Raw genomic sequence first — 55,188 nt, forward strand, 5'->3', positions numbered from 1 at the left:
TGGTCGGCCGTGGCGGCAGCGGCAAGGGCGCGGACGCCAAGGCCGGCGTCAAGGTGGACCGCAAGGTCACCGCCCGCCAGGTGAAGGACCGCCTGGACCGCGAGCTGATCGGTAACGTCTCGCTGCGCGTGCTCGACACCGAGCGTCCGGACGCCTGGGAGGTGCAGGGCCGCGGTGAGCTGGCGCTGGCCATCCTGATCGAGACCATGCGCCGCGAGGGCTTCGAGCTGACCGTCGGCAAGCCGCAGGTGGTCACCAAGCAGGTCAACGGCAAGACCCACGAGCCCGTCGAGCGCCTCACGGTGGACGTGCCCGAGGAGCACATGGGTGCCGTCACCCAGCTCATGGGCATCCGCAAGGGCCGGATGGACAACATGTCCAACCACGGCTCGGGCTGGGTCCGGATGGAGTTCGTCGTGCCGTCCCGCGGCCTGATCGGCTTCCGTACCGAGTTCCTCACCAACACCCGCGGCACCGGCATCGCGCACTCGATCCACGAGGGTCACGAGCCGTGGTTCGGCAACCTGACCACCCGCAACAACGGTTCGCTGGTCGCCGACCGGGCCGGTGTGGTCACCGCCTTCGCGATGACCAACCTGCAGGAGCGCGGCGTGCTCTTCTGCGAGCCGGGCACCGAGGTGTACGAGGGCATGATCGTCGGTGAGAACTCGCGTGCCGACGACATGGACGTGAACATCACCAAGGAGAAGAAGCTCACCAACATGCGCTCGGCGAACGCCGACGTGGCCGAGTCGATCGTCCCGCCGCGCAAGCTCTCGCTGGAGCAGTCGCTGGAGTTCTGCCGCGAGGACGAGTGCATCGAGGTGACCCCGGAGACGGTTCGCATCCGTAAGGTCGTCCTCGACCAGAAGGACCGCGGTCGCACCGCCTCGCGCGCCAAGAAGGCGTGATCCGGACGCACTGAACGGCCATTGGCCGGAATGATTCGCCCCCCTTTCCCATGGAGAGGGGGGCGAACTTTTTCAACTACTCCAAGTTGTCGGGGCCGCTATTCACGGAATAGCGCTCATCACACCCGGGTGTCCGCTGAGCGGACGTGACAGTTCGTCATCCGTGACGACTGTCCGTTTGGTGCCTGTCTGGCTATGTCTCAAATGTCCGGTTTTCGAAACTTACCGACTGTTCATGTGACCTAATTGAGATCGTCACTGGTCACTTTCGTGTCCGTGCGTGACGGATAGTGGGTGCAGTCAGGCTCGGGTCAAGGGTGAACGCGCAGGGGTGCGCGCCGAAACCACGAGCGCGGACGGCACAGCGGGTCCGGTGGGAACCGTTCCGCAGTGCCCTCCTCGTTGCAACGTCGAATTCAGGAGGCACACCGATGCGCGGTGCGAGCCAGGCCAAGTGGGTTGTCGCAGCTGTTGCTGTCGCCCTCGCTGCGACTGCGTGCAGCAGCAGCGACTCCTCCGGGGGCAGCTCCGACAGCGCTGCGGTCGACCCGGGCGCCAGCTTCAGCTACCAGAGCGCGGAGCCGCAGCGCCCGCTCCAGCCGGCCAACGCCATGGAGAACCAGGGCGGCCGTATCGTCAAGCAGCTCTTCAAGGGCCTCGTCGACTACGACCCCGCGACCGGTGCGCTGCGCAACCAGGTGGCCGACAAGATCGAGACCACCGACGCCAAGAACTACACCGTCACGCTGAAGTCCGGCTGGACCTTCCACGACGGCACCCCGGTCACCGCCAAGTCCTTCGTGAGCTCCTGGAACTGGTCGGCCAACCCGAAGAACAACCAGATCAACTCGGACTGGTTCTCCGACATCGTCGGCTACGACGCGGTCCACCCGGACAAGGACAAGGGTGACCCGACGGCCACCGAGATGTCCGGTCTGAAGGTCGTCGACGACACCCACTTCACGATCGAACTGTCCACCCCGGTCTCGTACTTCACGTACAAGCTCGGCTACTCGGCCTTCTTCCCGCTGCCCGAGGGCTTCTTCACCGACCCGGCCGGCTACGGCCAGAAGCCGGTCGGCAACGGCCCCTACAAGTTCGTCTCGTGGGAGCACAACAAGGCCATCACGCTGGCCGCCTACGACAAGTACACGGGCATCGACAAGCCGAAGAACGGCGGCGTCGTCTTCCGGAACTACACCGCCGGTGAGGCCGCGTACAAGGACCTGATGTCCGACACCCTGGACGTCCTGGACCAGGTCGACTCGACCGACCTGCCGAAGTACAAGGACGACCTGGGCAAGCGCGCGGTCGACCAGCCGCAGGGCGCCATCCAGAACATCTCCTTCGCGCTGTACCAGGGCGACTGGAACGCCCCGGGCAAGGAGAAGGTCCGTCAGGGCCTCTCGATGGCGATCGACCGCGACACCATCACCAAGACCGTGCTGAACGGCAACCGCATCCCCGCCGACTCGTTCGTGGCGCCCGGCGTCATGGGCTACAAGGCCGGCACCTGCGGCGACGCCTGCAAGTTCAACCCGGAGAAGGCGAAGCAGCTCATCACCGAGGGCGGCGGCGTTCCCGGCGGCAAGATCACCATCCTGTACAACTCCGACGGCAGCCACAAGGAGTGGGTGGACGCGGTCTGCAACTCGATCCGCCAGTCGGTCGGCGTCGAGTGCCTCGGTGACCCGAAGCCGGACTTCAAGACCTCGCGTGACCTGGTCACCAGCAAGCAGGTCCAGAGCATGATGCGTACCGGCTGGGTGCAGGACTACCCGCTGAACGCCAACTTCCTGCGCGACGTCTACGGCACCGGTGCCGCGGCCAACGACGGCAGCTACTCCAGCTCCGAGTTCGACAAGCTGTCGAAGGAGGCGGACGCCGCCACCACGGTCGAGAAGACCGCGGAGTACTACCAGCAGGCCGAGGCCGTTCTGGCCAAGGACATGCCGGCCATCCCGCTCTGGTACTACAAGACCAGCTCCGGCTACTCCAAGAACGTCCAGAACGTGAAGTTCAACTCCTTCGGCGACCCGGTCTACACCGACGTCGAGGTCAAGAAGAAGAAGTAATCGGTCGGCACCGCCTGACCCGGTGACAACGGCCGGTGCCCGTCCATCCCCACAAGGGCGAGGACTGGCACCGGCCGTTGGCACGCCGACTTATCTCTTGCCGGGTTGACGGGCCCGGCAGAGTCATACATGGAGGCACGATGGGGCGCTTTGTCGCAAGGCGACTGCTCCAGATGATCCCGGTGTTCCTCGGAACGACCGCACTCATCTTTTTCATGGTGCACTTGCTGCCCGGTGACCCGCTGGCAGCGCTGTGGGGCGACAAGGCGCCGGACCCGGTGCAGCTCGCCGCGCTGAGGCACCAGCAAGGCTTCGACAAGCCGCTGGTCCAGCAGTACCTCGACTACATGGGGAAGCTGTTCACCGGTGACTTCGGCACCGGCCTGGACGGACGCCCGGTGCTCGACAAGATCACCGAGGCGCTGCCGGTCACGGTCCAGCTGGCGCTGTTCGCGTTCGCCATCGAGATCGTGCTCGGCATCGGGATCGGCCTGTACGCCGGTCTGCGCCGCGGCAAGCTCTTCGACAAGGGCGCCCTGGTCATGACCCTGCTGCTGATCTCGATCCCGGTCCCGGTGCTGGGCTTCATCGTTCAGACGGTCTTCGGGCAGAACCTGAAGTGGGTCACCCCGACCGTCCAGGACAGCAACGACATCACCCAGATGGTGCTGCCGGCCGTCGTGCTCGGCTCGCTCTCGCTGGCCTACGTCGCGCGCCTCACCCGCACCTCCATCGCCGAGAACATCAAGGCCGACTACGTCCGCACCGCGGTGGCCAAGGGCCTGCCGCGGCGCAAGGTGATCGGCACCCACCTGCTGCGCAACTCGATGATCCCGGTGGTCACCTTCCTCGGTACCGACCTCGGCGCCCTGATGGGCGGCGCCATCGTCACCGAGGGCATCTTCAACGTCCAGGGTGTGGGCCACGCGCTCTACCAAGCGATCAACATGAAGGAGGGCTCGACGGTCTCCGGCTTCGTGGCCTTCCTCGTGATCGTCTACCTGGCCGCCGGCCTGATCGTCGACCTGCTTTACGCGGTCCTGGACCCGAGGATCCGTTATGCCTGACCTGACCGAGAAGAAGACCGCCGGGAAGATCCCGGCCCAGGGCGGCGCCGCCACCGCGGCCGCCAAGCCCGAGAAGCCCCGCAGCCTCGGCTCCGACGCCTGGCACGACCTGCGGCGCAAGCCGATCTTCGTGATCTCCGCGCTGCTGATCCTGCTGCTGATCGTCATCGCGATCGCCCCCGGTCTGTTCACCTCGGTGGACCCGCGGGCCGGCGACCTGCGCAACCACTACCTGACGAAGCCGAACTACGGCCACCTCTTCCAGGCGGACTGGTTCGGCTACGACCTCCAGGGCCGCAGCATCTACGCCCGCGTCGTCCACGGCGCCCGCGCCTCGATCATCGTCGGCATCTGCGTCACCGCCGGTGTGACCATCATCGGCGGCCTCACCGGCATGCTGGCCGGCTACTTCGGCGGCTGGGTCGACACGATCATCTCCCGGATCACCGACATCTTCTTCGGCATCCCGCTGCTGCTCGGCTCGCTGGTGGTCCTGAACGCCTTCACCTCGCGCACCGTGTGGAGCGTGGTCTTCGCGCTGGTCGCCCTGGGCTGGACCCAGATGACCCGTGTCATGCGCGGTTCGGTGATCACGGTCAAGCAGGCCGACTTCGTGACGGCCGCCAAGGCGCTCGGCGCCGGCACCTGGCGGATCATGTTCAAGCACATCCTGCCGAACGCGGTCGCCCCGGTGATCGTCGTCGCCACCATCGCGCTCGGCGGCTACATCGCCGCCGAGGCGACGCTGAGCTTCCTCGGCATCGGTCTGCAGGACCCGACCATCTCCTGGGGCATCGACATCTCCTCCGCCCAGAAGGTGATCCGGACGGCGCCGTTCGCGCTGTTCTTCCCCGCCGGAATGCTGAGCCTCACCGTTCTGGCGTTCATCATGCTCGGCGACGCGGTGCGCGACGCCCTCGACCCGAAGCTCCGTTGAGAGAAGAGGTGACGACCCCGATGACCACCGTGATCGAGAACGACCAGAAGAACGACCGTCTCGAAGTTGGCACTCCTCTTCTCGAGGTGAAGGACCTCCACGTGGAGTTCCACACCCGGGACGGTGTCGCCAAGGCCGTGAACGGCGTCAACTACTCCGTCGCGGCCGGCGAGACGCTCGCCGTGCTCGGCGAGTCCGGCTCCGGCAAGTCCGTGACGGCGCAGACCATCATGGGCATCCTGGACATGCCCCCGGGCAAGGTGACCCAGGGCCAGATCCTGTACCGCGGCCAGGACATGCTCACGATGAGCAACGAGGAGCGGCGCCGGATCCGCGGCCGGAAGATCGCGATGATCTTCCAGGACGCGCTGTCCGCGCTGAACCCGGTGCTCTCCGTCGGCTACCAGCTCGGCGAGATGTTCCGCGTGCACCAGGGCGCCTCCCGCAAGGAGGCGAAGGAGAAGGCCATCGAGCTGATGGACCGGGTGCGCATCCCCGCCGCCCGGGAGCGGGTGAACGACTACCCGCACCAGTTCTCCGGCGGTATGCGCCAGCGCATCATGATCGCGATGGCGCTGTCGCTCCAGCCCGACCTGATCATCGCGGACGAGCCCACCACCGCCCTGGACGTGACCGTCCAGGCCCAGGTGATGGACCTGCTCGCCGAGCTGCAGGCCGAGTACAACATGGGCCTGATCCTGATCACCCACGACCTCGGCGTGGTCGCCGACGTCGCGGACAAGATCGCCGTGATGTACGCGGGCCGGATCGTGGAGACCGCCCCGGTGCACGAGCTGTACGCGAACCCCGCGCACCCGTACACCAAGGGCCTGCTCCGCTCCATCCCGCGCCTGGACCAGAAGGGCCAGGAGCTGTACGCGATCAAGGGCCTGCCCCCGAACCTGCTGAAGGTTCCGACCGGCTGCGCGTTCAACCCCCGCTGCGACGTCGCCACCGACCTGTGCCGCACCGAGATCCCGGCGCTGCACCACGTCACGGACAAGGACGGCAAGGAGCTCACCGGCCGCCGCAGCGCGTGCCACCTCTGGAAGGAGACCCTCCATGGCTGAGAACATCCTGGAGGTCAAGGACCTGGTCAAGCACTACCCGCTGACCCAGGGCATCCTCTTCAAGAAGCAGGTCGGCGCGGTCAAGGCGGTCGACGGCATCTCCTTCGAGCTGAAGAAGGGCGAGACGCTCGGGATCGTCGGCGAGTCCGGCTGTGGCAAGTCCACGCTGGCCAAGGTGCTGATGAACCTGGAGCGGGCCACCTCCGGCCAGGTGCTGTTCAAGGGCGAGGACATCTCCACCCTGCAGGGCGCCGCCCTGAAGGCCGTCCGCCGGAACATCCAGATGGTGTTCCAGGACCCCTACACCTCGCTCAACCCGCGCATGACGGTCGGCGACATCATCGGCGAGCCGTTCGAGATCCACCCCGAGGTGGCGCCCAAGGGCGACCGCCGCAAGGCCGTCCAGGACCTGCTGGACGTCGTGGGTCTGAACCCGGAGTACATCAACCGGTACCCGCACCAGTTCTCCGGCGGCCAGCGCCAGCGCATCGGCATCGCCCGCGGCCTCGCGCTCAAGCCCGAGATCATCATCTGCGACGAGCCGGTCTCCGCGCTGGACGTGTCCGTCCAGGCGCAGGTGATCAACCTGCTGGAGCAGCTGCAGGGCGAGTTCGGCCTCTCCTACATGTTCATCGCGCACGACCTCTCCATCGTCCGGCACATCTCCGACCGCGTCGGCGTGATGTACCTGGGCAAGATGGTCGAGATCGGCTCGGACGAGGAGATCTACGAGAACGCCACCCACCCGTACACCCAGGCGCTGCTCTCCGCGGTGCCGGTGCCGGACCCGACGGCGCGCGAGTCCCGCGAGCGGATCATCCTCACCGGGGACATCCCCTCGCCGGCCAACCCGCCGTCCGGCTGCCGCTTCCGCACCCGCTGCTGGAAGGCGGAGGACCGGTGCTCCGAGGAGGTCCCGCTGCTCGCGGTCCCCTCGCTGCTGGAGGGCGCGGCCGCCCACGAGTCGGCCTGCCACTTCCCCGAGGTCCGGGAGCAGGCCGCGGCCTGATCCCCCGGTAGTCGAAGGAAGGGCCCGTGGCGTTCGCGCCGCGGGCCCTTCCCGCGTTCCGCCGGTCCCACGCCGCGTCGTCCGGCGCCGCGTCAACTCGGCAGGGGGTCACCGCACCCGTCCGGGTGCACCTGACGCGCGCCGTCGCCGGGGCGCGCTTCTCATGGGGTGTGATGCGAAACACACCCTGAGGAGGGACCTCCATGCCCGTAGCCGCCCGTGCTCGTTGGGTCCTCGCCGTTGCGACCTCCGTGGCCCTGGTGGCCACCGGCTGCAGCAGCAGTAGCGGCGGAGGGGGCAGCGGTTCGTCGGACGCCGGCAAGTCCTTCAGCTACCAGAGCAACGAGCCGCAGAACCCGTTGCAGCCGGCCAACGCGAACGAGGTCGGCGGCGGTCGCATCATCCAGAACCTCTTCAAGGGGCTGGTCGACTACGACCCGAGCAACGCCAAGATCCGGATGCAGGTCGCCGACAAGATCGACACCAGTGACTCGCAGACCTTCGACATCACGCTGAAGGACGGCTGGAAGTTCCACGACGGCACCCCGGTGCACGCCCAGAACTTCGTCGACGCCTGGAACTGGGGCGCCAGCCCGGCCAACAACCAGATCAACAGCTCCTGGTTCTCCGACATCGAGGGCTACCAGGACGTCCACCCGACCTCCGGCCAGCCCACCGCGGACAAGATGTCCGGGCTGACCGTCACCGACGAGCTGCACTTCACCGTCAAGCTGAGCCACAAGGTCTCGTACTTCGAGTACAAGCTCGGCTACATCGCCTTCTCCCCGCTGCCCGAGGGCTTCTTCAAGGACCCGGCCGGGTACGGGCAGAAGCCGGTGGGCAACGGCCCGTACCAGTTCGTCAGCTGGTCGCACAACAACAACGTGGTGACCAAGTCCTTCCCGGACTACCAGGGCGTGGACAAGCCGAAGAACGGCGGCATCGTCTTCAAGATGTACACCACGTCCGAGGCCGCCTACGCGGACCTCCAGTCCAACAACCTGGACGTGATGGACCAGGTGCCGCCGTCCGCGCTGGCCACCTACAAGAGCGACCTCGGGGACCGGGCGGTGGACGCTCCGCAGGGCGCCATCCAGAACATCGGCTTCACGCTCTACCAGGCTGACTGGGCGTCGCCGGACAAGGCGAAGGTGCGCCAGGGCCTGTCGATGGCGATCGACCGCGCCACCATCACCAAGACGGTGCTCCAGGGCTCCCGCAAGCCCGCCACCGCCTGGGTGGCCGAGGGCGTCGAGGGCTACAAGGACGGCGCCTGCGGCGAGTTCTGCACGTTCGACGCGGCCAAGGCCAAGCAGCTGATCCAGGAGGGCGGCGGCGTCCCCGGCAACAAGCTGCTGATCACCTACAACGCGGACGGCGGCCACAAGGAGTGGGTCGACGCGGTCTGCAACTCGATCCGGCAGAACACCGGCGTCGACTGCCTGGGCGACCCGAAGCCCGACTTCAAGACCGCGCGGGCCGCGATCACCGGGCACACCCTCAACGGCGCCTTCCGCACCGGCTGGGTGCAGGACTACCCGCTGAACGCCAACTTCCTGGCCGACGTCTACCGCACCGGTGCCGCGTCCAACGACTTCGGCTACAGCAACCCGCAGTTCGACGACGCGGCCACCAGGGCCGACGAGGCCGCCAGCGTCGCCGACACGGTGACCGGCTACCAGCAGGCCGAGGCCGTGCTGCCGAGCGGGATGCCCGCCATCCCGCTCTGGTACTACCGCACCAACTCGGGCTACTCGACCAAGGTGCAGAACGTGAAGTTCGACTCCTTCGGCAACCCGGCCTGGACCCAGGTCGAGGTCAAGGGCTGAGCCCCGAGCCCTCGCGCCGGCCCCGCCCTCCCCGCACGGAGGGCGGGGCGCGGTCTCTCGGCCGACCGGTCCGGTCGGCCGGGCACCCAGTCGGACACCTAGGAAGGAGGCTCGGATGGGCAGTTACGTGCTGCGTCGGGTGCTGCAGATGATCCCGGTGTTCTTCGGCACCACGCTGCTGATCTTCCTGATGGTCTACACGCTGCCCGGCGACCCGGTGGCGGCGCTGTTCGGGGAGAAGGCCGCCGACCCGGCCGTGGTCGCCAGCATCAAGCACACGTACTACCTGGACCAGCCGCTCTGGAAGCAGTACCTGCACTACATGGGGAACCTCTTCCAAGGGGACTTCGGCACCAGCTTCACCGGCCGTCCGGTCACCGACATCATGGCGGACGCCTTCCCGGTCACCATCCGGCTCGCCCTGATGGCCTTCGTCTTCGAGATGATCGCGGGCCTGGCCCTCGGCCTGGTCTCCGGCCTGCGGCGCGGCAGCGTCGCGGACACCCTGGTGCTGGTCTTCACCCTGGTGGTGATCTCGATCCCGGTCTTCGTGCTGGCCTACATCGCCCAGACGGTGTTCGCCACCAACCTGGGCTGGGTCACCCCGACGGTGCAGGACAGCTACGACCTGACCCAACTGGTGCTGCCGGCCGTCGTCCTGGGCTCGCTCTCGCTCGCGTACGTGGCCCGGCTCACCCGGACGTCGATCGGCGAGAACCTGCGGGCCGACTACATGCGCACCGCGGTCGCCAAGGGCCTGCCCCGGCGCACCATCATCTCCCGCCACCTGCTGCGCAACTCGCTGATCCCGGTGATCACCTTCCTCGGCACCGACCTCGGCGCGCTGATGGGCGGGGCGATCGTCACCGAGGGCGTCTTCAACGTGCAGGGCATCGGCAACGTCCTGTACCGGGCGGTCAACCAGAAGGAGGGCCCCACCGTGGTCGGCATCGTGACCGTCCTGGTGATCATCTACCTGGTCGCCAGCCTGCTCGTCGACCTGCTCTACGCGGTCCTGGACCCGAGGATCCGCTATGCCTGACATCCACGACGAGGACTCGTACGAGCCGCACCCCAAGCCCGGGGTCTCGCGCCTCGACTACGCGGGTGAGCAGGGCATGGCGGTCGAGCAGGAGACGTTAGTCGAACCGGACGTGGTGAAGCGGGAGGAGGCCCGCAGCCTGTGGGCCGACGCCTGGCGGGACCTGCGCCGGCGGCCGATCTTCCTGATCTCGGCGGTGCTGATCGTGCTGCTGGTGGTGATGGCGATCTTCCCCTGGGCGTTCACCTCCGCGGACCCGCGCAAGGCCGACCTGGTGAACGACTACCTCAGGCGGCCGAACTGGGGCGACGTCTTCGGGGCCGGCTGGTTCGGGTACGACGCCCAGGGCCGGTCCATCTACGCCCGGGTGGTGTACGGCGCCCGCGCCTCGATCACCGTCGGCATCTTCGTGACCGCCGCCGTCACCCTGCTCGGCGGGCTGACCGGGATGGTGGCCGGCTTCTTCGGCGGCTGGGTCGACGCGCTGCTCTCCCGGATCACCGACATCTTCTTCGGCATCCCGCTGCTGCTCGGCGCGCTGGTGCTGCTGAACGCCTTCGCCACCCGCACGGTGTGGAGCGTGGTCATCGCGCTGGGCGTGCTCGGCTGGACCCAGATCGCCCGCGTGATGCGCGGGGCGGTGCTGACCGTCAAGCAGGCCGACTACGTGGTGGCCGGCCGGGCGCTCGGCGCCGGGACGGGCCGGCTGATGTTCCGGCACATCCTGCCGAACGCGATCGCCCCGGTGATCGTGGTGGCGACGATCGCGCTCGGCGGCTACATCGCCACCGAGGCGACGCTGAGCTTCCTCGGCATCGGTCTTCAGGACCCGACCATCTCCTGGGGCATCGACATCTCCTCCGCCCAGAAGGTGATCCGGACGGCGCCGTACGTGCTGTTCTTCCCGGCCGCGGCGCTCTCGATCACCGTGCTGGCCTTCATCATGCTGGGCGACGCGGTGCGCGACGCCCTCGATCCGAAGCTTCGCTGAGCGAGGGGAGCGCATCGTGAGTACAGCGGTGGACACCACCGGGCACGAGCGGAAGGCGCCGTACCAGGGGCCGCTGCTCGACGTCCGGGACCTGCACGTCGAGTTCGCCACCCGGGACGGGGTCGCCCGGGCGGTGAACGGGGTGAGCTACTCCGTCGCGGCGGGGGAGACGCTGGCGGTGCTGGGGGAGTCCGGCTCGGGCAAGTCGGTGACGGCGCAGGCGGTCATGGGCATCCTGGACATGCCGCCGGCCCGGATCCCGCGCGGCGAGATCCTCTACCGGGGCCAGGACATGCTCAGGATGGGCAAGGAGGAGCGGCGGCGGATCCGCGGCCAGAAGATCGCGATGATCTTCCAGGACGCGCTGTCGGCGCTGAACCCGGTGCTCAGCGTGGGCTACCAGCTCGGCGAGATGTTCCGGGCGCACCGGGGGGTGTCCCGCAAGGAGGCGCGGGACAAGGCCGTCGAGCTGATGGACCGGGTGCGCATCCCGGCCGCCAAGGAGCGGGTGAACGACTATCCGCACCAGTTCTCCGGGGGCATGCGGCAGCGGATCATGATCGCGATGGCGCTGGCGCTGGAGCCGGACCTGATCATCGCGGACGAGCCGACCACGGCGCTGGACGTGACGGTGCAGGCCCAGGTGATGGACCTGCTCGCCGAGTTGCAGGCCGAGTACAACATGGGGCTGATCCTGATCACCCACGACCTCGGTGTGGTGGCGGACGTCGCGGACAAGATCGCGGTGATGTACGCGGGCCGGATCGTGGAGACCGCCCCGGTGCACGAGCTGTACGCCCGGCCCGCGCACCCGTACACCCGGGGCCTGCTGGACTCGATCCCCCGGCTCGACCAGAAGGGCCAGGAGCTCTACGCGATCAAGGGCCTGCCGCCCAACCTGCTGCGCATCCCCCCGGGCTGCGCCTTCAACCCGCGCTGCCCGCGCGCCCAGGACGTCTGCCGGGCCGAGGTGCCGGAGCTGTTCCCGGTCGCCGAGGAGGACGGGACGCCGTTGGAGGGGCGCGGCAGCGCCTGCTTCTTCTGGAAGGAGACCCTCCATGACCGTTAACGGGTCCAGCGCACTGGGCGCGGTGGTGCCGGAGGAGGTCGCCCTCGCGCGGGAGGTGCCGCGCGGCGAGCCGATCCTCGAAGTCCGGGACCTGGTCAAGCACTTCCCGCTCACCAAGGGCATCATCCTCCGGCGGCAGGTCGGGGCGGTGAAGGCGGTCGACGGGGTCACCTTCGACCTGATGCACGGTGAGACGCTCGGCATCGTCGGCGAGTCCGGCTGCGGGAAGTCCACGCTGGCCAAGGTGCTGATGAACCTGGAGCCGGCCACCTCGGGATCGGTCCGCTACAAGGGGGAGGAGATCTCCCGGCTCTCCGGGGCGGGGCTGAAGGCCGTCCGGCGGAACATCCAGATGGTGTTCCAGGACCCGTACACCTCGCTCAACCCGCGCATGACGGTCGGCGACATCATCGGCGAACCGTTCGAGATCCACCCCGAGGTGGCGCCCAAGGGGGACCGCCGCAAGGCCGTCCAGGACCTGCTGGACGTGGTCGGGCTCAACCCCGAGTACATCAACCGCTACCCGCACCAGTTCTCCGGCGGGCAGCGCCAACGCATCGGCATCGCCCGGGGGTTGGCGCTCAAGCCGGAGGTCATCATCTGCGACGAGCCGGTCTCCGCGCTGGACGTCTCGGTGCAGGCGCAGGTGATCAACCTGCTGGAGCAGCTGCAGGGCGACTTCAACCTGTCGTACATGTTCATCGCGCACGACCTCTCGATCGTCCGGCACATCTCCGACCGGGTCGGGGTGATGTACCTGGGGAAGATGGTCGAGATCGGCAGCGACGCGGAGATCTACGACCACGCGACCCACCCGTACACCCAGGCGCTGCTCTCGGCGGTGCCGGTGCCGGACCCGACGGCGCGCGAGACGCGGGACCGGATCGTGCTCACCGGCGACGTGCCCTCGCCGGCCAACCCGCCGTCCGGCTGCCGCTTCCGCACCCGCTGCTGGAAGGCGCAGCAGCGGTGCGAGGTCGAGGAGCCGCTGCTGGTCGCGCCGTCCTGGCTGGGCGACGCGGCGCGGCACGACTCGGCGTGTCATTTCGCGGCGGAGCGGGGCGTCGAGCGGGAGTCCGGCTGACACCGGCCCCCTACCAGGGCGCGTCCTCGCAGGTGGGGGCGCGCCCTTTCCCGTGACGGAAAAGAGATCTGCCGCGGGCTCGCCAAGTACCCTCCCTTCCCTGATAGTTGCTCTGCGCCCAGCGGTGGGTGCCGCGGTGCTGAGGAGGGCGGCTCTGATGGACGCGGTGGAGGTGATCGGCGGTGGCCGGGGGAGCGTGGAGCCCGGGACGCCGCTGCTGGAGGTCGACGACCTGCACGTGGAGTTCCACACCCGGGACGGGGTCGCCAAGGCGGTGAACGGGGTGAGCTACTCCGTCGCGGCGGGGGAGACGCTGGCGGTGCTGGGGGAGTCCGGCTCGGGCAAGTCGGTGACGGCGCAGGCGGTCATGGGCATCCTGGACATGCCGCCGGGGCGGATCACCGCGGGGCGGATCCTGTTCCGCGGCGAGGACCTGCTGACCATGGGCACGGCCGCCCGGCGGTCCATCCGGGGCGGGCACATCGCGATGATCTTCCAGGACGCGCTGTCGGCGCTGAACCCGGTGCTCAGCGTGGGCTACCAGCTCGGCGAGATGTTCCGGGCGCACCGGGGGGTGTCCCGCAAGGAGGCGAAGGAGAAGGCCGTCGAGCTGATGGACCGGGTGCGCATCCCGGCCGCCAGGCAGCGCGTCGGGGACTTCCCGCACCAGTTCTCCGGGGGCATGCGGCAGCGGATCATGATCGCGATGGCGCTGGCGCTGGAGCCGGACCTGATCATCGCGGACGAGCCGACCACGGCGCTGGACGTGACGGTGCAGGCCCAGGTGATGGACCTGCTCGCCGACTTGCAGGCCGAGTACAACATGGGACTGATCCTGATCACCCACGACCTGGGCGTGGTGGCGGACGTCGCGGACAAGATCGCGGTGATGTACGCGGGCCGGATCGTGGAGACCGCCCCCGTCAGGGAGTTGTACGCCCGGCCCGCGCACCCGGGGCCTGCTGGACTCGATCCCCCGGCTCGACCAGAAGGGCCAGAACCTGCACGCCATCAAGGGCCTGCCGCCGAGCCTGCTGAGCCTGCCGGAGGGCTGCGCCTTCAACCCGCGCTGCGACCGGGTGCAGGACCGCTGCCGCACCGAACTCCCGGCGCTGACGCCGGTCACCAGCGAGTACGGGACGGAGCTGGCGGGCCGCCGCAGCGCCTGCCACTACTGGCGCGAGACGCTGCACGGCTGAGCCCGTCCACCCGCTACTTCACGAAGCCGACGTTCTCCCAGACGATGTCGGACAGGCCCTGCGCGCCGATGTTGGCGAGGTCGGCGCGGGCCCCGTACAGCTGCGGGCGCTGGTAGAGCGGCAGGACGCCGGCCACCTTCCAGAGCTCGCCGTCGGCCTGGTTGATCGCCTCGGAGGCGGTGCCCGCGTCGGCCGCGGCGGCGGCCCGGTCGAGTGCGGCGTCCACCGCCGGGCTGCCCGCGCCGACGTGGTTGGTGCCGCCGCTCTGGACGAAGTTGGCGCGGTTGCCGCTGGCCGGGAAGGGGGTGCCGATCAGCGAGTAGGCGGCGATGTCGAAGTCGTCGCGGTTGACGTACCGGTCGAAGAACTCGTTGGCGGGGGCGGTCACCGTGGTCACCTTGATGCCGACGTCCTTGAGCATGGCGGTGGCGTTGGCGGCCTCGCTCTGGGCCGGGGTGACGCCGGCCGGGACGACCATCCGCAGGTTCAGCTCGCGGCCGTCCTTCTTCCGTACGTCGCCGTCCAGCTTCCAGCCGGCCGCGTCCAGCTTGCGGGCGGCCTCGGCGGGGTCGTAGCGGGCCAGGCCCAGGGAGTTGTCGCGGTAGCCGTTCTGGTTGGTGACCAGCAGGTGGTTGTTGAGCGGGACGGCGGGCCAGTCCAGGCCGTTGAGGTCGGCGCGGATCACCACGTCCCGGTTGATCGCCTGGAAGACGGCCTGGCGCACGGTCGCGTCGCTGAGCGCCGGGGTGCGGGCGTTCAGGGTGAGCTGGCGGAAGTCCGGGCCGCCGGCCCGGCGCACCACGGCGCCCTTGGTGTTCCTGATGACCTGGTAACCGGCCACGTCCGGACCGTTGTTGACGAGGTCGATCCGGCCCTGGGCGAAGGCGGCGGGCATCGCGTCGGGCAGCATCGCGTGGAAGACGATCCGGTCCAGCACGGGCTTGTCGCCCCACCAGGAGGGGTCGGCGACCAGCGTGACGGTCTGGGTGGCGCGGTCCAGCTGCTCGACCTTGAACGGGCCGGCGCTGACCGGGAACCCGTCCAGGTAGGAGCTGTTGAACAGCTCCGGTGTGGAGACCCTACTGGCCGGCAGCAGCGGGGCGTTGCCGGCGCTGTTGAACATCGACTGCCACTCGGAGAACGGGCGGTCGAAGGTCATCACGGCCTGGTAGTCGTCCTTGCCGCGCTCGACCGCCGAGACCAGCTCGAAGCCGGTGCTGCTGGAGGCCTTGTAGGCCGGGTCCTTCCCGTTCAGGGCACGCCAGTTGGCCTCGATGTCGCGCCAGGTGATCGGGGTGCCGTCGGACCAGTGGGCCTTCGGGTTGAGCGTCCAGGTGACCACCTGCCGGCCGTCCCTGAGCTCCGCGTGCGCCTCCTGCAGGTATGCGGGGTTGGGCGTCTGGGTGCCGGCGGCGTCCGAGCGGAAGAAGGTCGGCAGCAGCGGCTTGCTGACCATGACGGTCGAGGACTCGCTGCCGTCGGCGTGGATCGGCGACCACTGGCGGGAGAACTGGGCGATCGCCAGGTTCAGGGTGCCGCCCTGGCGCAGCCGGGCCCGGTCGTGCGGGTTGATGTCGATCGCGGTCAGCTTGGGCGCTGTGGTGCCGGAGGGCAGCGCGTCGCCGCCGCCCTGGCCGGCGGTGCAGGAGCAGAGCGCCAGCGAGAGCGTGAGGGCGGTGAGACCGGCGAGCAGGGCCGTCCCGTGGCGCTGGAGGCGGCGGTGCATCGGCGTGCTCCCGGGGTGGATGTGGCGGATGGTGTGGCGTCACATCTTGCTGACCGGGAGGGGGCGTTGTCGAGGGGCGGGCCCGGATGCGGGCCCGCCCCCCGTGGGCGCGGGTTCGTCGGGAGCGGACGCGCCCGACCGTGCGGGTGTCCGACCGTGGACGGGTCAGACCACGAACTTGAAGGTGCGGTCCTTGTCGCCGGTCTTGTCGAACACCGAGGTGATGCCGTCCGCGACGTCCTGCGGGGTGATCGCGGCGACCTGGCCGTTCTTCTTGACCTTCACCTTGTCGAACGCGGTGCCCAGCTGGGCGGCGAGCGCGTCGAGGTCCCACTTGGGCACGATCTTGCCGGAGGCGTCCGGGACGAGCGTGAGCGCCTTGGCCGCGGTCTTGGGGCCGAAGTCCCAGGTCTTCGCGCCGGCCACGACGTGCACCTTGCCCGCGGCGATCTGCTTGCCGAGGCTGTCGGCGGCGGCCTGGAGGGCCTGGGTGGAGATCTTCGGCTGGGCGGCCGTGACGGCGAGGGCGATCGGCTGGTCGGGCTTGCCGTCGGCGCGGTCGCGGTAGGCCTGCTCGATCGCCTCCAGGGCGCTCGCCGACTCCACCGCCTGCCCGGCCCGGCCGGGCACGACGATCGGCTCGCCGTTGACGTCGCCGAACTTGATGTAGCCCTCCTGGAGGCCCTGGCCGGAGCCGGCCGCGAGGGTGTCCAGGGCGGCCCGGAGCTTGGCCTTGTCGACCTTGACCTCCGGGGCGACGGCCTTGGTGCCGCCCTGGAGCGACTTGATGACGTCGACCGGGTTGTAGCTGTGCTGGGCCAGGCCGTCCACGGTGGCGGTGGTGTCGAAGCTCAGCCCGGCGACCGCCGGGTCGAGGTCCACGGCCTGGTCGCCGATCTTCAGCTTGAGCGGCTGCTGGCCGGCCTTGCCGACCGACTCGTCCAGCTGGTGGATCGCCTGGTCGCGGCTGCTGCCGCCGATCTCGGCGCCGAGCACCACGGTGCCCTTGGGGACGTCGGACTGGTTGAGCATCAGACCGGTGCCGTACGCGGCCGCGCCGAGGAACAGCACCGCGACGCCGCCGTAGACGCCCAGCTTGACCAGCTTCTTGCCGGCTCCGCCGCGCTTGGCCTTGGCGGGGGCGGCGGGTTCGGCCTTCGCCTTGGCGGGGGCCGGAGCGGGGGCGGCCTTGTCGCCCTTGGCGTCCTTGGTGCCCTTTCCACCCTTGCCGCCCTTGCCCTTGCCGCCCTTGGTGTCCGTGGCGGCCTCGGGCCGGGGGCCGGGGGCCGGGGCCGGCAGCGGGGTGACCGCGGTGGCCTCCGGGTCGCCGGGCTGCGGGGCGCCGCCGGGAGCGCCCGGGAAGAGGGCGCCGGGGCCCGCCGGGGTGGCGGGGGCGTCCTGGCCGGGAGCGGTCGGGCGCTGGGCCGCGAACGGGTCGGTGCCGGTCGGGGCCGAGGCGAACAGGCCCGGCTGCGGACGGCCGTCGGCGCCGTGCGGGGCGCCGTTCCGGGGCAGGCCGGGTATCGCGGCGGGCGGCGGGGTGGTGTCGCGGATCGGCGCGAAGCCGTCGACCGAGGTGTCCTCCGGGCCCGGCTCGCCGGCCGGTCCGGCCTGCGGGTGCGGTGCGGGGGCCGGGTGGCCGTTCGCCTGGAAGTCGTTGCGCGGACCGGACTGGCGCGGGCCGCCCGCCCGGTCGTCGAGCTGCTGCCCGCCCGGCTGCTGACGGTTCCGCTGGCCGCCGCCCCGCCGGGGGAGGCCGCCCTGCTGGCCGGCGTCGGGGACGGAGGTGCCGAACGGGTCGGCGACCGGTGCGACGAACGGGTCGGCGGTCGGCGCGAACGGGTCGGCGACCGGGGCGAAGGGATCGGCGACCGGCGTGAAGGGGGCGGCGGCCTCGTACACGCCGGGCTCCTCCACCGGGGCCTCGGCCTGGAACGGCGCGGCGGGCGCGGCCGGGCGCGGCTGCTTGCCCTGGGCGGGCACCGGGCGGCCGTTCGGGGCGCCGTTGGCGCGGGCGGCCTGGCCCGCGGCCGGGTGGGCACCCTGCGGGCGCGGCTCGGCGACGGCGCCCGGCACGGCCAGGGCCTCCGCCGCTCCGGCGGCACCGGCCGGCACGGCCGCGGGCACGGCGGCCGGGGCGGGCTCGGCGACCGGGGCCTTCTTCTGACGCGGCCGGAACCAGGCGCCGGTGGACTCCGACTCGGAGGTGGCCGGCGGGATCGGCGGGATCTGCCACTCCGGCGGCAGGTTCGGCGGGGCGGCCTGGCGGCCGCCGTCCTCCATCACACCGAGGACGGGCGAGGTCGGCGCGGAACGGTGCCGCGGGCCGCCCGGTTCGGCGGCGGCCGCCGCCGGGGCGTCATCGCCGGGGCCGTCCTCGTTCTTGACGGCGCTGCGGACGACGACCGGCGGGATCGGACGCGAGCCGGGGATGTTGATCCGGACCCGGGTGGTCAGGGTGGTCTCGGTCTTCGGACCGTCGTCCTCGCCGCCCGACGCGGCGCCCGGTCCGGCGTCCGCCCGGTCGCCGCCGGGGAGCCCCGGTGTGCCGTAGGGCGGGGTGCCCGACGGGTAGGCGTCCGGACCCGTGCGCCGGGGCGTCGGGTGGGCGTTGTCAGATTCGCGGCTGCTCAATGCTGCTCTGCTCCGGGTTCGCGGGCGGGCCGTGCGGCGCGACCGCGGTTCGTGGTCGCCGGGCCTTGACGGGGGCGGGCGGCGGTCGGGTACGGCGTTCTGCGGGACCACCATACTGGGAAGAACAGAGCGGCGAACGGCTTCGGACAGATCCTGATACGTCCGGTTCCTCCGGTATGAGAGTAAGGCCGTACGCTCCTGACTGCGCGTCGTACGCGGTACGGTACGCCGTGCACGACCGGGGTCAGCGCGGGGGGCCGGGCACCCCGGGGAACCAGCTGGTGCGGGTGGGCAGGGTGGCGCAGATCACGCCCAGCACCGAGCCGGCGAACAGCCAGGCCAGCGAGGTGGCGTTGGACCACAGCACGTTGTCGCCCTCGGGCCGGGGCACCATCAGCAGCAGCATCGCCAGGAACCAGCCGGCCGCGGGCGCGCCCGCGCCGAGCCGGGTGCCGGTGACCCGCAGACCGGCGTAGAAGGTGGCCGCGGTCGCGGCGAGCGCCAACAGGACCCCCACCGGCGGCCACAGGGCCTGCACAAAGGATCCGCAGACCGACACCGCGACGCCCAGCAGGAAGAACAGGGCGTAGGCGGCGATCCGGGCGGCGCGCGGGGGCTGGGGCTCGGCCAGCCGCTCCTCGCGGGTGCCGAGCACGGCGGCGGCGAGCGGGCGGCGGGTCGGCCGGGCGGCGGGCTTGCTCATCGGGTGCCCTCCTCGGCGGGCGCGGCGTCGGGCGCGAGGCCGGCGAACAGGTCGTCCTCCGGCTCGCCCGGCCCGGCCTGGCCGCGCACCAACTGGTAGTACTCGGTGGTGAACAGCGGCTGGGCCAGGTCGTTGGAGAGCGCGAAGAAGGCGCCGTCCACGGTGATCTGGGTGGCGTGGGCGGTCATCGCGGCGGTCTTGCGCCCCGCCTGCGCGGCGCCGTCCAGCACGGTGGTGACCACCTCGTCGTCGACCACGCCGGGGACGTCGGCGGGCTGCGCGACACCCGGGAAGGACGCCTTGGCGGCGGCCTCGGCGAGCCCGGCCTCGATCACCGAGCAGGGCATCCGGTTCCAGTACACCTTGGCGATCCGCCAGGCCGGGCCCAGCTCCGGCCGGTGCGCCGGGTCGGCGGCCAGCTCGTACGCGCGCATCGCGACCCGGTGCGCCTGGATGTGGTCCGGGTGCCCGTAGCCGCCGTCCGGGTCGTACGTGACCAGCACCTGCGGGCGCACCTCGCGGACCACCGCGACCAGGTGGCCGGCCGCCTCGTCGACGTCCGCCTGCCAGAAGCAGCCGGGCACGTCGTTCTCGGGCACGCCCATCATCCCGGAGTCGCGGTAGCGCCCCGGGCCGCCGAGGAAGCGGAAGTCGGACACGCCGAGGGCGCTCATCGCCTCGGTCAGCTCGCCGATCCGGTACGCGCCGAGGGTGTCGTCCCGATCGGCCGTCAGGTGGGCCAGCTCCGGGGGGATCACCTCGCCGCCCTCGCCGAGGGTGCAGGTCACCAGCGTGACCCGGGCGCCCTCGGCGGCGTACCGGGCCATGGTGGCGCCGTTGCCGATCGACTCGTCGTCGGGGTGCGCGTGGACCAGGAGGAGGCGGCGGCCGGTAGTCGCGGTCATGGGAGGAAGCCTAACCACCGGCCGGTGGGGGTCAGAGCCTCAGGCCGTTGATCATTCCGGCGAGGTTGCTGGTGACCTGGCTGATCGACGGGGCGATCGAGCTGGAGGCCAGGTAGAAGCCGAGCAGCGCGCAGACGATCGCGTGCGCCAGCTTCAGGCCGGACCGGCGGATCAGGATCACCACGATGACCAGCATCAGCACGGCGGCGGAGATGTTCATGGCCATGTCGGCTCACACCCCTTCTCGGGCACGCCGCCTCCGGGGAGGCGGCGAGGGACGGTGCGGGACTGGGGGCTGCGGGCGACCGCGGTCCGGGACGGGGCCGGACGGCCGCTCGCGCGACAAGTCATACCCGATGGGTAAGGGTGGCATTACCCTCGGTGAGGCCACGCGCGCCGGGGCATCGTGGCATCCGAGGGGCGCATGGGCCGGTCGGAGGCGGTTTGGACCCCTTTGGGGCGTACTTGCCGACGATGCTCCGAACGAGTGATCAGTGCACGCCCGGGGGTGGTGGTCCGGCGTCATAAGGTCTGGTGCCATGACCTCCCACACCCCTGCCGACACCTTCCCACGGCAGTACGCGCGGACCCTGCGCTACACCGTCGGCGCGCCCCGCTCCTTCTCCGTCGCGCCCGACGGCTCGCGGGTCGTCTTCCTCCGCTCCGGCTCGGGCCGCGACCGGGCCAACCTGCTCTGGACCCTCGACACCGCCACCGGCGAGGAGCGGGTCGCCGCCGACCCGGCCGCGCTGCTCGGCGGCGGCGGGGAGGACCTGTCGCCGGCCGAGAAGGCCCGCCGCGAGCGCAGCCGCGAGGGCTCGGCCGGCATCGTCGGCTACGCCCTGGACGCGGCCGGCGCGCTGGCCGCCTTCGCCCTCTCCGGCCGGCTGTTCACCGCCGACCTCGGCACCGGCGCCACCGCCGAACTGCCCGCCGAGGGGCCGCTGTTGGACCCGCGCCCGTCGCCTGACGGCGCCCACGTCGCGTACGCCAACGCCGCCGGCGAGCTGCGGCTGACCCGCACCGACGGCGGCGGCGACCGGGTGCTCGCCGAGCCGGACGGCCCGAACGTCACCTGGGGCCAGGCCGAGTTCATCGCCCAGGAGGAGATGGACCGCGACCGCGGCTTCTGGTGGTCCCCGGACAGCGACCGGCTGCTGGTCGAGCGCGCCGACGACAGCCCGGTGCGCCGCTGGTGGATCGCCGACCCGGCGAACCCGGACCGCGAGCCCGCCGAGGTCGCCTACCCGGCGGCCGGCGGCGCCAACGCCGAGGTCGGGCTCTGGCTGCTCGACCTGTACGGCGGGCGCACCGAGGTGGTCTGGGACCGCGAGGCCTACCCGTACCTGGGCCGGGTGCACTGGTCGAAGGGCGGCGTGCCGCTGCTCCTGGTCCAGACCCGCGACCAGCGCGGCCAGCGGATCCTCGGCCTGGACACGGCCACCGGCGCCACCGAGGTGCTGCACGAGGAGAAGGACGGCGCCTGGCTGGAGCTGTTCCAGGGCGCACCGGCCTGGACCCCGGACGGCAAGCTGGTCCGGATCTCCGACGAGGGGGGAGTGCGGGCGCTGGTGATCGGCGACCGTGCCGTGACCGGGGCCGACCTGCACGTCCGCTCGGTCGTCGCGGTCACCGAGCGGGAGGTGTTCTTCAGCGCCGCCGGCGGCGCCGAGGAGACCGACCCCGAGCCGGGCTGGATCGGCGTCGGCCGGATCAGCCACGACGGCACGCGGCTGGGCTGGGAGTCCGCCAACGGCCGGCCGTTCACCTCCGTCACCAGCGCGGTGCACGGCGGCGGGATCACCGTCCGGGCCACCGCCGAGCCCGACCTGCCCGGCACCCTGGTCACCGTCGCCCGGGACCTGCCGGAGGGCCTGGCGGTCGACGACGTCGCCACCATCGCCTCGTACGCCGAGACCCCGGCCATCACCGCCCGCCCGGTCTTCCGCTTCGCCGGCGAGCGCCGCATCCCGTCCGCCGTCTTCCTGCCCACCGGCTACGACCGCGAGCGGGACGGCCTGCTGCCCGTCCTGATGGACCCGTACGGCGGCCCGCACGGCCAGCGCGTCCTCCAGGCGCACAACCCGCACCTCAACTCGCAGTGGTTCGCCGACCAGGGCTTCGCGGTGGTGGTCGCCGACGGGCGCGGCACCCCCGGGCGCGGGCCGGCCTGGGAGAAGTCGATCGCCTTCGACTTCGCCGGGGCCACCCTGGACGACCAGGTGGAGGCGCTGCGGGCGCTCGCCGAGGAGTTCCCGCTGGACCTCGACCGGGTCGCCGTCCGCGGCTGGTCGTACGGCGGCTACCTCTCCGCGCTCGCCGTGCTGCGCCGCCCGGACGTCTTCCACGCGGCGGTGGCCGGGGCGCCGGTGACCGACTGGGAGCTGTACGACACCCACTACACCGAGCGCTACCTGGGCGACCCGGCCGAGCGGCCCGAGGTGTACGCCGCCAACTCGCTGAGCGGGTACGCGGCCGGGCTGGAGCGCCCGCTGATGATCATCCACGGGCTGGCGGACGACAACGTGGTGGCCGCGCACACCCTGCGGCTGTCCTCGGCGCTGCTCGCCGCCGGGCGTCCGCACACCGTGCTGCCGCTGTCCGGCGTCACCCACATGACCCCGCAGGAGGAGGTCGCGGAGAACCTGCTGCTGCTCCAGGTCGACTTCGTGAAGCGCTCGCTGGGCGTGTGACACCCGTCTGACCAGCGCTTTCGGCGGCCGGTGCCCCTGACGGGGGTACCGGCCGCCGGCATGACATCCGTCATGCCGAAGGCACGACGGCGGACACTGCCGCCGCCACCCGCCCGCGCGGGACTCTGAGGTGGTGCGAACAGCACCGGTCGTGACACCACGAGCGTGACACCCTCAGGGAAGAGGAGCCGGGCAATGGTTACCGAGGTGGCCGCCTTCCGCGGCGTGGGCAAGAGCTACGGGCGGGTGCGCGCCGTGGACGGACTGGACCTCGTGCTCCGACCGGGCGAGACCGTCGCCCTGCTCGGGCCGAACGGTGCCGGGAAGTCCACCAGCCTGGACCTGCTGCTCGGCCTGCGCGAGCCCGACCGGGGCAGCGTGACCCTGTTCGGCGGCGCCCCGCGGGCGGCGATCGAGGACGGCCGGGTCGGCGCGATGCTGCAGAGCGGCGGGCTGATGTCCGACGTCAAGGTGCGCGAGCTGGTGCAGCTCGCCTGCGACGTGCACCCGCGCGGCCGGTCGGTCACGGAGGTGCTGACCGACGCCGGGATCACCGAGTTCGCGGAGCGCCGGGTCGACAAGCTGTCCGGCGGCCAGGAGCAGCGGGTCCGCTTCGCCCTGGCCATCGCGGGCGACAACGACCTGATCGTGCTGGACGAGCCCACCACCGGCATGGACGTCAGCGTGCGGCAGTCGTTCTGGGCGAGCATGCGCGCCCAGGCCGACGCCGGGCGCACGGTGCTGTTCGCCACCCACTACCTGGAGGAGGCCGACTCGATCGCCGACCGCGTCCTGGTGCTGCACCGCGGCCGGCTGATCGCCGACGGCAGCTCGGCGGAGATCAAGGCACGGGCCGGCGCCCGCCGGATCGCCTTCGAACTCCACGACGCGGACGGCGGGTTCGAGGAGTCCGTGCTGCGCACCCTGCCCGGCGTGCAGTCGCTGGACGTCACCGCGCGGGTCCCGGGGGTGCGGACGGTGCGGATCCGGACCGCGGACGCCGACGCCACCGCGGCCGGGATCTACCGGGCGGGGCTGTACCCGCGCGGGCTGGAGGTGGCCGGCGTGGGCCTGGAGCAGGCCTTCCTGACCATCACTGGCGAACTGGACCGCCAGGACGGCGCCCGGCGCGCCGACGAGCGGAGCACCGACAAGGAGAGCGTGCGATGACCACCCTGATCAAGCTGGAGATCCTGCGGACCCTGCGCAACCGGCGCTACCTGCTCTTCACCATCGCCTACCCGGCGCTGATGTACTTCTTCTTCATCAACGCCTACGGCTCCACCCAGCTGGCCGGCGGCCTGCCGGTGAAGACCTACTTCATGGTCTCGATGGCCACCTTCGGTGCCGTCGGCGCGGTGCTGACCGGCAGCGCGCAGCGGATCTCGCTGGAGCGCAAGAGCGGCTGGGTGCGCCAGCTGCGGCTGACCGCGCTGCCCGGCCGGGCGTACACCGTCGGCAAGATCGCGGCGACCGCGGTCACCACGCTGCCGGCGATCCTGGTGGTCTTCGCGGTCGGCGCGAGCCAGGGGGTCTCGCTGACCGTGCCGCAGTGGGCCGGACTGACGGCCGCGCTCTGGCTGGGCAGCTTCGTCTTCGCCGCGCTCGGGGTGGCGCTCGGGTACGCGGCCGCGCCGGACGCGGTGCAGCCGATCGTGATGATCACCTACATGGCGATGGCCCTGCTCGGCGGCACCTGGTTCCCGGTGAGCGGCTCGCTGGAGGAGTTCGCCCGGTTCAACCCGGTGTACCTGTACAACCAACTGGCCGGCTTCACCCGGCCCGGGCACTCCCTGGACACCGTCGCGGTCGCCGGGCTGGCCGGCTTCCTCGTGGTGTTCGCCGCCGCCGCGGCGGCGCTGTACCGCCGCGACACCCGCCAGGCATGATGACCGGCATGAGTGACGCGCGCCGGACCCACCGCACCGACGAACCGCCGGAGGCGGGAGCGGCGCGCGCCTCCTTCATGAACGTGCCCGGCTCCCCGGTGGAGACCAGGCGGCAGCTGCTGGTCAAGGTCGCCTGGATGCTGCTGTGGATGCTCTACCTGGCCTACCCGGCCGGCGACCTGCTGAGCGGCGCCCACACCACGGCCGGGACGGTGCTCGGCTGGTGCTGCCTGGCCGGGTTCGTGGGCGCCTACGTGCTGCTGGTGATCTTCCGCTCGCAGGCCGGGATGCGGCCGCGGGCCTGCCTGGCGATCGTCACGACGATGGTCGCGCTGGCCGTCGCCGCCTCGGTCGTCCTCGGCTCCGCCTTCCTGACGCTGTTCATCTACGCCTCGGTGTGCGTCGCCATCATCACGCCGGCCCGGTACGCGCTGCGGGTGCTGATCGCCATGGCCGTGCTCACCGCCGTGGTCGGGGCGGCGATCGGGGCGGGCAACGACAACATCACCACCTTCGCGCTCAGCGCCTTCCTCTCCGGCGTCGCGATGACCGGGCTGCAGCGGCTGGTCGCCACCATGAAGGAGCTGCGCGAGGCCCGGGCCGCCGTCGCGCACCTGGCCGCCTCCGAGGAGCGGCTGCGGATGGCCCGCGACCTGCACGACCTGCTCGGGCACTCGCTGTCGCTGATCACCCTGAAGAGCGAGCTGGCCGGGCGGTTCATGGACGCCGGCAAGGACGAGGCGGCGCGGGCGCAGGTCGCCGACATCGAGCAGGTCGCCCGGCAGTCGCTGATCGACGTCCGGGAGGCGGTGACCGGCTTCCGCCGGCCGACCCTGCCGGTCGAACTGGCCGCCGCCCGTACCGCGCTGGCCGCCGCGCAGGTCCGGCTGGAGGCCGCGCCGGAGCTGGTGGACGCCTGGCCGTCGCTGGCCGAGGAGGAGACGGGCGCGCTGGCCTGGGCGCTGCGCGAGGCCGTGACCAACGTCGTCCGGCACGGCGAGGGCGCCACCGTCTGCACGGTCACGGCGGACGAGAGCTGGGAGGCGAGCGGCGAGCGCTACGCCGTCCTGGAGATCGTCGACAACGGGCGCGGGCCGGGCAAGTCCCAGCCGGGCAACGGGCTGTCCGGGCTGGAGGAGCGGCTGGCGCTGGTCGGCGGGCGGCTGGAGACCGGGCCGGGGGAGCGCGGGCGGGGCTTCCGGCTGCGGGCCTCGGTGCCGCTGCGGACGGCGCCCACTGCGGCGCCGGCGCCCGTGTCGAAGCCTCTTTAGGGCTGCCGCGCAGGCCGTCAGGCCGGGGGAAGCTCCAGGACGAAGCGGGCGCCGCGCGGGGCGTGGGCGACCCGCAGGGTGCCGCCGTGCCGCGTGGCGATGTCCGCGGCGATGGCCAGGCCCAGGCCGCTGCCGCCGGAGTCCCGGCTGCGGGCCTCGTCGAGCCGGGTGAACGGCTCGAAGATCCGTTCGCGGTCCTCCGGCGGCACGCCCGGGCCGTCGTCCCGGACCTCCAGGACGCAGCCGTGCGCGGTCCGCCGCGCGGACAGCACCACCTCGGCGGACGCGTGCCGCCGGGCGTTGTCCAGCAGGTTGCGCACCAGCCGGTGCAGCCGGATGCGGCTGCCGAGCACCGGCACCGCCTCGGGCGCGTCCACCCGCAGGGCGAGCCGGGCGCCGAGGCCGGGGCGGTACTGGTCGGCGAGCTCGCGCAGCACGGCGGACAGGTCGACGGTGGTGAGCCGGCCGGCCGTCGCCGGGTGCGCGCCCCGGGCCAGGAACAGCAGGTCCTCGGTGAGCTGCTGGAGCCGCTCGACCGAGGTGAGCGCCTCCCGGGTGGTGGCCGGCCAGTCGGTGCGGTCGGGGTGCGCCAGCGACACCTCCAGATTGGTGCGCAGCGCGGCGATCGGGCTGCGCAGCTCGTGCGAGGCGTCCGCGACGAAGCGCTGCTGCTGCACGGCCGAGCGCTCCAGCCGGTCCAGGGTGGCGTTGGTGGTCCGGGCCATCCGGGTGAGCTCGTCGCCGGCGGGAGGCACCGGGACGCGGCGGTCCAGCCGGTGCTCGCCGATCTCGGCCAGTTCGGCGCGGATCGCCTCCACCGGGCGCAGCGCCCGGCTGGTCGCCGCCCAGGCCGTCAGCGCGACCAGCAGCGCGGCGGCCGGCACGCCCACCTGCAGCACCGGGTCGATGGTGTGCAGCGAGGCCTCGGCGGCGAACGGGGTGGCCAGCACGTACACGGTGAACGGGCCGACCACCGGCTTGACCGGCTGGCCGTTCTCGTCGTTCTGCCGCAGCAGCGGGCTCCAGCTGCCCAGCGCGGTGAAGGTGCGCCCCGAGTAGCGGTTGGCGGCGGCCTCCCCGGCCGGGCCGATGGCGACCCGCTGGACCGACTGCCAGTCGTCCGGCGCGAGTTTCGGTACGGCGGCGGGCGGGTCCCCGGCCAGGTGCTGGGTGGTCAGCGGGCCGCCCATGGTCAGCACCCGGCCGTCGCTGTCCAGGACGAGGTACGGCAGCCGCCCGTAGTCCGCGAGCTGCTGGCCGTGCTTGTAGCCGCTGCTGATCTCGCGGGCCTGGGCCTGGGCGTCCGCCTCGGCCGCCTCCAGCTGGGCGTCGTACATGTGGCCGCGCAGCCACCAGGCGCCGACGCCGAGCAGCAGCAGCGCGGCCAGGCCGGCCGCCAGCGAGGTGCGCAGCCGGGTGGAGAGCCTGCCGGGCACCGGTCAGGCCTCCAGCCGGTAGCCGACGCCGCGCACGGTGGTGATCGAACGGACGCCGAACGGCGCGTCCACCTTGCGGCGCAGCATGCTGACGTACACCTCGACGATGGACTCCTCGCCGTCGAAGGCGATGTCCCACACCTCGTCGACGATCCGGCGCTTGGACAGCACCTCGCCGGGGTGCTCGGCCAGGCAGCGCAGGACGGCGAACTCCCGCTCGGTGAGGGTGATCTCGGCGCCGCCCCGGCCGCAGCGGCGGCCCGCCGGGTCCAGCCACAGGTCCCCGACCCGCAGCAGCGGGCCCGGCGTCTGGCTGCGGCGGATCAGCGCGCGTAGCCGGGCCAGGAAGACCAGGTAGGAGAACGGCTTGGTGAGGTAGTCGTCGGCGCCGGTGTCCAGGCCCTCGGCCTCGTCGTACTCGCCGTCCTTGGCGGTCAGCATCAGGATCGGGGTGGTGACGCCGTCGGCGCGCAGTGCCTCGCACACCTTGTAGCCGTTCAGGCCGGGCAGCATGATGTCGAGCACGATCGCCCGGTAGGCGTGCCGCTGGGCCAGCCGCAGGCCGGTGAGGCCGTCCGGGGCGAGGTCGACGGTGTAGCCCTCGACCTCCAGGCCGCGCCGTACGGCCGCCGCGACCTGGGCGTCGTCCTCCACCACCAGAATCTCCATGCGGATCAGGATGCCACCGGCGCCGGATCCGTTCCTTAAGCCGTCTTCAGCTTTCTCAGCCCCGCTTCAGGGGCGCGGGTGCATGCTCTCGCCGTTTCCGCCGATCAGTTCGAGTCGGTGCCTGACACGGGAGGTGCCGGCGGATGACCGTACTGGAGGGTCCTCCGTTGCCCCGCCCTCCGCTGCCCGGTCCGCCGCGGCCCGCCCGCCACCGGCGGCCGCGCCGCACGCCGCCGCCCAGCCTGGTGATGGCGGCCGGGACGGTGGTCTCCCGGGCCACCGGCTTCGTCCGCTCGGCGCTGCTGGTGGCGGTCCTCGGCTCGGGGCTGCTCGCGGACGGGTACAACGTGGCCAACACGGTGCCCAACCTGCTGTTCGTGCTGCTGATCGGCGGCGCGCTGAACACCGCGCTGGTGCCCCACCTGGTGCGCGCCGCCAAGGAGTCGGCGGACGGCGGGGCGGCGCACGTCGACCGGCTGGTGACGGTGCTGGTGGTCACCCTGCTGGTGCTGACGGCGGTGGTGGTGCCGGGCGCGCCGTACCTCGTGCGGGCCTACACCGCGTACGGCGGTGCGCAGTTGGACCGGACGGTGCTGCTGGCGTACCTGTGCCTGCCGCAGGTGTTCTTCTACGGGCTGTTCACGGTGCTCGGCCAACTCCTCAACGCCCGGCAGCGGTTCGCGCCGATGGCCTGGGCGCCGGTGCTCAACAACCTGGTGGTGATCGGGGTGTTCGCCGGGTACCTCGGCCAACGGTCCTTCTCCACGGCCGACGTGACCGTGCTCGGGGCCGGTACGACGGCCGGGGTGGTGGCGCAGAGCCTGGTGCTGCTGCCCTGCCTGCGGGCCGCCGGGGTGCGGCCCCGGCCGCGCTGGGACTGGCGGCAGGCCGGGCTCGGCGAGCCGCTGCGGGCCGCCGGGTGGACGCTGCTGCTGGTGCTCGGCGACCAGGTGGGCTACTGGGTGGTGACCCGGCTGTCGACCTCCGTCGGCTCGCGGGCCGCCGAGGCCGGGCTGCCGGGCGTCGGGTACACCGCGTACAGCAGCGCGTACCTGCTGTGGATCGTGCCGCACGGGGTGGTCACGGTGTCGGTGGTGACGGCGGTCGTCCCCGCGCTCACCGCCGCCGCCGACTCCCCGCGGGCCGTCCGCGCGCTGCTCGCCCGCACCGTCCGCACCATCGCGGTGGTCACCGTCCCGGCGGCCTGCGCGTTCGCGGTCCTCGCACCGCAGCTGTGCGCGCTCGCCTTCGGGCACGGGAGCACCGGCGCCGACGACGTACGGGCCATCGCCGGGATGCTGACCGCCTTCGCGCCCGGCCTGGTCCTGTACTCCGCCGGCTACGCGCTGACCCGCGTCTTCTACGCGCTCGGCGACAGCCGTACGCCCTTCCTGCTCAACCTGCTGCCGGTCGCCGCCACGGCGCTGGGGGCGGTGCTCTGCCACCGGCTGCTGCCGCTGCGCTGGGCCGTCACCGGGATGGCCGGCTGCTACGGGGCGTCGTTCCTGCTCACCTGCGCGGCCGCCGCCCTGCTGCTGCGCCGGCGGCTCGGGCCGCTGCGGGTCCTGGGAGCCCACGGGAAGCCGCTGCTGGCCGCCCTGCCGGCCGCCGCGGGCGCCTGGTGGGCCACCCGGTACGGCCTCCTGCCGGCCGCCGCCGCCCTCGCGGTCGGCTACCTCCTGCTCGCCCACCTCCTCCGGATCGAAGAACTGTCCGTCCTCACCACACGATTGCGCAGGCGCCCATGACCCTCCTCCCCAGCGACGTCGCCCGGGTCCTCGACTTCCTCCTCCCCGAGGGCCACCCCCTGCGCGCCCAGGTCCCGCACCTGCGCGTCGAGTCCCGCTGCCGGTGCGGCTGCAGCACCGCCCTGTTCGCCGGCGTCCAGGACGGCGCCCGCTCGGAGGTGGTCGCCGAGGCGGCGATCGGCTCCGACGGCGAGATCCTGCTCTTCGCCGAGGACGGCCGGCTCTCCTGGCTGGAGGTCTGCTCCTGGACCGACCCCAAGCTCACCCTCGTCGACGCCGCCCGCTACCTCGGCGGGGAACCCGGGCGGCCGGAGTGAGCGTCGTACCGGGCATGCCCACCGTTCTCATCCTCGGCTTCGACCCGCACACCGTCCCCGGCGTGGACGGCGACGCGGTGCGGGCCCTCCTCGACGCCGAACTCGCCCGCTTCACCGAGCACGGCATCGACGCCGCCGTGACCCTGGTCGCCCCCGACGACACCGCCGAACCCGCCGTCGTGGCGGCCCTCGCCGGGCGCCGCTGGGACGTCGTCGTCATCGGCGGCGGCATCCGCAAGCCCGAACCGGCGCTGCCGTTCTTCGAGGCGGTCGTCAACCTGGTCCGCCGTCACGCCCCGCAGGCGGCCGTCGCCTTCAACACCAGCCCCGCCGACAGCGTCGAGGCCGCCCGCCGCTGGCTGCCGTAGCGGGACGCCGGCCCGGCCTTCAGCCCGCGCCGGGCCCGCGCTCAGCCGAGGTCGCCCAGGGGGCGGCGGTAGGCGAGGGCGGGGCGGTCGGCGAGGAGGAACCGGTGGCTGAGCGCGAAGCCGTTGCGGGCGAGGACGGCCTGGGAGGCGGGGTTGTCGACGGTGGTGACGGCGGTCAGGACGGTCAGGCCGTAGGCGGTGGCCGCGAGGCGGCAGGCCTCGGCGACGGCGGCCTTCGCGACGCCGCGGCCGGCGGCCGACTCGGCGATCCGGTAGCCGAGTTCGGCGCTGCCGTCGGCGAGGTCGACGAGGTTGGCGCGGCCGACCAGCCCGCCGGCCGCGTCGAGCACCACGTGGAACCGGCAGGTGCCCTCGGCCTGTTCGGCGAGGAGGGCGGCGTGGCGGTCCGCGAAGCCGGTGAAGTAGGCGTCGCCGCGGTCCGGGATGCTGCGGGCGAAGTACGCGCGGTTGGCGCGTTCGAAGGCCAGCAGGGCCTCGGCGTGGTCGGGGCGCAGGGGTTCCAGGGTGATCATCGCGCCAGTCTGGCCCGCAGCGCCCCGGTGAACCACCGGAATACCCCGGTGAGGCTCTCCGGGACGGGCCAGCCGTTGATGACCGCCAGCAGCTGCCAGTAGCGCTCGGCGCGCGGGTCGTCGGCGGTCTCCAGGCGGTCGAGCAGCCAGCGCCGCAACCCGGCGTCGTCGGGGCGGCCGAAGGTCTCGGCGTAGGCGGCGGTGAGGGCGTCGAGGACGGGGTCGGCCGCGGGGGAGGCGGGGTCGGTGCCGGCGGCCAGCGCCGCACCGACCAGGGACCGTACGGTCTCGGTGAGCGCGTGGTGCAGCCCGCCGCGGTCGCCCTCGGCCCGTTCGGCGGCCTGCTGTTCGGCCATCCTTCGGACGGCCGCGCGGAAGTCCGGGTCCTGGACGAGTTCGCCGAGTTCGACCCAGGCCTCGACCTGCTCCGCCCTTGGCTCGTCCGGCAGTTCGGGCATGGCGGAGCGCATCATGGCGACGAACTCGGGGTTGGCGTCCAGGCCGCCGAAGGCCTCGTCGACGAAGTCGTGGACCAGGCGCCGGCGTTCGGCGTCGGAGAGTTTGGCGAGCTTGTGCATGAGTCCCATCTCCTCGGGTGTGGAAGCGCGTTGGGCGACGGCGAGCAGCACCGCCCGGCGCAGCCGGAGGGTGCGGATCTGCACCTCCAGCGCCTCGGCGTGTGCGGCGGCCACCTCGTGCAGCGGGGCCTCCCGTTCCAGCACCCGGCGGATCGCGGGCAGGTCGAGCCCGAGTTCGCGCAGGGTGCGGACGAGGTCCAGCCGGGCGAGGGCGTGCACGTCGTACAGCCGGTAGCCGGCGGCGCTGCGCCCGGTGGGCGGGACGAGGCCGGTGTCGGCGTAGAACCGGATGGTCTTGACGGTGAGTCCGGTGCGCCGGGCGAGGTCGCCGATCGGGTAGAGCGTTTCGCTGCCGTCCATGGGGACCACTCTGGACTCTCCCCTTACCGGAGACGCAAGCCCGCGGCCCTCTAAGGTCGTGGCCATGAACGACACTGACAACGGGGCCTCGATCCGCGTGCTGCTCGCCGAGGACCAGGGGATGGTCCGGGAGGCGCTGGCCGCGCTGCTCGGGCTGGAGGGGGACATCGACGTCGTCGCGCAGGTCGGCCGCGGGGACGAGGTGGTGGCGGCGGTGCTCGCGAACGACGTGCAGGTCGCCGTGCTGGACATCGAGATGCCGGGGATGACGGGCATCGAGGCGGCCGCCGAGCTGCGCGACCGGGCGCCCCGGACGAAGGTGGTCATCGCGACGACCTTCGGCCGGCCCGGCTACCTGCGCCGGGCGATGGAGTCGGGCGCGGACGCGTTCCTGGTGAAGGACGCGCCGGCCGCCGAGCTGGCGGAGGCGATCCGACGGGTGCTGCGCGGCGAGCGGGTGATCGACCCGGTGCTGGCCGCCGCCGCGCTGGCCGAGGGCGCCAACCCGCTGACCCCGCGCGAGCGGGACGTGCTGGGCGCGGCCGCCGACGGTGCGGTGAACGCGGACATCGCCCGGCGGCTGCACCTCTCCGAGGGGACGGTGCGCAACTACCTGTCGATGGCGATCCAGAAGACCGAGGCCCGCAACCGCACCGAGGCGGTCCGGATCGCCCGGGAGAAGGGCTGGCTGTAGGGCCCGTCTTCAAGCCCCCGGCGTCGACCCGCAGACGGGGGTCAGTTGAGCCGGTGCCGGGCCGCCCGGGCCTCCTGCCGGACCTTGGCGGCGGTGTCCGGGTCGAAGGCGTCGAGGATCTGCGCGTAGGCGTCCATCTCCGCCGAGCCGCCGAGGAAGTCCCCGGTGCGGACGAGGAGTTCGGCCCGTTCCAGGCGCAGCTGGGCGGGGTGCCGGGGCAGCAGCAGGGCGAGTTCGGTGGCCCAGAGCTGGGTGCGGGCGTGCTCGGGGCGGTCGGCGGCCCAGAGCCGGATGTTGCCGAGCACCCGCAGCACGACCTCCAGCGGCTGGGCCGGGGTGAGCAGGGCGGGGGTGAACTCCGCCCCGGCGGCGGCGACCAGCCGTTCGACGTCCGCCGGGTCGAGCAGCCGCCCGCCGTGGAACGGGTCGGCCAGGACGTAGTCCTCGCCGCCGGCCGGGCCGCCCACCGCGACGATGAAGTGGCCGGGCAGCGCGATGCCGTGGACGGTCAGCCCGGCCCGCCGGCCGACCGCCATCCACACCAGGGAGAGCGTGATCGGCAGCCCGCGCCGGCGCCGCAGCACCTCGGGCAGCAGCGAGGACTCCAGCCGCCGGTAGTCCGACTGCCGCCCGTGGAAGCGCTCCCGCCCGCCGAGCACCGCGGCGAGCAGGGCGGCGGTCTCCTCCGGCCCGGTCGGCGCCCGCTCGGCGACGGCCGTCCGGACCGCCGCCGCGTGCCGCTCGAACGCGGCCTCGCAGGCGGCGAGCAGCGCGTCCACGCCCGGCGGTTCGCCGGGGTCGCCGGGGTCGGGCACCATGCCGTGCTCGGCGGCGGCGAGCAGGCACAGCAGCACCGGGTCGGGCTGCTCGGCGCGGGCGGCGGTCCGGAAGCGGTCTCTGCTCTGCTCGGTCACGGTGACGGCGACGGCTTTCGTACGGCGGACGGACAAGGCGGCGGACGGACGATCGGGCGGGCGATCGGACGAACGGACGGACGGTACGGCCTGGCGGCTACCCCTGGGGGAGGAGCGCGTAGTGGTAAGTGTGACTGGTCGTGAAGCCGAGTCCGTCATAGAGCGCGATCGCCCCCGCGTTCTCCGCCTCGACCTGGAGGTAGCCGCCGCTCGCCCCCTCCTCGGCCGCGCGCGAGGCGAGCACCGCCATGACCGTCGTCGCCAGTCCGGCCCGCCGGGCGTACGGCTGGACCTCGATCGCGCCGAAGCAGGCCCAGGCGCCCTCGATGACGCAGCGTCCGATCGCCAGCGGCGGCTGCCCGGGGGCGCCCGGCACGGTGGCGAACCAGACCGAGGGCCCGCCGTGCAGCACCCGCCGGGCCGCCTCCTCCACCGCCGGGTCGCCGCTCACCCGCCGGTACACCGACAGCCACCGGTCGTCCGCGGTCCGCGCGAGGCGCACCCTGTCGTGCCCGGCGCCGGCCCGGGCGAGCCCGGCCAGCGGGGCGGTGCGGACCAGGGTGGGCGCGTACCCGGCGCCGAGCCGGTCGAGTTCGGCGACCAGCGCCGGGGGCGAGCCGGGGGAGATCACCTCGACGTACGCGGGCAGTCCGCGCGCCGCGTACCAGGCGCGGACGGCCGCCAGCGCCCGGGGCAGCGGCAGTCCCGGGTCCCCGAGCGCCTGGACGGAGTTGGCCCGCCGGGTGAACCCGGCCGCGGCGCGCAGCGTCCACTCGCCGAGCGGCTCCTGCTCGACGGCCGGCCAGCCGCGGCCCGCGATCCGCTGCAGTTCGACCGGCTCGGTGACCGGCAACGGGACGCGCCGGGCCGGGAACGGCGGCACGGTCTTGCCTGCGACCAGCAGCTTCTCCGGCAAGAACACCGGATCGCCGGTTCGAGGGGCGATCGTCAACCCATGATCGTCCCACGATGTGAGCACGCCGATCGAATCCCGGAACACCGGCCGGTCGTCCACGAACTCCGCGAGGCGGCGGACGGACACGCGTCGTCCCACGTCAGAGCGGTCTATCCGGACTTCCGGACGGTCGCCGACCGGGTCGTGCGTCGCCATCTGGCCACCTCCTGTGCATTTGCGGTCTCCGACCCGCGATACTAGGGGCGGGCATCGACGACGCCGCGCTCACCGCGCACGGCAGCAGAACAGAACGGGCCACCAGGCCCTTCCGAGGAGGAACGACAGCGTGACCTACGTCATCGCGCAGCCTTGTGTCGACGTGAAGGACAAGGCGTGCATCGAAGAGTGCCCGGTTGACTGCATCTACGAGGGCGAGCGATCGCTCTACATCCACCCGGATGAGTGTGTCGACTGTGGCGCGTGCGAGCCGGTCTGCCCGGTCGAGGCGATCTTCTACGAGGACGACACTCCGGAGGAGTGGAAGGACTACTACAAGGCGAACGTCGAGTTCTTCGACGACCTGGGTTCCCCCGGCGGCGCCTCCAAGCTCGGTCTGATCGAGCGTGACCACCCGTTCATCGCCGCTCTGCCGCCGCAGAACGCCGACCACTGACGATCGGTGGCACAACAGCTGTGAGTACCAACAGCACGCGCGCGCCGTTCCCGGGTCACCCGGGGGCGGCGCGCCGCGTTTCGGACAAGCTCCCTGTCTTCCCCTGGGACAAGCTGGAGCCGTACAAGGCGACCGCCCTGGCCCACCCCGGCGGGCTCTGCGACTTCTCCGTCGGCACCCCGGTGGACCCGGTCCCCGAGGTGATCCAGAAGGCGCTGGCCGCGCACACCGACACCCCCGGCTACCCGACCGTCTGGGGCCCGCTGGAGCTGCGCGAGGCGATCGCCGGCTGGCTGCACCGCCGCCTCGGCGCGGAGACCGGCCCGCAGGCCGTGCTCCCGACCGTCGGCTCCAAGGAGCTGGTGGCCTGGCTGCCGACCCAGCTCGGCCTCGGCCCCGGCGACCAGGTCGCCTACCCGCGCCTGGCCTACCCGACCTACGAGGTGGGCGCCCGGCTGTGCGGCGCCGAGCCGGTCGAGTACGACTCGGTGGACGAGCTGGACGGCTCCCGGGTGCGCCTGCTCTGGGTGAACTCGCCGTCCAACCCGACCGGTCGGGTGCTGGGCGCGGACGAGCTGCGCCGGGCCGTCGAGTGGGCCAGGGAGCACGGGGCGCTGCTGGTCAGCGACGAGTGCTACCTGGAGCTGGGCTGGGAGGCCGAGCCGGTCTCCGTCCTGCACCCGGACGTCTGCGGCGACGGCCACGAGGGCCTGCTGGCCGTCCACTCGCTCTCCAAGCGCTCCAACCTGGCCGGCTACCGCGCCTCCTTCGTGGCGGGCGACCCGGTGGTGGTCAGGGAGCTGCTGGAGGTGCGCAAGCACGGCGGCATGATCGTGCCGGCGCCGGTCCAGGCGGCGACGGTCGCCGCGCTCGCGGACGACGCCCACGTGGCCGAGCAGCGCGAGCGGTACGCGGCCCGGCGCTCGGCGCTGCGGGCGGCGCTGGAGGCGTACGGCTTCCGGATCGAGCACTCCGAGGCGAGCCTCTACCTGTGGGCGACCCAGGACCGCCCGTGCTGGGAGACCGTGGCCGAACTGGCCGGGCTGGGCATCCTGGTGGCGCCCGGCGACTTCTACGGGCCGGCCGGCGACCGCTTCGTGCGGGTCGCGTTCACGGCGACCGACGAGCGGGTCGCCGCGGCCGTGGAGCGGCTGGGCGCCGCGAGCTGACCGCGACCGCGCCGAGCTGACCGCGATCGCGCCGAGCTCGGCGCGCCGACCGCAGCGGGCGACCGTACGGCGAAGGGGGCCGGTGTCACGGACACCGGCCCCCTTCGGGGTTCTCCCCGAGCCGGGGGTTGTGCGGCGGCGGGGGTTACAGCGGCAGGCCGCTGAGGCTGCCGCCGCTCAGGTTGCCGCCGCCCAGGCCGCCCAGCAGGCCGCCGAGCGGGCCGAGCGCGCCGGTGAGGCCGGACAGCGGGCTGTTCGCGCCGAGGTCGGCACCGCCGAGGCGGTTGGCCGACCCGTGCTCGGCCAGGCCGAGCACGTCGGTGGCGGGCAGGTCGGCGGGCAGGGCGTGCTCGACCGAGCCGAGCGGCAGCGCGCGCTGCACCGCGCCGACCGGCAGCGCGTCGGCGACGGCGGTGCCGCCGGGGACGGCGCCGGTGAGCGTCTCGGCGCCGGGCACGGCCTGGGTGACCGAGCCCGCCTGGGTGAGTCCGCCGAGCGGGCCGGTGCCGGCGGTGGCGCTGCGGGTCTCCGCGCTCTTGCCGGTGACGGCCTCGCCGAGCTTGCCGGCCAGGGACGAGGCGACCTTCGGGGTGACCGAGGAGAGCTGGCCCGCGGTCGCCGCGGTCTGGTCGACCGGGGCGGTCAGCGAGCCGGCCTTCTCGTTGGCCTCGGGCAGCTGCTGGGCGACGATGTTTCCGGCGGCGTCGGCGGAGGCCGGTACGCCGGCGGCGACGGTGGCCGCACCCGTGGTCCCGGCGGCCTGGCCGAGCTGGTGGGTGGTGTGCTGGAGGGTGGAACCGGTGTCGGTGTTGGCCAGCTGGCCCAGCGGTGCCGCGAGGTCGCTCTTGGGCAGCAGGGCGTCCCCGCCCAGGGCGGACGCGGAGCCGGCCGCGAGAAGCGGGGTCGCTCCGGCGGCCACGACGAGCGCGGCCTGGGCGATCCGGCGCGTGAGGGGGTGAGACATGGGGCTCCTCGAAGGGGTCTGGGTCCGTCCCGTCCGCCAAAGGACCGGGCGTGGACGACCGGGCGGACGACGTTGTTACCGCTTGAGAAGCCAGAAGGTTTCGGCCGACGCAAGGAATCTTCCTGGCCGACCATCGGATCGTACGACCACAACAGCGCTGCCCGACCGGCCCGGTCGGACGCCGTCGAACCGCCCCGGTCAAGGGGAGTGACGGTTCTCCAACCGGGTTCGCCGGAGCGGGCGGCCGGTCCATCGGGGTTGACCGGAATCACCCGTCCGGCGGCAACCCGAACACCAGTGCGTCAACTCTTGTCGGCCGGGGCCAGCGTGACCTGGACGAGCTTGGTCGAGGTGCCCGAGGTCTGGTTCTGCCAGCCGTCCTCGGACTTGGACTTGCGCCAGATCTTCCCGTCGTAGGCGACCGTCGCGATGCCCAGCTGCTGGGCCTGGGCGACCGCCCAGTGGGCGACCTCCCAGCCGCTCGCCCGCTCGGCGCTCACCCCGCCGTCCGCCGCCCCCGCGTCCGGCGAGGAGGTCAGGGCGGCGGTGGCCGGGTCCGGGGTCAGCGAGACGGCGTTCTCGGCGCCCTTGATGGTCGAGGTGTAGCCGGTCGCCGGGGTCACCGTGCGGCCGAACTCCCGGCGCACCCGGTCGGACAGCACCTGGGCCCGGTCCGGCGCGGCGGCCGGGGCCGCGGTGGCGCCCGGGGTGGCGCCCGGCGCGGCCGAGGCGGAGTCCGCCGGGTCCGGCTTGGCGTAGTCGTGCACCACGCAGGAGAACGAGGCGGGCTCCCGGCCGGCCAGCGCCGAGGTGAGCAGGGTCGCCTTGGTCTCGTGCTTGGCGTAGGCCTGCGGGTAACCGCTCTTCTGCACCGTCTGCGCGGCGTCGGTCAGCGGCATCCGGGTGTAGCCCGGGACCTTGACCAGGCCGTCCAGGAACTTGTTGGTCGCGTACACCGGGTCCGAGATCTGCGCCGGGGTGCCCCAGCCCATCGACGGCCGCTGCTGGAAGAGGCCGATCGAGTCCCGGTCGCCGCCCGCGAGGTTGCGCAGCTTGGACTCCTGCATGGCGGTCGCCAGCGAGATCGTGGTGGCCCGGTCCGGCAGCCCGCGCGAACGCGCCACCGCGGCGATCGTCGCGGCGTTGGCGGCCTGCGGCAGCTCCAGCGTGCCGTTCCCGGCCGCCGTCTTCACCGAGCACTCCTCGGACGCGCCGGGCTTGAAACCGAACCACCAGATCCCGACCACGGCCAGGCCGGCGACCATGGCCAGGCCGAGCAGCCCGACGATCACCATCAGCAGGGCGCGAAGCGGCCCGCGGCGGCGAGTGGGCTCCTCTTCGTCGCCCAGCTCTTCGCTGCTCCTTCTCCTGGCCACCGTCGCCCCTCTCGCGCCTGCACCTTGATCCGACACCGTACCCACTCGGACGGATGTGCGGCGCCTTCCGGTTGCCGTCACCCGCCCACTCGCCTCCGGGAGCCGAGGGGCGCGCCGACCGAGGCGGCCCCGGTCCGCGTCGCGGACCGCCGCACCGGCCGGACCGGGCCGCGGATCCAGGGCCTGTCTTCGGACTCGCGTCTGCGGGGCGACGCTCCCCCAGCCTTCGGCCGGGAGGTACCCCCAGGGCACAAGCGCACCTCGCCGCGTTGTCGTCGGTCGCCAATGCTCCGCAGTGGCTCCCTCCTCCGCCTTGCGATGCACGCACCCCAACGCCGCCCCGCCCGCCCTCCGGGCGGACGACGGGAGCCCGAAGACAGGCCCTAGGCTGGCTCCCATGAGCAGCTCGAACCCGACGCCCCTGGACCTCACTCTCGACGGCGGCACGCTGACCGCCCGGCTCGTCGACATCCCCTCGGTGAGCGGCGACGAGCAGGCGCTCGCCGACGCCATCGAGACCGCGCTGCGCGGCTACCCGCACCTCACCGTGGACCGCCACGGCAACAACGTGGTGGCCCGGACGAACCTGGGCCGGGCCGAGCGCGTCGTCCTGGCCGGCCACCTGGACACCGTGCCGATCGCCGACAACCTCCCCTCGTGGGTCGAGGGCGACCTGCTCCACGGCTGCGGCACCACGGACATGAAGTCCGGCGTGGCCGTGCAGCTGCGCCTCGCCGCCACGGTGCCCGAGCCCAACCGCGACCTCACCTTCGTCTTCTACGACTGCGAGGAGGTGGAGGCCTCCCGCAACGGCCTCGGCCACCTGGCCAAGGACCACCCGGAGTGGCTGGCCGGCGACTTCGCGGTGCTGATGGAGCCCAGCGGCGGCATGGTCGAGGGCGGCTGCCAGGGCACCCTGCGGGCGCAGGTGCGGCTGACCGGCGTGCGCGCCCACTCGGCCCGCAGCTGGCTCGGGGACAACGCCATCCACCACGCCGCCGAGGTGCTCACCCGGCTGGAGAACTACCAGCCGCGCCGGGTGGAGATCGACGGCCTGGAGTACCGCGAGGGCCTGAACGCGGTCCGGATCGACGGCGGCGTGGCCGGCAACGTGATCCCGGACGAGTGCGTCGTCACGGTCAACTTCCGCTACGCGCCGGACCGCGACGAGGTGGACGCGGAGAAGCACGTGCGCGAGGTCTTCGACGGCTTCGAGCTGACCGTCACCGACTTCGCCGTGGGCGCCCTGCCCGGGCTCTCCCAGCCGGCCGCCCAGGCCTTCCTGGAGGCCACCGGCGGCCAGGCCCGGGCCAAGTTCGGCTGGACCGACGTCGCCCGGTTCAGCGCGCTCGGCGTCCCGGCGGTCAACTACGGCCCCGGCGACCCGAACCTGGCGCACAAGCGCGAGGAGTACTGCTCGCTGAGCGCCATCGCCGAGGTCGAGGACCGGATGCGCGCCTGGCTGACCAGCTGAGCCGCTGCCGGCGACGCTCGTCCGATCAGCAGTCGAACGCCACCTTCCGGATGCTCAACCGACCTTCCCCCGTTGCCTGAAAACGGGGGAGGGCGGGCGTAGGGTTCCGTCATGACAGGCACAGGAGACGAGAAGCACTACGGCCACGGCCCCGAGCAGGTCGGTGCGCCGCGGAAGAAGAAGGCCTGGCCCGAGAAGCAGAAGGGCCCGGTGCTGGTGCGCCGGGACCAGGTCGGTACGAGCACCACGGACCAGCGCCTGCTGGACACCACCGGTCCGACCGACTGGCTGCACACCGACCCGTGGCGGGTCCTGCGGATCACCTCGGAGTTCGTCGAGGGCTTCGGCGCCCTCGCCGAACTCCCGCCCGCGATCAGTGTCTTCGGCTCCGCCCGGACCCCGGTCGACTCGCCCGAGTACCAGGCGGGCGTGGCCATCGGCCGGGCCCTCGCCGAGGCCGGCTACGCGGTGATCACCGGCGGCGGCCCGGGCGCGATGGAGGCCGCCAACCGCGGCGCCTCCGAGGCGGGCGGCCTCAGCGTCGGGCTCGGCATCGAGCTGCCCTTCGAGCAGGGCCTCAACGAGTTCGTCGACCTCGGGCTGAACTTCCGCTACTTCTTCGTCCGCAAGACGATGTTCGTGAAGTACGCGCAGGGCTTCGTGGTCCTGCCCGGCGGCCTCGGCACGCTGGACGAGCTGTTCGAGGCGCTCACCCTGGTGCAGACGAAGAAGGTCACCCGCTTCCCGGTGATCCTCTACGGCAGCGCCTACTGGGGCGGCCTCTACGAGTGGCTGAAGGACACCCTGGTCGCGCAGGGCAAGGCGGCCCCGCACGACCTGGAGCTGTTCCACATCACCGACGAGATCGACGAGGTCATGAAGATCCTCGCCGACGCCCGCCGGCCCGCGAACGAGATCTAGCGCGAGCGAGCCGAACGTCGACACCGGGTCCGAGCGCCCCGGAGGCGAGCCGAGCGCCGACAGGAGGGTTCACGCCAGCCCCCGGCGGGCGACCGCCGGGGGGCGGGTGCCCCGGATCGAGGCGACCATGTCCAGCACCTGGCGGGTCTCCGCGACCTGGTGCACCCGGTAGACCCGCGCGCCCAGCCAGGCCGAGACCGCGGTGGTGGCCAGGGTGCCGAGCAGCCGCTCGTTCACCGGCCGGTCCAGGGTCTCGCCGACGAAGTCCTTGTTGGAGAGCGAGACCAGCACCGGGAAGCCGGTCGCGGTCATCTCCGGCAGCCGCCGGGTGGCCTCCAGCGAGTGCCGGGTGTTCTTGCCGAAGTCGTGCCCCGGGTCGATGACCACCGCGTCCCGCCGCACGCCCAGCTCCACCGCGCGCTCGGCGAGCCCCACGGTCACCCGCAGGATGTCCGCCATCACGTCCTCGTACCCGACCCGGTGCGGCCGGGTACGGGGCTCGGCGCCGCCCGCGTGGGTGCAGACCAGCCCGGCGTCGTACCGGGCGGCCACCTCGGCGAGCCTCGGGTCCACGCCGCCCCAGGCGTCGTTCAGCAGGTCCGCGCCCACCTCGCAGACCGCCTCGCCGACCTCGTGCCGCCAGGTGTCCACGCTGATCACCGCCTCGGGGTGGCGCTTGCGCAGCTCGGCCACGAAGGGCACGGTGCGCCGCAGCTCCTCCTCGACCGTGACCTCGTCGCCGGGCCCGGCCTTCACCCCGCCGATGTCCAGGATCGCCGCGCCCTCGGCCATCGCGCGGTCCGCGGCGGCGAAGGCGGCCTCGTCGGCGAAGGTCGCGCCCTTGTCGAAGAACGAGTCCGGCGTCCGGTTGACGATCGCCATGATCACCAGCTCGTCGTCACCGAATTCCCGCGGTCCCAGGCGCAGTGCCACCGATGTCTCCTCCAGAGCTCCTGCGGGTGCGATGATGGCCCCCGGCCTCACTAAGGGACCATGCTGTCATGATCAGTGTGGTTGCCTGCCACCACATAGCGGACCGGCCGGGAGTTCGGGAGGACAGCTCGTGTTCTGGGTGATCGTGGTCGCCATGGCCGTGGTGGTCGGCGGTGCCGCCCTGGTGGCGCTCGGCGGGGGCGGCTCGATGCCGGAGGCGGCACCAGACCGGATCTCCGCGCGGCTGCCGCAGGACCGCCCGCTGGGCCGGGCGGACGTGGACGAGCTGCGCCTGCCGATGGCGCTGCGCGGCTACCGGATGGACGAGGTGGACGACGTCCTGGACCGCCTCGGCGCCGAACTCGCCTACCGCGACGCGCGGATCGCCGAGCTGGAGGCCGCCGCCCACCTGCGCGGCGCGGTCGAGGCGACCAGCGCCCCCGACCCGGCGGCCGAACCGCTGCCCGGCCTGGAGCAGTTCGCCCAGGTGGTCGAGCCGGCCGTGGTGCTCGCCAAGCAGCCGGCCGGGGAGCACGCCCCCGAGGACGCGAAGCCGGGGACGGAGAAGTGACCGACCCGACCGGGGGCGCGGTGCTCGGCGCGGACGGCCTGCGCCGCTGCGGCTGGGGCGACTCCACCGACGACTACCGGGTCTACCACGACACCGAGTGGGGCCGCCCGGTGCACGGCGACGACGCGCTGTTCGAGCGGGTCTGCCTGGAGGCCTTCCAGTCCGGCCTGTCCTGGCTGACCATCCTGCGCCGCCGCGAGGGCTTCCGGGCCGCGTTCGCGGGCTTCCGGATCGCCGAGGTCGCCGAGTTCGGCGAGGCCGACAAGGAGCGCCTGCTCGCCGACGCCGGCATCATCCGCAACCGGGCCAAGATCGAGGCGGCGATCGCCAACGCGCGGGTCGCCCGCGACCTGGCGGGCGGCCTGGACGCGCTGATCTGGCAGTTCGCCGCCGAACCGGGCCGGCCGGCCCCCCGCACGATGGGCGAGGTGCCGGCCGTCACGCCGGAGTCGACGGCGCTGGCGAAGGCGCTGAAGAAGGCGGGCTTCCGCTTCGTCGGCCCGACCACCGCGTACGCCCTGATGCAGGCCTGCGGGCTGGTCGACGACCACCTGGCGGACTGCCACGTCCGCACCGGCGCCAAGGGCTGACCGGCGGGTCCGGGCCGGCCGGCCCGGACCCGGACACCGGCCCTAGCGGCCCAGGTACCTCGGCTTCTCCTTGGCGATGAAGGCGCGCACCGCGATCCGGTGGTCCTCGCTGTCGCCGGCCAGCGTCTGCAACTCGTCCTCCTTGTCGAGGAGTTCGTCCAGCGAGTGGGAGGCGCCGTACGCCAGCGACTCCTTGATGGCGCCGTAGGCGACGGTCGGGCCCTCGGCCAGCTCGTGGGCGAAGGCCCGTGCGGTGGCGGCGAGTTCCCCGGCCGGCACCACCCTGGTGGCCAGGCCCAGCTCGGCGGCCTCGGCGGCCTTGACCGTGCGGGGCAGCATCAGCAGCTCGGTGGCCCTGGCGTGCCCGACCAGCCGGGGCAGCGTCCAGGAGGCGCCCGAGTCGGCCGTCAGCCCGATCCCGGCGAAGGCGGTGTTGAAGCCGGCCCGGTCGGACAGGACGCGGAAGTCGCAGGCGAAGGCGAGCGAGGCGCCGGCCCCGGCCGCCACCCCGCCGACCGCGGCGACGGTCGGCTTGCGCATCCCGGCCAGCGCCCGCACCAGCGGGTTGTAGTGCTCGCCGACGGTCCGCAGCGCGCCCTCGCCGGTCTCCTCGGCCCGCTTCAGCATGGCCAGGTGCTCGTTCAGGTCCTGTCCGACGCAGAACGCCCGCTCGCCCGCTCCGGTGAGCAGGACGGCCCGCACCGCCGGGTCCGCGGCCGCGGCGGTCACGGCGTCGCGCAGCGCGACCTTGGTGGCGACGTCGAGCGCGTTCATCGCCTCCGGGCGGTTGATGGTGATGACGGCCAGGCCGCCGTCCAGCTCGTACAGCACGGAATCGGACATGGGTGAGGGCTCCCGGGATCGAGGCGTTGTCGGTCGTGTGTGTCAGGATGCCGGAGCACGCGGGGGCCTGGGGAGTGTGAGGTATCGCACCTTCGGGCGGTGTCCGCACCACCGCCACGCCGGGGCTTATGACGTGGTTTGCGGCGGTTGGGGGCGGTCCGGTCGTGGTTGCACCGAGAGTGATGTTGGTCATCAGCCCGTGGCATGCGGGATAATGGCTTCCGATCAATGCGTTCGATACCGGCGGTGGACGGACTGCCGGTGCGTAGCTGAGCGGTTGCAGGAAGGGGAACGAGCATGGCGGCCATGAAGCCGCGGACGGGTGACGGCCCGCTCGAAGTCACCAAAGAGGGACGGGGCATCATCATGCGCGTTCCGCTCGAAGGCGGCGGACGCCTTGTGGTGGAGCTCACGCCGGACGAGGCCCAGGCCCTCGGCGAGGCCCTGAAGAAGGCCTGCGGCTGACCGCAGCAGGTGCTCGCCATCTCCTGGAGATGTGCTGCCGGGCCCGGGTTCGACGTCATGTCGGCCCGGGTCCGCACGTTTTCCCGGGCCCGGGCCCGAAGGGGCGCCGGGCTCGGCGCGTGACGCTCAGCGCTTGGTGTTCAGCGCTTGATGTTCAGCGCTTGACGGCGCAGAGCAGCCCGTCCGACACCGGCAGCAGCGCCGGCAGCAGGGCCTCGCTCTCCCGCACGTCCCGGACCAGGTCCCGGACCGCGCCGGTCTGCGGGTCCTGGAGCTCCGGCTCGGCCAGCCGGCCCTCCTGGAAGACGCCCTCGAAGCAGACCATCCCGCCCGGCCGCAGCAGCCGCAGCGCCTCCCGCAGGTACTCGCAGGACTCGACCGGGTCGCCGTCGCAGAACACCAGGTCGTACTGGCCGTCGGCGAGCCGGGGCAGCACCTCCAGCGCCCGGCCCGGTATGAACCGGGAGCGGTTGGCCGCGAACCCGGCCGCCTGGTACGCCTCGCGGGCCAGCTGCTGGCGCACCGGCTCGGAGTCGACCGTGGTGAGCACGCCGTCCGGCCGCATTCCGCGCAGCAGGTAGACCCCGGACACCCCGGTGCCGGTGCCGATCTCGGCCACCGCCTTGGCGTCCAGTGCGGCGGCCAGCAGCCGCAGGCAGGCCCCGCCGCTCGGTCCGATCGCCCGTATCCCGGTCCGCGCGGACTGCGCCCGGGCGTAGGTCAGCACGGCGTCCTCGCTCACGTAGGTGTCGGCGAGGGCCGCGTGCGCGGGCCCGAACTCGCTGATGGCTGCCTCTTTCGGAGCCCCGGGCGAGGCCCGGTGCCGAAGGATGTCGATATTTCCTGGCACAGATTACTGGCCGACCGGGAACCGCGTACGGCGGCGGGCCGTTGTCAGGACGGACCGGGTGCGGAAGACCTCCCGGGCACTTTTATCCGGGCTTGACGGGTGAGGTGGATATGGTGGTGGCCCTGCTGGGCAGAAGAGCCGACCGAGGAGGTGTGGCCGAGGGCGACGTCCCTGTGCGGCGGCACTCCCGCGGCACCGCGTCAGCCCGTACGCCGAAGCCCGTGATGAACCAGCCTGCGCACTCCGACCTGGACCAGCCCGTGGCCGCGACGCCGGCCGGCGGCGCCACCGAGGCCCCCGCCCTCGCGACCTTCACCGAGGGTCCCGACGCGCAGACCTGGACTCCGCCCAGCTGGGAGGAGATCGTCGAGGCGCACAGCGCCCGCGTCTACCGGCTCGCCTACCGCCTGACGGGCAACCAGCACGACGCCGAGGACCTCACCCAGGAGGTCTTCGTCCGGGTGTTCCGTTCGCTGTCCACGTACACCCCCGGCACGTTCGAGGGCTGGCTGCACCGGATCACCACCAACCTCTTCCTGGACATGGTCCGCCGCCGCCAGCGCATCCGCTTCGACGCGCTCGGCGAGGACGCGGCCGAGCGGCTCGCCTCCCGCGAGCCGAGCCCGGCCCAGCACTTCAGCGACACCCACTTCGACGCCGACGTGCAGCAGGCCTTGGACACCCTGGCGCCGGAGTTCCGCGCCGCGGTGGTGCTCTGCGACATCGAGGGCCTGTCCTACGAGGAGATCGCCGCCACGCTGGGCGTCAAGCTCGGCACCGTCCGCAGCCGCATCCACCGCGGCCGCTCGCACCTGCGCGCCGCGCTCAAGCACCGCGCCCCCGGCTCGGCCCCCGGCCGGGAGCGCCGCGGCGGCTCGGAGGAGCCGGTGCCGGTCGGCGTCGGAGCGGTCGAGGCCGCGGTCGCGCCCGGTGGGCGCGGACGGAGGCGGTCGTGAGCGGAACCAGCCGGTCCGGTTCGGGTCGGTCGGACGCCTCCGACCGGTCCCCGAACCGACGGGGCTGGGCCCTGCCGGGCCGTCGCGGAGGCGACGAACCCGGTGAGCCCGTGCTGCCCGCGGTGGCACTGCCCGCGGACACGGCGCTGCACGCGCTTCCCGTCCGCCCCGCCGCACCCGCCGAGGACCACCACCTCGGCGAGCGCCTCTCCGCCTTCCTGGACGGCGAGCTCGGCCACGACTCGCGCGACCGCGTCCAGGCCCACCTGGCGACCTGCCCGCACTGCCTCGCCGAGGTCGACGAGGCCCGCGCCGTCAAGCACATGCTGACCCGCACCGGCACGCCCGGCCCGTCCTCCGCGCTGATGGCCCGCCTGATGGCCGTAGGCGGCCTTCCCGAGGACGCCCCGGCGGACGGCGACTGGCCGGCCGGCCGCGGCCGCCGCGATGACGACGACGACCTGCCCGGCGGCGGGGTCGCCGCCGCCGGGACGCTCGGCGGCAGCCGGCTCGACGGCGGCTCCTTCGGCCGCGGTGCCGGGGCCTCCTTCGGCGCCGGCGCGCTCGGCGCGGACACGCCGCTGCCCGGGGTCGACCCGCGCGCCTTCGGGCGCGGCGCGGTGCTGCGGCCGCTGATGGGCCGGCGCTCCGCCCGTCCCGAGCCCACCGCCGCCCCCGCCCGTCCGCAGTCCTCCGCGGCCGTCGTCCGCCCGCCCGCGCGGGGCCGCCGGCTGGTGTTCGCCGCCGCGGGCGCCTTCTCCGTCGCCGCGGTGACGCTCGGCGGTGTCGGCGGGCTCAGCACGCAGGGCGAGGAGCGCCACGGCACCACCGTCAGCCCGCCCGGCTCCGGCACCGGACGCGGCGGCGGCCTCGTCCCGATGAACGCCCAGGTCCCGGTGGACTTCCCCGGCCGCCCGGTCGCCGCGACCCCGCCGGGCTCCCCGGAGCGCTACCCCGGGGGCGCCGTGGCACAGCGCCAGCAGACCCGCTAGAACAACCCTCGACGGACCCGGGACGCACGCTCGATCCCCCGTCCGGACGGCCTCGGCCACCGGCAGGTCTTTACCACGGCTTCATCCCAGCGTGGACCAGGGACTCGCCGGTGGCCATTACCCTGTAGGAACCGTCGTCCGACGAGCTAGGGAGCCAAAGGTGTTCAGCGACGTGAGCGGGCTGGAGGTGCTGACCCTCGTCGTGATGGCCATCATCATCTTCGGTCCGGACAAACTGCCGAAGCTGATCCAGGACACCATGAACGTCGTCCGGAAGATCCGTTCCTTCGCCGACAACGCGAAGGAGGACATCCGCAGCGAGCTGGGCCCCGATTTCCAGGACTTCGAGTTCGAGGACCTGAACCCCAAGACCTTCGTCCGCAAGCAGCTCATGGGCGGCGAGGAGGACCCGCTGGGCCTCAAGGGGATGAAGGACTCGCTGGACATCCGCTCCGTCCTGGACGACAAGCCCGCGGCCCCGGTCAACGGCCGCAGCGGCAGCGTCAGCTTCGAGAAGTCCGCGCCGGCCCCCGCCCCCGCCTCCGCCGGCGCCCCGCTGGCCCCCGGCGAGCGCCCCCCGTTCGACCCCGACGCCACCTGACCGACCCCGCGTACGGCGCCCCGGCGCCGCGCCACCGCCCCGCCCGGCCACCCGGCTGAGCGGGGCGGTGGCGTGTGCGCCGCTATTGTGCTGATTGCTCCCGCTGAGCCGTCCGTCACACCGCGCCCCGTCGCGGACCGGTAACGGCCCCGGGGAGCGCCGCGGTACGCCACCATGGGAGCGCGCCACGGCAGGCAAACGTGTGTTTGAGGAGGCCCGGGGATGGACGCGACGAGTCAGGCGGGAGGGGCGACGGCCACGGCCGGCGGCCCGGTGGTCGGCGGACAGGCGGGCCCGGCGGACCCGCTGGTGCCCTACCTGTCCGCAGACTTCCCCTGGTACGGGCTGGACGAGGGCTGGACCGGCCGTCGCTTCCTGGTGCAGGCCGGCGCCGGCCCCCGCACCGCGGGCAGCGTCGACTACGGCTCGCTCGGCCACGGCGAGGAGCCGGCCCAGCGGTACGAGCCGCGCGACGTGCGGAAGTTCGCCGTCGTGGTCACCGTGGCCCGCCGGGACAGCCGCCGCAGCGCCGACAACACCGGCACCCTGGAGGCGACCTCCGCCTCCTCCGCCGCGTGGCTGGCCGGCTCCGGCCTGCTCGCCGGCACCTGGCCCGGGCAGCTGGACCGGGCGCTGCGCCAGGACTGGCTGGACCAGCAGAGCAGCCTCGCCTGGGACCTCGCCGACGACCTGGCCGGCCCGGGCTGGTCCACCCTCAGCCTGCCGGTCAACGGCCTGCCGCAGCCCTTCCGCTACCGCGAGTCCGAGTACGGCTGGGTGCTGGCCGGCGAGGCCCCCGGCGTCCTGCTCGGCGCCTACGGCCGCGGCGTCAGCGCGTACGGCCTCGGCTTCTCCACCGTCCCGGACCTGACCGCCTACACCCGGCCGTAGGGCCCGCGGCGGTACGGCGAAGGGCCGGGTGGTCTGGTCCGACCACCCGGCCCTTCGTCGTCACCGTCTCAGAACTTGTTCCTGGGCGTCAGGCCCAGCGACATCCCGGACAGCCCGCGCTGGCGGCCGCCGAGCTTGCCGGCCACCGCGCGCAGGGCGACGCCGGCCGGGGAGTCGGGCGCGGCGAGCACGACCGGGCGGCCGTCGTCGCCGCCCTCGCGCAGCCGCACGTCGATCGGGATCGAGCCGAGCACCGGGACGGTCGCGCCGACGGTGCGGGTGAGCGCGTCCGCGACGGTCTGGCCGCCGCCGGTGCCGAAGACGTCGATCATCTCGTCGCAGTGCGGGCACGGCATGCCGGACATGTTCTCGATCACGCCGACGATCTTCTGGTGGGTCTGCACCGCGATGGTGCCGGCCCGCTCGGCCACCTCGGCGGCGGCCATCTGCGGGGTGGTGACGATCAGGATCTCCGCGTTGGGGACCAGCTGGGCCACCGAGATGGCGATGTCGCCGGTGCCGGGCGGCAGGTCCAGCAGCAGCACGTCCAGGTCGCCCCAGTACACGTCGGCGAGGAACTGCTGGAGCGCGCGGTGCAGCATCGGGCCGCGCCAGACCACCGGGGCGTTGCCCGGGGTGAACATGCCGATCGAGATGACCTTCACGCCGTTCGCCTGCGGCGGCATGATCATGTCCTGGACCTGGGTCGGCCGGCCCTCGACGCCCAGCATGCGCGGCACGCTGTGGCCGTAGATGTCGGCGTCCACCACGGCGACCTTCAGGCCGTCGGCGGCCATCGCGGCCGCCAGGTTGACGGTCACCGAGGACTTGCCGACGCCGCCCTTGCCGGAGGCGACGGCGTAGACCCGGGTCAGCGTGCCCGGCTTGGCGAACGGGATCTCCCGCTCGGGGGCGCCGCCGCGCAGCAACTGGGACAGCTCCTTGCGCTGCTCGTCGCTCATCACGTCGAGCTCGACCTCGACGCCGGTCACGCCGGGGACCTTCCCGACCGCCTCGCGCACCCGGGTGACGATGGTGTCGCGCATCGGGCAGCCGGAGACCGTCAGGTAGACCGCGACGCTCACCACGCCGCCCTCGGCGATCCCGACCGATTTCACCATGCCGATCTCGGTGATCGGGCGGTTGATCTCCGGGTCGTTGACGGTCGCCAGCGCCTGGCGTACGGACTCCTCCGTGACGCCGGCCGCGACCTCTGTCTCGTTGGCCATGCCTTGATGGTACGGCGCCCGGCGAAGTCGTTAACCGGTCGGTAGCGTGCCGCGGGTCACAGCGGCTCGGGGGCCTCCCGGCGTTCGTCGATCTCCTTGAGCAGGGACTGGAGTTCGGACCGGATGCTGCCCAGTTCAGAAGTGATGAAGGCCCGGGTGGCGACCTCGCCGAGCCCGTGCCGGAGGGCCGCGACCTCGCGGGTCAGGTACTCGGTGTCGGCGATGTTGCGGTCGCTGCGGGCGCGGTCCTGCTCCATGTTGACGCGGTCCCGGTTGTCCTGCCGGTTCTGCGCCAGCAGGATCAGCGGGGCCGCGTACGAGGCCTGCAGGGACAGCGCCAGGGTCAGGAAGATGAACGGGTACTCGTCGAAGCGCACGGACATCGGCAGCAGCGTGTTCCACGCTATCCAGACGACGACCACCACCGTCATCCAGACGATGAACCGCCCGGTGCCGAGGAAGCGGGCGATCCGCTCGGACAGGACGCCGAAGGCCTCCGGGTCGTAGGAGGGCAGCGTGAGCAGGCCGGGCCGGGCGGTGCGCGGCTGGTCGAGCCGGGCGCGGCCGGTGCCGGTGATCGGCGCGGTCTCCGCGCGCCGGTCCCGGGCGCCCTCGCGGGTGCGCAGCTCGCGCAGCTGCCGCAGCTGGCGCAGTTCGCCCTGGAGGCGCCGGCGTGCGGAGTCGTTCGACCGTCCGCTGCGGTCACCGTCCATCGGTCACCCCTTCCGTCTCGTCGTCGCGGACCTCGTCGTGGGCGTGCAGCGCGGCGTCGCGCCAGTCGTCCGGCAGCAGGTGGTCGAGCACGTCGTCGACGGTCACCGCGCCGAGCAGGTGGTCCGCGTCGTCGACGACCGGCGCGGCGACCAGGTTGTAGGTCGCCAGGTAGCTGGTGATCAGCGACAGCGGGGTGTCCGGCGGCAGCGGGTCCAGGTCGTCGTCGACCAGCGAGCCGACCAGGACGTACGGGGGCTCGCGCAGCAGCCGCTGGAAGTGCACGGTGCCCAGGTAGCGGCCGGTCGGGGTCTCGTTCGGCGGGCGGCAGACGAAGACCTGCGCGGCCAGCGCGGGCTTGTGGTCGCTGACCCGGACCCGGGCCAGCGCCTCGGCGACCGTCGCGTCCGGCTCCAGCACGATCGGCTCGGTGGTCATCAGACCGCCGGCGGTGTCCTCCTCGTACGTCAGCAGGCGGCGCACCGGCGCGGCCTCGTCCGGCTCCATCAGCTGGAGCAGCCGTTCGGCCTCGTCGCCGGGCAGCTCGGAGAGCAGGTCGGCGGCGTCGTCCGGGTCCATCGCCTCCAGGACGTCGGCGGCGCGCTCCTCCTGGAGCTTGCCGATGATCTCGACCTGGTCGTCCTCGGGCAGCTCCTCCAGGACGTCGGCCAGCCGCTCGTCGTCGAGGGCGGCGGCGACCTCGGCCCGGCGCTTGGCGGACAGGTGGTGCAGCACGCTGGCGAGGTCGGCGGGGCGCAGCTGCTCGAAGGTGGCGAGCAGGTTGGCCGCGCCCTGGTCCTGCTCGGGCAGCGAGAAGCCGGTGACGTCCTGCCAGTCCAGGGTGAGCCGCTCGCCCTTGCCCTTGCGCAGCCGGCCGGCCCGGCCGACCTGGACGAAGACCTTGCTGATCTCCCACTCGCGCAGCCGGGTCTGCACCATGCCGACGTCCAGCACGGTGACGTCCTCGGCGGTCTTGGACCAGGTGACGGTGCGGTCCAGCAGCTCGGCGAGCACCAGGGTCTCGGACGGGCGCTGCTCGAAGCGGCGCAGGTTGATCACGCCGGTGGTGAGCACCTGGCCGGACTCCAGGCTGGTCACCCGGGTCATCGGCAGGAAGATCCGGCGCCGGCCGACCACCTCGACCACCAGGCCGAGCACGCGCGGCGGGCGGCCGCCGAGCCGCAGCGACACGACCACGTCCCGGACCCGCCCGACCTGGTCGCCGTTCGGGTCGAACACCGCGATGGCGGACAGATGGGAGATGAAGACCCGGGTGCCTGGCCCTGCCATGGACTCCCTCGACTCGCTCGACGCCGTACCGGGTGCGCCGGGGGCGCACTCGCGGCCAAGGCTACCCGCGTGTTCCGGGCCCGGCCGGGAGGCACGGTAGCCGCCGGACACGTCCTGGGCGTGAACCTTTAACGGCGCTTGAACAGCAGTTTGGGCAGGCCGGCCGGGATCGGCAGCCGGGTGGTGGCCGGGGTGGGCATCGGCTGGGCGGCGTGCGAGCCGTCCGGCATCGCCCCGGGGTGCTCGGTGAGCGGGCCGGTCGGCTCCAGCCGCAGCACCCGGCACTCGCGGGCCCAGCGCTCGGTGATGGCGTCGGTGTCGGGCGCGTTCAGCCGCTTGCCCTTGAGCTCCTCGACGGCGCCCAGCCAGGCCTCGCTGCCCGGGGCCGGTTCGACCACCCGGGCGCTCCAGCCGGTCAGCCGGCCGCCCTTGTCCTTGCTGCGGACGGTGACCACGGCCCCGGCGCCGGGCTCCAGGCCGTGCAGCGGCTGCTCGGCGCCCCCGCCGACCACCACGACCGCGCCGTCGTGCCACGCGTGCCACAGCGGCCGGGCCTGCTCCTGCCCGTCCGCGCGCACCCAGAGCAGGCCGGACTTCTTCGCGGCCTCCTCCAGCAGGGCCCGGTCGAGGAAGTCGTCGGCGGTCGCGGCGGCGGGCGTACGGTCCATGGCGGACAGCGTACGGCTTTCGGCGTCCACCGGGTGTCTCAGCCTCCGGGCGACAGTTCCATTGCGCCGCCACGGGCCTTACCGTATGACCGCCCCACCCCCGCGACCAGCAAGGAGCGCCGTGCCCGCCGCCCGGCCCGCGACCGCCCCCTCCGCCGCCCCCGCGACCGCCGACCCGGGGCCGGCGCACCCGCTGCCCACCCTCGACCTGCTGCTGCTCGCCGTCTCGATCGGCGGCATCTCGCTGTCCGGCCCGCTGATCAGCGCCACCGCCGCGCCCGCGCTGGCGATCGCCCTCTGGCGCAACGTCATGTCGGTCGGCGTCCTCGGCCCGTACGCGCTGCTGCGCCACCGCGCCGAACTGCGCGGGATCGGCCGGCGGGCGCTGCTGCTCGCGGTGGCCGCCGGGGCGCTGCTCGCCGTGCACTTCGCGCTCTGGATGCCCAGCCTGCGGATGACCTCGGTGGCCTCGGCCACCGCCCTGGTCACCACCACCCCGCTGTGGACCATCCTGCTGATGCGGCTGATGGGCGTCCGGGCGCCGCGGCTGGTCTGGCTCGGCACGGTCGTCGCCTTCGCCGGGGTGCTGGTGCTGACCGGCGTCGACCTCTCGCTCTCCCCGCGCGCGCTGCTCGGCGACGCGCTCGCGCTCGCCGCCGGCCTGGCCGCGGCCGGGTACATGCTGCTGGGCGCCGAGGTCCGCAAGACCGTCAGCACCACCGCGTACACCCTGGTCTGCTACGCCACCACGGCCGTGGTGCTGCTGGGGATCTGCCTGGTCGCCGGCACGCCGCTGGCCGGGTGGCCGGCCGGGGTGTGGTGGCAGATCGTGCTGCTGATGGTCGCCGCCCAGTTGCTCGGCCACTCGCTGAGCAACCGCGTGGTGCGCAGCCTCGGGCCGTCCGTCACCTCGACCGCGATCCTGCTGGAGACGCCGGGCGCGGCGCTGATCGCCGCCCTCTGGCTGGGCCAGTGGCCGCCGGCGGCCGCCTACCCGGCGGTGGTGCTGATCCTGCTCGGGCTGGTCCTGGTCGCCCGCGGCGGGCGGCGCTGACCGCCGGCCCCGGCCGGGGGTACCACCCTCGGCGGGGCCCGGGTGCCGACGCCGGCGCGGTCAGAGCCAGCCGTTGCGGCGGAAGCCCCGGTACATCCCGAAGCAGATCAGCACGATCGCGCCGAGCACCGTCGGGTAGCCGTACTTGTGGTGCAGCTCCGGCATGTACTCGAAGTTCATGCCGTAGACGCCGGTGATCATGGTGGGCACCGCGAAGATCGCCGCCCAGGCGGTGATCTTGCGCATGTCCTCGTTCTGCGCCACCGAGACCTGCGCCAGGTTCGCCTGGAGCAGCGAGTTCAGCAGCTCGTCGAAGCCGTGCACCTGCTCGGCGACCCGGGCCAGGTGGTCGGCGACGTCCCGGAAGTACTTCTGGATGTCCGGGTCGACCAGCCGCTGGAGCGGCTCGGACAGCTGCTGCATCGGGCGCAGCAGCGGCGCCACGGCACGCTTGAACTCCAGGACCTCGCGCTTGAGTTGGTAGACCCGGCCGACGTCGGCGCTGCGCCCGCCCTTGGCCGAGAAGACGCCGTACTCGATCTCGTCCACGTCGTTCTGGAGCCGCTCGGCGACCAGCAGGTAGTTGTCCACGACGTGGTCGGCGATCGCGTGCAGCACCGCCGCCGGGCCCTTGGAGAGCAGCCCGGCCTCGTCGGCGTCGGCCTCCAGCCGGTGGCGCAGCTCCTGCAACGAGCCGTGGCCGCCGTGCCGGACGGTGATCACGAAGTCCCGGCCGGCGAAGACCATCAGCTCGCCGGTCTCCACCACCTCGCTGGTGGGCGTGAGCTGGTCGTGCTCGACGTAGCGGATGGTCTTGAAGACGGCGAACAGCACGTCGTCGTAGCGCTCGACCTTGGGCCGCTGGTGCGCGTGCACCGCGTCCTCGACCGCGAGCGGGTGCAGGCCGAAGCGCTGGGCGATCCCCTCGAACTCGGCCTCGGTCGGCTCGTGCAGCCCGATCCAGCTGAACGAGCCCTCGCCCTCGGGGAGTTGGTGGGCGGCCTTGACCCGGTGGGCGGCCTCGCGCGGGCTGCACGTCTCGCCCCTGCGCTTGCCGTGCTGGTAGACCGCGCAGTCCACGACCGCCGAACCGGCGTCCTCGGGCAGGACGGCGTAGACGCCGGCCGCGCCCCGGCGGCGGTTGGTGCGGACGGCGGCGCGCAGGCTGTTGATCATCGACATGGCAGGCTCCCAGAGGCAGGAACCGTCGCGCGGCCGCGCGGAAGGAAAAACGTTCGGCCGCGGTGCGACGGCGGAGAACACCGGTGAAACGGGGGATGAAAGTGCTCTCCCGGCCGGTCCGTCCGCCGTGGGGCCTGTGCCCGGGGCTACCGCGGCTGATTCAGCCGGT

The 55,188-nt window shown here is 72.8% G+C and carries 52 protein-coding genes and 1 pseudogene (1 of these 53 cut by a window edge); 32 read left to right on the forward strand and 21 right to left on the reverse strand.

Annotation, left to right across the window (positions count from 1 at the left end; genetic code table 11):
• From typA to ACFVXH_RS09190, 12 genes and pseudogenes are all read left to right on the forward strand, one after another.
• Window positions 1-911, forward strand: partial view of a translational GTPase TypA gene (gene typA / locus ACFVXH_RS09135; RefSeq protein ID WP_117489405.1) — the 3' portion only. 994 nt of this gene lie to the left of the window's left edge; only the last 911 of its 1,905 coding nucleotides appear in the window; its start codon lies beyond the left edge, outside the window; the stop codon is at window positions 909-911.
• A 431-nt stretch (window positions 912-1,342) separates the two neighbouring features.
• Window positions 1,343-2,986: an ABC transporter substrate-binding protein gene (locus ACFVXH_RS09140; RefSeq protein WP_380777417.1), complete on the forward strand. Its 1,644-nt coding sequence runs from the start codon at window positions 1,343-1,345 to the stop codon at window positions 2,984-2,986.
• Window positions 2,987-3,126: 140 nt separating this feature from the next.
• Window positions 3,127-4,053, forward strand: coding sequence for an ABC transporter permease (locus ACFVXH_RS09145; protein ID WP_049654878.1), 927 nt, complete (start codon window positions 3,127-3,129; stop codon window positions 4,051-4,053).
• Window positions 4,046-4,990 (forward strand): ABC transporter permease, encoded by a 945-nt coding sequence (locus tag ACFVXH_RS09150; RefSeq protein ID WP_117489407.1) that lies wholly within the window; start codon window positions 4,046-4,048, stop codon window positions 4,988-4,990. Before ACFVXH_RS09145 ends, ACFVXH_RS09150 begins: the two co-directional genes overlap by 8 nt.
• 20 nt (window positions 4,991-5,010) lie before the next feature.
• A complete protein-coding gene (locus ACFVXH_RS09155) occupies window positions 5,011-6,060 on the forward strand; it encodes an ABC transporter ATP-binding protein (protein WP_380777418.1) in 1,050 nt (349 codons plus the stop codon).
• The gene (locus ACFVXH_RS09160) at window positions 6,053-7,069 is read left to right on the forward strand and encodes an ABC transporter ATP-binding protein (protein ID WP_387821797.1); all 1,017 of its coding nucleotides are present in this window, start codon (window positions 6,053-6,055) and stop codon (window positions 7,067-7,069) included. The genes ACFVXH_RS09155 and ACFVXH_RS09160 overlap by 8 nt, the downstream gene beginning before the upstream one ends.
• 203 nt (window positions 7,070-7,272) lie before the next feature.
• The gene (locus tag ACFVXH_RS09165; RefSeq protein WP_049654867.1) at window positions 7,273-8,898 is read left to right on the forward strand and encodes an ABC transporter substrate-binding protein; all 1,626 of its coding nucleotides are present in this window, start codon (window positions 7,273-7,275) and stop codon (window positions 8,896-8,898) included.
• Between the two features lie 115 nt (window positions 8,899-9,013).
• Window positions 9,014-9,940: an ABC transporter permease gene (locus ACFVXH_RS09170; RefSeq protein ID WP_049654864.1), complete on the forward strand. Its 927-nt coding sequence runs from the start codon at window positions 9,014-9,016 to the stop codon at window positions 9,938-9,940.
• A 76-nt stretch (window positions 9,941-10,016) separates the two neighbouring features.
• Window positions 10,017-10,931, forward strand: coding sequence for an ABC transporter permease (locus ACFVXH_RS09175; RefSeq protein ID WP_117491938.1), 915 nt, complete (start codon window positions 10,017-10,019; stop codon window positions 10,929-10,931).
• Between the two features lie 16 nt (window positions 10,932-10,947).
• Window positions 10,948-12,000 (forward strand): ABC transporter ATP-binding protein, encoded by a 1,053-nt coding sequence (locus ACFVXH_RS09180; protein ID WP_380777420.1) that lies wholly within the window; start codon window positions 10,948-10,950, stop codon window positions 11,998-12,000.
• Window positions 11,990-13,084 carry an ABC transporter ATP-binding protein gene (locus tag ACFVXH_RS09185; protein WP_074001356.1) on the forward strand — a complete coding sequence of 365 codons (1,095 nt, stop codon included), beginning with the start codon at window positions 11,990-11,992 and terminating at the stop codon, window positions 13,082-13,084. The genes ACFVXH_RS09180 and ACFVXH_RS09185 overlap by 11 nt, the downstream gene beginning before the upstream one ends.
• Window positions 13,085-13,241: 157 nt before the next feature.
• Window positions 13,242-14,283 (forward strand): annotated as a pseudogene (locus ACFVXH_RS09190) (ABC transporter ATP-binding protein).
• A 13-nt stretch (window positions 14,284-14,296) separates the two neighbouring features.
• Here the strand turns inward: ACFVXH_RS09190 and ACFVXH_RS09195 are convergent.
• From ACFVXH_RS09195 to ACFVXH_RS09215, 5 genes are all read right to left on the reverse strand, one after another.
• Complete coding sequence (locus tag ACFVXH_RS09195) at window positions 14,297-16,009, reverse strand: ABC transporter family substrate-binding protein (RefSeq protein ID WP_117489416.1); 1,713 nt, start codon at window positions 16,007-16,009, stop codon at window positions 14,297-14,299.
• A 165-nt stretch (window positions 16,010-16,174) separates the two neighbouring features.
• Window positions 16,175-18,643, reverse strand: coding sequence for a peptidoglycan binding domain-containing protein (locus tag ACFVXH_RS09200; RefSeq protein ID WP_198959318.1), 2,469 nt, complete (start codon window positions 18,641-18,643; stop codon window positions 16,175-16,177).
• Between the two features lie 244 nt (window positions 18,644-18,887).
• Entirely contained in the window at window positions 18,888-19,346 is a 459-nt protein-coding gene (locus ACFVXH_RS09205) for a DUF6113 family protein (protein WP_220450057.1), read from the reverse strand.
• Complete coding sequence (mshB, locus tag ACFVXH_RS09210; protein WP_049658011.1) at window positions 19,343-20,251, reverse strand: N-acetyl-1-D-myo-inositol-2-amino-2-deoxy-alpha-D-glucopyranoside deacetylase; 909 nt, start codon at window positions 20,249-20,251, stop codon at window positions 19,343-19,345. Before mshB ends, ACFVXH_RS09205 begins: the two co-directional genes overlap by 4 nt.
• Before the next feature lie 31 nt (window positions 20,252-20,282).
• Entirely contained in the window at window positions 20,283-20,477 is a 195-nt protein-coding gene (locus ACFVXH_RS09215) for a DUF2304 family protein (protein WP_049658010.1), read from the reverse strand.
• 313 nt (window positions 20,478-20,790) lie between these two features.
• Between ACFVXH_RS09215 and ACFVXH_RS09220 the strand changes: the two genes are divergently transcribed.
• The 4 genes from ACFVXH_RS09220 to ACFVXH_RS09235 all read left to right on the forward strand — a co-directional run bounded on the left by ACFVXH_RS09220 (window position 20,791) and on the right by ACFVXH_RS09235 (window position 26,104).
• Window positions 20,791-22,944, forward strand: a complete 2,154-nt coding sequence (locus ACFVXH_RS09220; protein WP_387821805.1) for a prolyl oligopeptidase family serine peptidase — start codon at window positions 20,791-20,793, stop codon at window positions 22,942-22,944.
• Window positions 22,945-23,139: 195 nt separating this feature from the next.
• Entirely contained in the window at window positions 23,140-24,114 is a 975-nt protein-coding gene (locus ACFVXH_RS09225) for an ABC transporter ATP-binding protein (RefSeq protein ID WP_387821808.1), read from the forward strand.
• Window positions 24,111-24,833 carry an ABC transporter permease gene (locus ACFVXH_RS09230; RefSeq protein ID WP_387821811.1) on the forward strand — a complete coding sequence of 241 codons (723 nt, stop codon included), beginning with the start codon at window positions 24,111-24,113 and terminating at the stop codon, window positions 24,831-24,833. The genes ACFVXH_RS09225 and ACFVXH_RS09230 overlap by 4 nt, the downstream gene beginning before the upstream one ends.
• Before the next feature lie 8 nt (window positions 24,834-24,841).
• A complete protein-coding gene (locus tag ACFVXH_RS09235; RefSeq protein ID WP_387821814.1) occupies window positions 24,842-26,104 on the forward strand; it encodes a sensor histidine kinase in 1,263 nt (420 codons plus the stop codon).
• 17 nt (window positions 26,105-26,121) lie between these two features.
• Here the strand turns inward: ACFVXH_RS09235 and ACFVXH_RS09240 are convergent, their stop codons facing one another.
• Complete coding sequence (locus tag ACFVXH_RS09240) at window positions 26,122-27,540, reverse strand: sensor histidine kinase (RefSeq protein ID WP_387821817.1); 1,419 nt, start codon at window positions 27,538-27,540, stop codon at window positions 26,122-26,124.
• 3 nt (window positions 27,541-27,543) lie between these two features.
• Complete coding sequence (locus tag ACFVXH_RS09245) at window positions 27,544-28,209, reverse strand: response regulator transcription factor (protein WP_049657347.1); 666 nt, start codon at window positions 28,207-28,209, stop codon at window positions 27,544-27,546.
• Between the two features lie 143 nt (window positions 28,210-28,352).
• Between ACFVXH_RS09245 and murJ the strand changes: the two genes are divergently transcribed.
• Genes murJ through ACFVXH_RS09260 form a run of 3 tightly spaced genes read left to right on the forward strand, consistent with a single transcriptional unit; the run spans window position 28,353 to window position 30,642 of the window.
• Entirely contained in the window at window positions 28,353-29,957 is a 1,605-nt protein-coding gene (gene murJ, locus ACFVXH_RS09250) for a murein biosynthesis integral membrane protein MurJ (protein ID WP_387821820.1), read from the forward strand.
• Entirely contained in the window at window positions 29,954-30,274 is a 321-nt protein-coding gene (locus tag ACFVXH_RS09255) for a hypothetical protein (RefSeq protein ID WP_049657348.1), read from the forward strand. The genes murJ and ACFVXH_RS09255 overlap by 4 nt, the downstream gene beginning before the upstream one ends.
• Before the next feature lie 14 nt (window positions 30,275-30,288).
• Complete coding sequence (locus ACFVXH_RS09260; RefSeq protein WP_117489428.1) at window positions 30,289-30,642, forward strand: hypothetical protein; 354 nt, start codon at window positions 30,289-30,291, stop codon at window positions 30,640-30,642.
• 41 nt (window positions 30,643-30,683) lie between these two features.
• Here the strand turns inward: ACFVXH_RS09260 and ACFVXH_RS09265 are convergent, their stop codons facing one another.
• Together ACFVXH_RS09265 and ACFVXH_RS09270 are read right to left on the reverse strand one after the other, a co-directional pair.
• Window positions 30,684-31,175: a GNAT family N-acetyltransferase gene (locus ACFVXH_RS09265; RefSeq protein ID WP_375874143.1), complete on the reverse strand. Its 492-nt coding sequence runs from the start codon at window positions 31,173-31,175 to the stop codon at window positions 30,684-30,686.
• Window positions 31,172-32,113 carry a MerR family transcriptional regulator gene (locus ACFVXH_RS09270; protein WP_387821823.1) on the reverse strand — a complete coding sequence of 314 codons (942 nt, stop codon included), beginning with the start codon at window positions 32,111-32,113 and terminating at the stop codon, window positions 31,172-31,174. Before ACFVXH_RS09270 ends, ACFVXH_RS09265 begins: the two co-directional genes overlap by 4 nt.
• A 64-nt stretch (window positions 32,114-32,177) precedes the next feature.
• Between ACFVXH_RS09270 and ACFVXH_RS09275 the strand changes: the two genes are divergently transcribed.
• Complete coding sequence (locus ACFVXH_RS09275; RefSeq protein ID WP_380741170.1) at window positions 32,178-32,807, forward strand: response regulator; 630 nt, start codon at window positions 32,178-32,180, stop codon at window positions 32,805-32,807.
• A 41-nt stretch (window positions 32,808-32,848) separates the two neighbouring features.
• Here the strand turns inward: ACFVXH_RS09275 and ACFVXH_RS09280 are convergent, their stop codons facing one another.
• Window positions 32,849-33,721, reverse strand: coding sequence for a transglutaminase-like domain-containing protein (locus ACFVXH_RS09280; protein ID WP_074001369.1), 873 nt, complete (start codon window positions 33,719-33,721; stop codon window positions 32,849-32,851).
• A gap of 97 nt (window positions 33,722-33,818) precedes the next feature.
• Window positions 33,819-34,673 (reverse strand): GNAT family N-acetyltransferase, encoded by an 855-nt coding sequence (locus tag ACFVXH_RS09285; RefSeq protein ID WP_380779481.1) that lies wholly within the window; start codon window positions 34,671-34,673, stop codon window positions 33,819-33,821.
• Window positions 34,674-34,962: 289 nt separating this feature from the next.
• On the opposite strand from ACFVXH_RS09285, the gene fdxA reads away from it, so the two are divergent.
• Together fdxA and dapC are read left to right on the forward strand one after the other, a co-directional pair.
• Entirely contained in the window at window positions 34,963-35,289 is a 327-nt protein-coding gene (gene fdxA, locus ACFVXH_RS09290; RefSeq protein WP_030061559.1) for a ferredoxin, read from the forward strand.
• Between the two features lie 20 nt (window positions 35,290-35,309).
• Window positions 35,310-36,458: a succinyldiaminopimelate transaminase gene (gene dapC, locus ACFVXH_RS09295; protein ID WP_074001371.1), complete on the forward strand. Its 1,149-nt coding sequence runs from the start codon at window positions 35,310-35,312 to the stop codon at window positions 36,456-36,458.
• Window positions 36,459-36,603: 145 nt separating this feature from the next.
• Here dapC and ACFVXH_RS09300 read toward each other — a convergent pair whose 3' ends face one another.
• Together ACFVXH_RS09300 and ACFVXH_RS09305 are read right to left on the reverse strand one after the other, a co-directional pair.
• On the reverse strand, window positions 36,604-37,422 hold the full coding sequence (locus ACFVXH_RS09300; protein ID WP_074001372.1) for a hypothetical protein: 819 nt from the start codon (window positions 37,420-37,422) through the stop codon (window positions 36,604-36,606).
• A gap of 302 nt (window positions 37,423-37,724) precedes the next feature.
• Window positions 37,725-38,798, reverse strand: a complete 1,074-nt coding sequence (locus tag ACFVXH_RS09305; RefSeq protein WP_181970669.1) for a hypothetical protein — start codon at window positions 38,796-38,798, stop codon at window positions 37,725-37,727.
• Window positions 38,799-39,195: 397 nt separating this feature from the next.
• On the opposite strand from ACFVXH_RS09305, the gene dapE reads away from it, so the two are divergent.
• Together dapE and ACFVXH_RS09315 are read left to right on the forward strand one after the other, a co-directional pair.
• Window positions 39,196-40,272 carry a succinyl-diaminopimelate desuccinylase gene (gene dapE / locus ACFVXH_RS09310; RefSeq protein ID WP_375874138.1) on the forward strand — a complete coding sequence of 359 codons (1,077 nt, stop codon included), beginning with the start codon at window positions 39,196-39,198 and terminating at the stop codon, window positions 40,270-40,272.
• Between the two features lie 111 nt (window positions 40,273-40,383).
• A complete protein-coding gene (locus ACFVXH_RS09315) occupies window positions 40,384-41,193 on the forward strand; it encodes a TIGR00730 family Rossman fold protein (RefSeq protein ID WP_049655631.1) in 810 nt (269 codons plus the stop codon).
• A 69-nt stretch (window positions 41,194-41,262) separates the two neighbouring features.
• Here the strand turns inward: ACFVXH_RS09315 and folP are convergent, their stop codons facing one another.
• Window positions 41,263-42,075 (reverse strand): dihydropteroate synthase, encoded by an 813-nt coding sequence (folP, locus tag ACFVXH_RS09320; protein WP_074001558.1) that lies wholly within the window; start codon window positions 42,073-42,075, stop codon window positions 41,263-41,265.
• Window positions 42,076-42,256: 181 nt separating this feature from the next.
• Between folP and ACFVXH_RS09325 the strand changes: the two genes are divergently transcribed.
• Together ACFVXH_RS09325 and ACFVXH_RS09330 are read left to right on the forward strand one after the other, a co-directional pair.
• Window positions 42,257-42,697 (forward strand): DivIVA domain-containing protein, encoded by a 441-nt coding sequence (locus ACFVXH_RS09325; protein WP_063780265.1) that lies wholly within the window; start codon window positions 42,257-42,259, stop codon window positions 42,695-42,697.
• Complete coding sequence (locus tag ACFVXH_RS09330; protein WP_074001374.1) at window positions 42,694-43,287, forward strand: DNA-3-methyladenine glycosylase I; 594 nt, start codon at window positions 42,694-42,696, stop codon at window positions 43,285-43,287. The genes ACFVXH_RS09325 and ACFVXH_RS09330 overlap by 4 nt, the downstream gene beginning before the upstream one ends.
• 42 nt (window positions 43,288-43,329) lie before the next feature.
• Here ACFVXH_RS09330 and ACFVXH_RS09335 read toward each other — a convergent pair whose 3' ends face one another.
• A complete protein-coding gene (locus ACFVXH_RS09335; protein ID WP_387821828.1) occupies window positions 43,330-44,130 on the reverse strand; it encodes an enoyl-CoA hydratase-related protein in 801 nt (266 codons plus the stop codon).
• A 297-nt stretch (window positions 44,131-44,427) separates the two neighbouring features.
• On the opposite strand from ACFVXH_RS09335, the gene ACFVXH_RS09340 reads away from it, so the two are divergent.
• The gene (locus ACFVXH_RS09340) at window positions 44,428-44,595 is read left to right on the forward strand and encodes a DUF3117 domain-containing protein (protein WP_074001376.1); all 168 of its coding nucleotides are present in this window, start codon (window positions 44,428-44,430) and stop codon (window positions 44,593-44,595) included.
• Between the two features lie 154 nt (window positions 44,596-44,749).
• Here ACFVXH_RS09340 and ACFVXH_RS09345 read toward each other — a convergent pair whose 3' ends face one another.
• Window positions 44,750-45,382, reverse strand: coding sequence for an O-methyltransferase (locus tag ACFVXH_RS09345; protein WP_049655642.1), 633 nt, complete (start codon window positions 45,380-45,382; stop codon window positions 44,750-44,752).
• 287 nt (window positions 45,383-45,669) lie between these two features.
• Between ACFVXH_RS09345 and sigE the strand changes: the two genes are divergently transcribed.
• From sigE to ACFVXH_RS09365, 4 genes are all read left to right on the forward strand, one after another.
• A complete protein-coding gene (gene sigE / locus ACFVXH_RS09350) occupies window positions 45,670-46,401 on the forward strand; it encodes an RNA polymerase sigma factor SigE (protein WP_049655634.1) in 732 nt (243 codons plus the stop codon).
• Window positions 46,402-46,523: 122 nt separating this feature from the next.
• Complete coding sequence (locus ACFVXH_RS09355; RefSeq protein ID WP_387821830.1) at window positions 46,524-47,393, forward strand: zf-HC2 domain-containing protein; 870 nt, start codon at window positions 46,524-46,526, stop codon at window positions 47,391-47,393.
• 160 nt (window positions 47,394-47,553) lie between these two features.
• The gene (locus tag ACFVXH_RS09360) at window positions 47,554-47,994 is read left to right on the forward strand and encodes a sec-independent translocase (RefSeq protein ID WP_380782999.1); all 441 of its coding nucleotides are present in this window, start codon (window positions 47,554-47,556) and stop codon (window positions 47,992-47,994) included.
• 222 nt (window positions 47,995-48,216) lie between these two features.
• Window positions 48,217-48,885 (forward strand): hypothetical protein, encoded by a 669-nt coding sequence (locus ACFVXH_RS09365; RefSeq protein ID WP_049654115.1) that lies wholly within the window; start codon window positions 48,217-48,219, stop codon window positions 48,883-48,885.
• Between the two features lie 68 nt (window positions 48,886-48,953).
• Here ACFVXH_RS09365 and ACFVXH_RS09370 read toward each other — a convergent pair whose 3' ends face one another.
• From ACFVXH_RS09370 to ACFVXH_RS09385, 4 genes are all read right to left on the reverse strand, one after another.
• A complete protein-coding gene (locus ACFVXH_RS09370; protein WP_049654113.1) occupies window positions 48,954-50,114 on the reverse strand; it encodes an Mrp/NBP35 family ATP-binding protein in 1,161 nt (386 codons plus the stop codon).
• 56 nt (window positions 50,115-50,170) lie between these two features.
• Window positions 50,171-50,827: a DUF1003 domain-containing protein gene (locus tag ACFVXH_RS09375; RefSeq protein WP_375874133.1), complete on the reverse strand. Its 657-nt coding sequence runs from the start codon at window positions 50,825-50,827 to the stop codon at window positions 50,171-50,173.
• Window positions 50,817-52,115, reverse strand: a complete 1,299-nt coding sequence (locus ACFVXH_RS09380) for a magnesium transporter MgtE N-terminal domain-containing protein (RefSeq protein WP_049654112.1) — start codon at window positions 52,113-52,115, stop codon at window positions 50,817-50,819. Before ACFVXH_RS09380 ends, ACFVXH_RS09375 begins: the two co-directional genes overlap by 11 nt.
• 128 nt (window positions 52,116-52,243) lie before the next feature.
• Window positions 52,244-52,783, reverse strand: a complete 540-nt coding sequence (locus ACFVXH_RS09385) for a hypothetical protein (protein WP_049654123.1) — start codon at window positions 52,781-52,783, stop codon at window positions 52,244-52,246.
• Between the two features lie 85 nt (window positions 52,784-52,868).
• Here ACFVXH_RS09385 and ACFVXH_RS09390 point away from each other — a divergent pair, with 85 nt between their 5' ends.
• The gene (locus tag ACFVXH_RS09390; RefSeq protein WP_049654111.1) at window positions 52,869-53,837 is read left to right on the forward strand and encodes a DMT family transporter; all 969 of its coding nucleotides are present in this window, start codon (window positions 52,869-52,871) and stop codon (window positions 53,835-53,837) included.
• Window positions 53,838-53,897: 60 nt separating this feature from the next.
• Here the strand turns inward: ACFVXH_RS09390 and corA are convergent, their stop codons facing one another.
• Window positions 53,898-55,019 carry a magnesium/cobalt transporter CorA gene (gene corA / locus ACFVXH_RS09395; protein ID WP_049654109.1) on the reverse strand — a complete coding sequence of 374 codons (1,122 nt, stop codon included), beginning with the start codon at window positions 55,017-55,019 and terminating at the stop codon, window positions 53,898-53,900.
• Window positions 55,020-55,188 lie beyond the last annotated feature (169 nt).

The sequence above is a fragment of the Kitasatospora sp. NPDC058184 genome (assembly GCF_042883725.1).
Taxonomy (GTDB): domain Bacteria; phylum Actinomycetota; class Actinomycetes; order Streptomycetales; family Streptomycetaceae; genus Kitasatospora.

What these genes read in the sequence shown, in the direction of transcription:
- ACFVXH_RS09260 (WP_117489428.1), top strand. Translation starts at nt 30,289, where the DNA reads ATGCCCACCGTTCTCATCCTCGGCTTCGACCCGCACACCGTCCCCGGC.
- ACFVXH_RS09380 (WP_049654112.1), bottom strand. Translation starts at nt 52,115, where the DNA reads ATGGCAGGGCCAGGCACCCGGGTCTTCATCTCCCATCTGTCCGCCATC.
- ACFVXH_RS09150 (WP_117489407.1), top strand. Translation starts at nt 4,046, where the DNA reads ATGCCTGACCTGACCGAGAAGAAGACCGCCGGGAAGATCCCGGCCCAG.
- ACFVXH_RS09245 (WP_049657347.1), bottom strand. Translation starts at nt 28,209, where the DNA reads ATGGAGATTCTGGTGGTGGAGGACGACGCCCAGGTCGCGGCGGCCGTA.
- ACFVXH_RS09155 (WP_380777418.1), top strand. Translation starts at nt 5,011, where the DNA reads ATGACCACCGTGATCGAGAACGACCAGAAGAACGACCGTCTCGAAGTT.
- sigE (WP_049655634.1), top strand. Translation starts at nt 45,670, where the DNA reads ATGAACCAGCCTGCGCACTCCGACCTGGACCAGCCCGTGGCCGCGACG.
- ACFVXH_RS09300 (WP_074001372.1), bottom strand. Translation starts at nt 37,422, where the DNA reads ATGTCTCACCCCCTCACGCGCCGGATCGCCCAGGCCGCGCTCGTCGTG.
- ACFVXH_RS09195 (WP_117489416.1), bottom strand. Translation starts at nt 16,009, where the DNA reads ATGCACCGCCGCCTCCAGCGCCACGGGACGGCCCTGCTCGCCGGTCTC.
- ACFVXH_RS09255 (WP_049657348.1), top strand. Translation starts at nt 29,954, where the DNA reads ATGACCCTCCTCCCCAGCGACGTCGCCCGGGTCCTCGACTTCCTCCTC.
- ACFVXH_RS09335 (WP_387821828.1), bottom strand. Translation starts at nt 44,130, where the DNA reads ATGTCCGATTCCGTGCTGTACGAGCTGGACGGCGGCCTGGCCGTCATC.
- ACFVXH_RS09140 (WP_380777417.1), top strand. Translation starts at nt 1,343, where the DNA reads ATGCGCGGTGCGAGCCAGGCCAAGTGGGTTGTCGCAGCTGTTGCTGTC.
- ACFVXH_RS09375 (WP_375874133.1), bottom strand. Translation starts at nt 50,827, where the DNA reads ATGGACGGTGACCGCAGCGGACGGTCGAACGACTCCGCACGCCGGCGC.
- ACFVXH_RS09385 (WP_049654123.1), bottom strand. Translation starts at nt 52,783, where the DNA reads ATGGACCGTACGCCCGCCGCCGCGACCGCCGACGACTTCCTCGACCGG.
- dapE (WP_375874138.1), top strand. Translation starts at nt 39,196, where the DNA reads ATGAGCAGCTCGAACCCGACGCCCCTGGACCTCACTCTCGACGGCGGC.
- ACFVXH_RS09165 (WP_049654867.1), top strand. Translation starts at nt 7,273, where the DNA reads ATGCCCGTAGCCGCCCGTGCTCGTTGGGTCCTCGCCGTTGCGACCTCC.
- mshB (WP_049658011.1), bottom strand. Translation starts at nt 20,251, where the DNA reads ATGACCGCGACTACCGGCCGCCGCCTCCTCCTGGTCCACGCGCACCCC.
- ACFVXH_RS09215 (WP_049658010.1), bottom strand. Translation starts at nt 20,477, where the DNA reads ATGGCCATGAACATCTCCGCCGCCGTGCTGATGCTGGTCATCGTGGTG.
- ACFVXH_RS09160 (WP_387821797.1), top strand. Translation starts at nt 6,053, where the DNA reads ATGGCTGAGAACATCCTGGAGGTCAAGGACCTGGTCAAGCACTACCCG.
- murJ (WP_387821820.1), top strand. Translation starts at nt 28,353, where the DNA reads ATGACCGTACTGGAGGGTCCTCCGTTGCCCCGCCCTCCGCTGCCCGGT.
- ACFVXH_RS09265 (WP_375874143.1), bottom strand. Translation starts at nt 31,175, where the DNA reads ATGATCACCCTGGAACCCCTGCGCCCCGACCACGCCGAGGCCCTGCTG.
- ACFVXH_RS09390 (WP_049654111.1), top strand. Translation starts at nt 52,869, where the DNA reads ATGACCGCCCCACCCCCGCGACCAGCAAGGAGCGCCGTGCCCGCCGCC.
- ACFVXH_RS09270 (WP_387821823.1), bottom strand. Translation starts at nt 32,113, where the DNA reads ATGGACGGCAGCGAAACGCTCTACCCGATCGGCGACCTCGCCCGGCGC.
- ACFVXH_RS09145 (WP_049654878.1), top strand. Translation starts at nt 3,127, where the DNA reads ATGGGGCGCTTTGTCGCAAGGCGACTGCTCCAGATGATCCCGGTGTTC.
- ACFVXH_RS09365 (WP_049654115.1), top strand. Translation starts at nt 48,217, where the DNA reads ATGGACGCGACGAGTCAGGCGGGAGGGGCGACGGCCACGGCCGGCGGC.
- corA (WP_049654109.1), bottom strand. Translation starts at nt 55,019, where the DNA reads ATGTCGATGATCAACAGCCTGCGCGCCGCCGTCCGCACCAACCGCCGC.
- ACFVXH_RS09235 (WP_387821814.1), top strand. Translation starts at nt 24,842, where the DNA reads ATGAGTGACGCGCGCCGGACCCACCGCACCGACGAACCGCCGGAGGCG.
- ACFVXH_RS09220 (WP_387821805.1), top strand. Translation starts at nt 20,791, where the DNA reads ATGACCTCCCACACCCCTGCCGACACCTTCCCACGGCAGTACGCGCGG.
- folP (WP_074001558.1), bottom strand. Translation starts at nt 42,075, where the DNA reads ATGGCGATCGTCAACCGGACGCCGGACTCGTTCTTCGACAAGGGCGCG.
- ACFVXH_RS09170 (WP_049654864.1), top strand. Translation starts at nt 9,014, where the DNA reads ATGGGCAGTTACGTGCTGCGTCGGGTGCTGCAGATGATCCCGGTGTTC.
- ACFVXH_RS09175 (WP_117491938.1), top strand. Translation starts at nt 10,017, where the DNA reads ATGGCGGTCGAGCAGGAGACGTTAGTCGAACCGGACGTGGTGAAGCGG.
- ACFVXH_RS09225 (WP_387821808.1), top strand. Translation starts at nt 23,140, where the DNA reads ATGGTTACCGAGGTGGCCGCCTTCCGCGGCGTGGGCAAGAGCTACGGG.
- ACFVXH_RS09315 (WP_049655631.1), top strand. Translation starts at nt 40,384, where the DNA reads ATGACAGGCACAGGAGACGAGAAGCACTACGGCCACGGCCCCGAGCAG.
- ACFVXH_RS09370 (WP_049654113.1), bottom strand. Translation starts at nt 50,114, where the DNA reads ATGGCCAACGAGACAGAGGTCGCGGCCGGCGTCACGGAGGAGTCCGTA.
- ACFVXH_RS09230 (WP_387821811.1), top strand. Translation starts at nt 24,111, where the DNA reads ATGACCACCCTGATCAAGCTGGAGATCCTGCGGACCCTGCGCAACCGG.
- ACFVXH_RS09275 (WP_380741170.1), top strand. Translation starts at nt 32,178, where the DNA reads ATGAACGACACTGACAACGGGGCCTCGATCCGCGTGCTGCTCGCCGAG.
- ACFVXH_RS09185 (WP_074001356.1), top strand. Translation starts at nt 11,990, where the DNA reads ATGACCGTTAACGGGTCCAGCGCACTGGGCGCGGTGGTGCCGGAGGAG.
- ACFVXH_RS09340 (WP_074001376.1), top strand. Translation starts at nt 44,428, where the DNA reads ATGGCGGCCATGAAGCCGCGGACGGGTGACGGCCCGCTCGAAGTCACC.
- ACFVXH_RS09205 (WP_220450057.1), bottom strand. Translation starts at nt 19,346, where the DNA reads ATGAGCAAGCCCGCCGCCCGGCCGACCCGCCGCCCGCTCGCCGCCGCC.